The organism is Pseudomonas sp. GM30 (assembly GCF_000282275.2).
In the GTDB taxonomy this organism is placed as follows: domain Bacteria; phylum Pseudomonadota; class Gammaproteobacteria; order Pseudomonadales; family Pseudomonadaceae; genus Aquipseudomonas.
In genome coordinates, this window is the sequence record NZ_AKJP02000003.1 from 114067 (window position 1) to 171737 (window position 57671).

General features: G+C 61.3%; 53 protein-coding genes (2 of these 53 only partly in view). 28 read left to right on the plus strand and 25 right to left on the minus strand.

The genetic code is table 11. From position 1 onward, the window contains the following. The 12 genes from urtA to PMI25_RS02820 all read left to right on the plus strand — a co-directional run. Positions 1 to 1053, plus strand: the 3' portion of a protein-coding gene (gene urtA / locus PMI25_RS02765) for an urea ABC transporter substrate-binding protein (protein WP_007967930.1). It extends 213 nt beyond the left edge of the window; only the last 1053 of its 1266 coding nucleotides appear in the window; its start codon lies off the left edge, out of view; the stop codon is at positions 1051 to 1053. A gap of 158 nt (positions 1054 to 1211) precedes the next feature. Next, positions 1212 to 2714: an urea ABC transporter permease subunit UrtB gene (gene urtB / locus PMI25_RS02770; protein WP_007967931.1), complete on the plus strand. Its 1503-nt coding sequence runs from the start codon at positions 1212 to 1214 to the stop codon at positions 2712 to 2714. Next, a complete protein-coding gene (urtC, locus tag PMI25_RS02775) occupies positions 2714 to 3793 on the plus strand; it encodes an urea ABC transporter permease subunit UrtC (RefSeq protein ID WP_007967932.1) in 1080 nt (359 codons plus the stop codon). Before urtB ends, urtC begins: the two co-directional genes overlap by 1 nt. Continuing rightward, on the plus strand, positions 3790 to 4659 hold the full coding sequence (urtD, locus tag PMI25_RS02780) for an urea ABC transporter ATP-binding protein UrtD (RefSeq protein ID WP_007967933.1): 870 nt from the start codon (positions 3790 to 3792) through the stop codon (positions 4657 to 4659). Before urtC ends, urtD begins: the two co-directional genes overlap by 4 nt. A gap of 132 nt (positions 4660 to 4791) precedes the next feature. Further along, on the plus strand, positions 4792 to 5490 hold the full coding sequence (gene urtE, locus PMI25_RS02785) for an urea ABC transporter ATP-binding subunit UrtE (protein ID WP_007967934.1): 699 nt from the start codon (positions 4792 to 4794) through the stop codon (positions 5488 to 5490). Positions 5491 to 5520: 30 nt separating this feature from the next. Next, complete coding sequence (locus PMI25_RS02790; protein ID WP_007967935.1) at positions 5521 to 6360, plus strand: urease accessory protein UreD; 840 nt, start codon at positions 5521 to 5523, stop codon at positions 6358 to 6360. Positions 6361 to 6500: 140 nt separating this feature from the next. Continuing rightward, entirely contained in the window at positions 6501 to 6803 is a 303-nt protein-coding gene (ureA, locus tag PMI25_RS02795; protein WP_003221215.1) for an urease subunit gamma, read from the plus strand. Between the two features lie 9 nt (positions 6804 to 6812). Beyond that, on the plus strand, positions 6813 to 7346 hold the full coding sequence (locus tag PMI25_RS02800) for a GNAT family N-acetyltransferase (protein WP_007966988.1): 534 nt from the start codon (positions 6813 to 6815) through the stop codon (positions 7344 to 7346). 6 nt (positions 7347 to 7352) lie between these two features. After that, a complete protein-coding gene (locus PMI25_RS02805) occupies positions 7353 to 7889 on the plus strand; it encodes a GNAT family N-acetyltransferase (RefSeq protein ID WP_007966986.1) in 537 nt (178 codons plus the stop codon). Further along, positions 7886 to 8194 carry an urease subunit beta gene (locus PMI25_RS02810; RefSeq protein WP_007966984.1) on the plus strand — a complete coding sequence of 103 codons (309 nt, stop codon included), beginning with the start codon at positions 7886 to 7888 and terminating at the stop codon, positions 8192 to 8194. The genes PMI25_RS02805 and PMI25_RS02810 overlap by 4 nt, the downstream gene beginning before the upstream one ends. 183 nt (positions 8195 to 8377) lie before the next feature. Next, a complete protein-coding gene (gene ureC / locus PMI25_RS02815) occupies positions 8378 to 10078 on the plus strand; it encodes an urease subunit alpha (protein WP_007966982.1) in 1701 nt (566 codons plus the stop codon). A gap of 147 nt (positions 10079 to 10225) precedes the next feature. Continuing rightward, on the plus strand, positions 10226 to 11353 hold the full coding sequence (locus tag PMI25_RS02820; protein WP_007966981.1) for a sensor histidine kinase: 1128 nt from the start codon (positions 10226 to 10228) through the stop codon (positions 11351 to 11353). 124 nt (positions 11354 to 11477) lie between these two features. Here the strand turns inward: PMI25_RS02820 and PMI25_RS02825 are convergent, their stop codons facing one another. Both PMI25_RS02825 and PMI25_RS02830 read right to left on the minus strand, forming a co-directional pair. After that, positions 11478 to 11783 carry a chaperone modulator CbpM gene (locus PMI25_RS02825; RefSeq protein WP_003221201.1) on the minus strand — a complete coding sequence of 102 codons (306 nt, stop codon included), beginning with the start codon at positions 11781 to 11783 and terminating at the stop codon, positions 11478 to 11480. 23 nt (positions 11784 to 11806) lie between these two features. Then, complete coding sequence (locus tag PMI25_RS02830; protein WP_007966978.1) at positions 11807 to 12757, minus strand: DnaJ C-terminal domain-containing protein; 951 nt, start codon at positions 12755 to 12757, stop codon at positions 11807 to 11809. A 291-nt stretch (positions 12758 to 13048) separates the two neighbouring features. Here PMI25_RS02830 and PMI25_RS02835 point away from each other — a divergent pair, with 291 nt between their 5' ends. Next, positions 13049 to 14323 (plus strand): Hsp70 family protein, encoded by a 1275-nt coding sequence (locus PMI25_RS02835; RefSeq protein WP_007966976.1) that lies wholly within the window; start codon positions 13049 to 13051, stop codon positions 14321 to 14323. A 135-nt stretch (positions 14324 to 14458) separates the two neighbouring features. Here the strand turns inward: PMI25_RS02835 and PMI25_RS02840 are convergent, their stop codons facing one another. The 3 genes from PMI25_RS02840 to PMI25_RS02850 all read right to left on the minus strand — a co-directional run bounded on the left by PMI25_RS02840 (position 14459) and on the right by PMI25_RS02850 (position 16833). Further along, positions 14459 to 15472: an AI-2E family transporter gene (locus PMI25_RS02840; protein ID WP_007966974.1), complete on the minus strand. Its 1014-nt coding sequence runs from the start codon at positions 15470 to 15472 to the stop codon at positions 14459 to 14461. Positions 15473 to 15669: 197 nt separating this feature from the next. Further along, entirely contained in the window at positions 15670 to 15975 is a 306-nt protein-coding gene (locus PMI25_RS02845) for a PsiF family protein (RefSeq protein WP_007966973.1), read from the minus strand. A gap of 63 nt (positions 15976 to 16038) precedes the next feature. Further along, positions 16039 to 16833: an AraC family transcriptional regulator gene (locus PMI25_RS02850; protein ID WP_007966971.1), complete on the minus strand. Its 795-nt coding sequence runs from the start codon at positions 16831 to 16833 to the stop codon at positions 16039 to 16041. 97 nt (positions 16834 to 16930) lie between these two features. On the opposite strand from PMI25_RS02850, the gene PMI25_RS02855 reads away from it, so the two are divergent. Next, complete coding sequence (locus PMI25_RS02855; protein WP_007966969.1) at positions 16931 to 17818, plus strand: DMT family transporter; 888 nt, start codon at positions 16931 to 16933, stop codon at positions 17816 to 17818. A 120-nt stretch (positions 17819 to 17938) separates the two neighbouring features. On the opposite strand, the gene PMI25_RS02860 is transcribed toward PMI25_RS02855, so the two are convergent. From PMI25_RS02860 to PMI25_RS02870, 3 genes are all read right to left on the minus strand, one after another. Further along, complete coding sequence (locus PMI25_RS02860; RefSeq protein ID WP_007966968.1) at positions 17939 to 18829, minus strand: esterase/lipase family protein; 891 nt, start codon at positions 18827 to 18829, stop codon at positions 17939 to 17941. A gap of 91 nt (positions 18830 to 18920) precedes the next feature. Beyond that, the gene (locus PMI25_RS02865) at positions 18921 to 19226 is read right to left on the minus strand and encodes a DMT family transporter (RefSeq protein WP_007966966.1); all 306 of its coding nucleotides are present in this window, start codon (positions 19224 to 19226) and stop codon (positions 18921 to 18923) included. Then, positions 19227 to 19865, minus strand: a complete 639-nt coding sequence (locus PMI25_RS02870; RefSeq protein WP_007966963.1) for an FMN-dependent NADH-azoreductase — start codon at positions 19863 to 19865, stop codon at positions 19227 to 19229. 121 nt (positions 19866 to 19986) lie between these two features. Between PMI25_RS02870 and PMI25_RS02875 the strand changes: the two genes are divergently transcribed. Then, a complete protein-coding gene (locus PMI25_RS02875; protein ID WP_007966961.1) occupies positions 19987 to 20931 on the plus strand; it encodes a LysR substrate-binding domain-containing protein in 945 nt (314 codons plus the stop codon). A 94-nt stretch (positions 20932 to 21025) separates the two neighbouring features. Next, on the plus strand, positions 21026 to 21559 hold the full coding sequence (locus PMI25_RS02880; RefSeq protein WP_007966958.1) for a ferritin-like domain-containing protein: 534 nt from the start codon (positions 21026 to 21028) through the stop codon (positions 21557 to 21559). Between the two features lie 174 nt (positions 21560 to 21733). On the opposite strand, the gene PMI25_RS02885 is transcribed toward PMI25_RS02880, so the two are convergent. Next, positions 21734 to 23809 (minus strand): AsmA family protein, encoded by a 2076-nt coding sequence (locus PMI25_RS02885; RefSeq protein WP_007966956.1) that lies wholly within the window; start codon positions 23807 to 23809, stop codon positions 21734 to 21736. A 385-nt stretch (positions 23810 to 24194) separates the two neighbouring features. Here PMI25_RS02885 and PMI25_RS02890 point away from each other — a divergent pair, with 385 nt between their 5' ends. From PMI25_RS02890 to PMI25_RS02920, 7 genes are all read left to right on the plus strand, one after another. Beyond that, positions 24195 to 24701, plus strand: a complete 507-nt coding sequence (locus PMI25_RS02890; RefSeq protein ID WP_007966954.1) for a hypothetical protein — start codon at positions 24195 to 24197, stop codon at positions 24699 to 24701. Positions 24702 to 24877: 176 nt separating this feature from the next. After that, a complete protein-coding gene (locus tag PMI25_RS02895; RefSeq protein ID WP_007966952.1) occupies positions 24878 to 25510 on the plus strand; it encodes a TetR family transcriptional regulator in 633 nt (210 codons plus the stop codon). Positions 25511 to 25814: 304 nt separating this feature from the next. Further along, complete coding sequence (ureE, locus tag PMI25_RS02900; RefSeq protein WP_007966950.1) at positions 25815 to 26315, plus strand: urease accessory protein UreE; 501 nt, start codon at positions 25815 to 25817, stop codon at positions 26313 to 26315. Further along, entirely contained in the window at positions 26312 to 26986 is a 675-nt protein-coding gene (locus PMI25_RS02905; protein WP_007966948.1) for an urease accessory protein UreF, read from the plus strand. The genes ureE and PMI25_RS02905 overlap by 4 nt, the downstream gene beginning before the upstream one ends. Positions 26987 to 27009: 23 nt before the next feature. Next, a complete protein-coding gene (gene ureG / locus PMI25_RS02910) occupies positions 27010 to 27624 on the plus strand; it encodes an urease accessory protein UreG (protein WP_007966946.1) in 615 nt (204 codons plus the stop codon). A 27-nt stretch (positions 27625 to 27651) separates the two neighbouring features. Continuing rightward, positions 27652 to 28224: a HupE/UreJ family protein gene (locus PMI25_RS02915; RefSeq protein ID WP_007966944.1), complete on the plus strand. Its 573-nt coding sequence runs from the start codon at positions 27652 to 27654 to the stop codon at positions 28222 to 28224. 283 nt (positions 28225 to 28507) lie between these two features. Then, entirely contained in the window at positions 28508 to 29641 is a 1134-nt protein-coding gene (locus tag PMI25_RS02920) for an AGE family epimerase/isomerase (RefSeq protein ID WP_007967495.1), read from the plus strand. Between the two features lie 130 nt (positions 29642 to 29771). Here PMI25_RS02920 and PMI25_RS02925 read toward each other — a convergent pair whose 3' ends face one another. From PMI25_RS02925 to amaB, 9 genes are all read right to left on the minus strand, one after another. Further along, complete coding sequence (locus PMI25_RS02925) at positions 29772 to 30677, minus strand: cation diffusion facilitator family transporter (protein WP_007967493.1); 906 nt, start codon at positions 30675 to 30677, stop codon at positions 29772 to 29774. Between the two features lie 198 nt (positions 30678 to 30875). Then, on the minus strand, positions 30876 to 31640 hold the full coding sequence (locus PMI25_RS02930; protein ID WP_007967491.1) for an SDR family oxidoreductase: 765 nt from the start codon (positions 31638 to 31640) through the stop codon (positions 30876 to 30878). 848 nt (positions 31641 to 32488) lie between these two features. Further along, a complete protein-coding gene (locus tag PMI25_RS02935; RefSeq protein ID WP_007967489.1) occupies positions 32489 to 33205 on the minus strand; it encodes an ABC transporter ATP-binding protein in 717 nt (238 codons plus the stop codon). Then, positions 33202 to 34074, minus strand: coding sequence for an ABC transporter ATP-binding protein (locus PMI25_RS02940; protein ID WP_007967487.1), 873 nt, complete (start codon positions 34072 to 34074; stop codon positions 33202 to 33204). Before PMI25_RS02940 ends, PMI25_RS02935 begins: the two co-directional genes overlap by 4 nt. Next, on the minus strand, positions 34071 to 35372 hold the full coding sequence (gene livM, locus PMI25_RS02945; protein WP_007967484.1) for a high-affinity branched-chain amino acid ABC transporter permease LivM: 1302 nt from the start codon (positions 35370 to 35372) through the stop codon (positions 34071 to 34073). The genes PMI25_RS02940 and livM overlap by 4 nt, the downstream gene beginning before the upstream one ends. 3 nt (positions 35373 to 35375) lie before the next feature. Beyond that, positions 35376 to 36290: an ABC transporter permease subunit gene (locus PMI25_RS02950; RefSeq protein ID WP_003221160.1), complete on the minus strand. Its 915-nt coding sequence runs from the start codon at positions 36288 to 36290 to the stop codon at positions 35376 to 35378. A gap of 242 nt (positions 36291 to 36532) precedes the next feature. Beyond that, complete coding sequence (locus PMI25_RS02955) at positions 36533 to 37666, minus strand: ABC transporter substrate-binding protein (protein ID WP_007967483.1); 1134 nt, start codon at positions 37664 to 37666, stop codon at positions 36533 to 36535. Positions 37667 to 38034: 368 nt separating this feature from the next. Beyond that, positions 38035 to 39318 (minus strand): L-pipecolate oxidase, encoded by a 1284-nt coding sequence (gene amaA, locus PMI25_RS02960; protein WP_007967482.1) that lies wholly within the window; start codon positions 39316 to 39318, stop codon positions 38035 to 38037. A gap of 218 nt (positions 39319 to 39536) precedes the next feature. Beyond that, positions 39537 to 41027, minus strand: a complete 1491-nt coding sequence (gene amaB, locus PMI25_RS02965) for an L-piperidine-6-carboxylate dehydrogenase (protein ID WP_007967480.1) — start codon at positions 41025 to 41027, stop codon at positions 39537 to 39539. Positions 41028 to 41192: 165 nt separating this feature from the next. On the opposite strand from amaB, the gene PMI25_RS02970 reads away from it, so the two are divergent. The 3 genes from PMI25_RS02970 (at position 41193) to nadE (ending at position 44379) form a co-directional block, all read left to right on the plus strand. Then, on the plus strand, positions 41193 to 42104 hold the full coding sequence (locus tag PMI25_RS02970) for a LysR family transcriptional regulator (protein ID WP_007967478.1): 912 nt from the start codon (positions 41193 to 41195) through the stop codon (positions 42102 to 42104). Between the two features lie 219 nt (positions 42105 to 42323). Then, positions 42324 to 43547, plus strand: a complete 1224-nt coding sequence (gene pncB / locus PMI25_RS02975) for a nicotinate phosphoribosyltransferase (protein ID WP_003221154.1) — start codon at positions 42324 to 42326, stop codon at positions 43545 to 43547. A gap of 4 nt (positions 43548 to 43551) precedes the next feature. Continuing rightward, a complete protein-coding gene (nadE, locus tag PMI25_RS02980) occupies positions 43552 to 44379 on the plus strand; it encodes an ammonia-dependent NAD(+) synthetase (RefSeq protein WP_007967473.1) in 828 nt (275 codons plus the stop codon). 68 nt (positions 44380 to 44447) lie between these two features. Here the strand turns inward: nadE and PMI25_RS02985 are convergent, their stop codons facing one another. Then, positions 44448 to 45368 carry a hypothetical protein gene (locus tag PMI25_RS02985; RefSeq protein WP_007967470.1) on the minus strand — a complete coding sequence of 307 codons (921 nt, stop codon included), beginning with the start codon at positions 45366 to 45368 and terminating at the stop codon, positions 44448 to 44450. 223 nt (positions 45369 to 45591) lie between these two features. Continuing rightward, positions 45592 to 46038 carry an azurin gene (azu, locus tag PMI25_RS02990; protein WP_007967467.1) on the minus strand — a complete coding sequence of 149 codons (447 nt, stop codon included), beginning with the start codon at positions 46036 to 46038 and terminating at the stop codon, positions 45592 to 45594. Between the two features lie 340 nt (positions 46039 to 46378). Here azu and PMI25_RS02995 point away from each other — a divergent pair, with 340 nt between their 5' ends. Both PMI25_RS02995 and PMI25_RS03000 read left to right on the plus strand, forming a co-directional pair. Next, positions 46379 to 46966, plus strand: a complete 588-nt coding sequence (locus PMI25_RS02995; protein WP_007967465.1) for a TIGR00730 family Rossman fold protein — start codon at positions 46379 to 46381, stop codon at positions 46964 to 46966. A 68-nt stretch (positions 46967 to 47034) separates the two neighbouring features. Beyond that, complete coding sequence (locus tag PMI25_RS03000) at positions 47035 to 47220, plus strand: hypothetical protein (protein ID WP_007967464.1); 186 nt, start codon at positions 47035 to 47037, stop codon at positions 47218 to 47220. A gap of 154 nt (positions 47221 to 47374) precedes the next feature. Here the strand turns inward: PMI25_RS03000 and PMI25_RS03005 are convergent, their stop codons facing one another. The 5 genes from PMI25_RS03005 to dnaB all read right to left on the minus strand — a co-directional run. Continuing rightward, entirely contained in the window at positions 47375 to 48265 is an 891-nt protein-coding gene (locus PMI25_RS03005; protein WP_007967462.1) for a transglutaminase family protein, read from the minus strand. Further along, positions 48265 to 50751, minus strand: a complete 2487-nt coding sequence (locus PMI25_RS03010; protein ID WP_007967460.1) for a circularly permuted type 2 ATP-grasp protein — start codon at positions 50749 to 50751, stop codon at positions 48265 to 48267. Before PMI25_RS03010 ends, PMI25_RS03005 begins: the two co-directional genes overlap by 1 nt. An 88-nt stretch (positions 50752 to 50839) precedes the next feature. Next, positions 50840 to 54115, minus strand: a complete 3276-nt coding sequence (locus PMI25_RS03015) for a transglutaminase family protein (RefSeq protein ID WP_007967458.1) — start codon at positions 54113 to 54115, stop codon at positions 50840 to 50842. Positions 54116 to 54453: 338 nt separating this feature from the next. Beyond that, positions 54454 to 56757, minus strand: coding sequence for a YgiQ family radical SAM protein (locus PMI25_RS03020; RefSeq protein ID WP_007967456.1), 2304 nt, complete (start codon positions 56755 to 56757; stop codon positions 54454 to 54456). 203 nt (positions 56758 to 56960) lie between these two features. Then, positions 56961 to 57671, minus strand: partial view of a replicative DNA helicase gene (gene dnaB / locus PMI25_RS03025; protein ID WP_007967455.1) — the 3' portion only. It continues 687 nt past the right edge of the window; the window shows 711 of its 1398 coding nt (coding positions 688–1398); the start codon falls outside the window, past its right edge; its stop codon occupies positions 56961 to 56963.

Below are 57671 nucleotides of genomic sequence, written 5' to 3' on the forward strand. Positions count from 1 at the left end.
CTCGAACCGGTGGTGGTCGACCCGGCGTCGAACTGGCCGCTGTTCGCCGAAAAGGGCCGACAGTTGCTGACGCAGGACAAGGTTGCGGTGGTGTTCGGCTGCTGGACCTCGGTGTCGCGCAAATCGGTGCTGCCGGTGTTCGAAGAGCTCAATGGTCTGCTGTTCTACCCGGTGCAATATGAAGGCGAAGAGATGTCGCCAAACGTGTTCTACACCGGCGCCGCGCCGAACCAGCAAGCGATCCCCGCCGTTGAATACCTGATGAGCGAAGAAGGCGGTAGCGCCAAGCGCTTCTTCCTGCTCGGCACCGACTACGTCTACCCGCGCACCACCAACAAGATCCTGCGCTCGTTCCTGCACTCCAAAGGCGTGGCCGACAAGGACATCGAAGAGGTCTACACCCCGTTCGGTCACAGCGACTATCAAACCATCGTCGCCAACATCAAGAAATTCTCCGCCGGTGGCAAGACTGCTGTGATCTCCACAGTCAACGGCGACTCCAACGTGCCGTTCTACAAAGAGCTGGCCAACCAGGGCCTGAAGGCTACCGACGTGCCGGTGGTGGCGTTCTCGGTGGGCGAAGAAGAACTGCGCGGCATCGACACCAAACCACTTGTGGGCAACCTCGCGGCGTGGAACTACTTCGAGTCCGTGGAGAACTCGGTGAACAAGAAATTCGTTGATGACTGGAAAGCCTACGCGAAGAAACACAACCTGCCGGGTGCCGACAAAGCCGTGACCAACGACCCGATGGAAGCCACCTACGTCGGCATCCACATGTGGGCGCAAGCAGCGGAAAAGGCCAAGTCCACCGACGTCGACAAAGTTCGCGAAGCGCTGGCCGGCCAGACCTTCGCCGCGCCGTCCGGTTACACCCTGACCATGGACAAGACCAATCACCACCTGCACAAACCGGTGATGATCGGCGAGATCCAGAGCGACGGTCAGTTCAACGTCGTGTGGCAGACCGAAGGGCCTATCCGCGCCCAGCCTTGGAGTCCGTTTATCGATGGCAACGACAAGAAGCCGGACTATGCGGTGAAGAGCAACTGAGCCATTGGATGCCCGCCTCGATACTTGAGGCGGGTACAAATCCCTGTGGGAGCGAGCTTGCTCGCGAAGAGGCCCTGACAGTCGACATCGATGGTGAATGTCAGACCGTTTTCGCGAGCAAGCTCGCTCCCACAATGTCCGCGTCAAGGCGACTGACTATGCCCACTGCCCTATACCGTTTCCTCCTGGCCCTCGCACTTTTGCTGCCGATAGCCACTCACGCCAGCGACGCCGAAGACTTCGTCGCCGCCAACCCGGTGCAGCAAGCCAGACTGCTGGAAGCCTGGGCCGCGCAGCCCGAGCCTGCCCGCATCGAACTGATCAACGCCCTGCAACAAGGCGAATTGACCGTCGACGGCCAGCCAAAAACCCTGCGCCTGAACAACCGCCTGCGGGGTCTGATCGACACCGCTCTGGCCAGCCACCAATTGCTCGCCGCCGACGCCAAAACCCGTCTGACTGCTGCGCAGCAATTGCAGAAAAGCGCGAAACCCGCGCAGCTGAAATTCCTCGACCAGCAACTGGCTGGCGAAAAAGACGAGAACGTCCACGCCGCACTGAGCCTGGCGCTGGCCAACCTGCAACTGGTTGACAGCGACCCGGCGGTGCGTCTGGCCGCCGTGCGCCTGCTCGGTGAAACCGGCGACCCGCTGGCCCGCACGCGCCTCGAAGGCCTGCTCGAACCCGGCGTGGAAAGCGATGCCGGGGTGCGCACCGCCGCCGAAACCAGTCTGGCTCAGGTCAAGCGCAAACTGCTGATCGGCGAAGTACTCGGTCAAGCCTTCAGCGGCATGTCCCTCGGCTCGATCCTGCTGCTCGCGGCGCTCGGGCTGGCGATCACCTTCGGCCTGCTCGGGGTGATCAACATGGCCCACGGCGAGATGCTGATGCTCGGCGCCTACTCGACCTACGTAGTGCAGTTGCTGTTCCAGCGTTACGCACCGCAAGCCATCGAGTTCTATCCGCTGATCGCGCTGCCGGTGGCGTTCTTTGTCACGGCGGCGATCGGCATGGCGCTGGAACGCACGGTGATTCGTCATCTCTACGGCCGACCGCTGGAAACCCTGCTCGCCACCTGGGGCATCAGCCTGATGCTGATTCAGTTGGTGCGCTTGCTGTTCGGTGCGCAGAACGTCGAGGTGGCGAACCCGGCGTGGCTGTCCGGCGGGATTCAGGTGCTGCCGAATCTGGTGCTGCCGTACAACCGCATCGTGATCATCGCCTTCGCCTTGTTCGTGGTGGTGCTGACCTGGCTGCTGCTGAACAAGACCCGCCTCGGCCTCAACGTGCGTGCGGTCACGCAGAACCGCAACATGGCCGCCTGCTGCGGCGTGCCCACCGGTCGCGTCGACATGCTCGCCTTCGGCCTCGGCTCGGGCATCGCCGGCCTCGGTGGCGTGGCGCTGAGCCAGATCGGCAACGTCGGCCCGGACCTGGGTCAAAGCTACATCATCGACTCGTTCCTGGTGGTGGTGCTCGGGGGTGTCGGTCAACTCGCCGGCAGCGTGCTCGCCGCGTTCGGGCTGGGCATCGCCAACAAGATTCTCGAACCGCAGATCGGTGCGGTACTGGGCAAGATCCTGATCCTCGCGCTGATCATTCTGTTCATCCAGAAACGTCCGCAAGGCCTCTTCGCACTGAAAGGACGGGTGATCGACTGATGAACCAGCCTCTACTTGTCACGGCCACGCAAAAGGCCGGGCCGAAAGTCACCCTTGCCATCGGCGCGGTGATCCTCGCGCTGCTGATCGCCCTGCCATTGCTGTCGCTATTGCCGGCGGACAGCGCGCTGCATGTTTCCGCCTACACCCTGACGCTGGTCGGCAAAATCCTCTGCTACGCCATCGTCGCCCTGGCGCTGGATCTGGTCTGGGGTTACGCCGGGCTGCTGTCGCTGGGTCACGGTCTGTTCTTCGCCCTCGGCGGTTATGCGATGGGCATGTACCTGATGCGCCAGGCCGCCGGGGATGGCTTGCCGGCGTTCATGACCTTTTTGTCGTGGACGGAATTGCCGTGGTACTGGAGCGGCACCGGCAGCTTTATCTGGTCGATGTGTCTGGTGGTGCTGGCTCCCGGTCTGCTGGCGCTGGTGTTCGGTTTCTTCGCCTTCCGCTCGCGGATCAAGGGGGTGTATTTCTCGATCATGACCCAGGCCCTGACCTTCGCCGGCATGCTCCTGTTTTTCCGCAACGAGACCGGGTTTGGCGGCAACAACGGCTTCACCAATTTCCGCACGATTCTCGGTTTCGGCATCACTGAACCGGGTACTCGCGCGGTGCTGTTTCTGGCTACGGTGTTGCTGCTGGTGGCGAGCCTGTTCATCGGCTGGCGTCTGGCGCAGAGCAAGTTCGGCCGGGTGCTGACGGCGCTGCGCGATGCGGAAAACCGCCTGATGTTCTGCGGTTACGACCCGCGCGGTTTCAAGCTGTTCGTCTGGGTCTTGAGCGCGGTGCTGTGCGGTCTGGCCGGAGCGTTGTATGTGCCGCAGGTGGGCATTATCAATCCCAGCGAAATGTCGCCGACCAACTCCATCGAAGCGGCGGTATGGGTGGCTCTTGGCGGCCGTGGCACGCTGATCGGGCCGTTGCTCGGTGCCGGCGTGGTCAACGGCATGAAGAGCTGGTTCACCGTGGCTTTCCCCGAATACTGGCTGTTCTTCCTCGGTGCGCTGTTCATTGTCGTGACGTTGTATTTGCCCAAAGGCGTGATCGGCCTGCTGAAGAAACGAGGTGAACAATGAGAGTCACTGCGAGTGCTGAATTCATGCTCGAGCCGGCGTTTTTCCCCGTGGAACCGAACAAGGACGAAGGCACCAGCCGCGACTCGATCGGCCTCGGCCAACGGGTCGGCCCGGGCCTCGATACCCGCCACGGGACGATCCTGACCCTGGAAGACATCAGCGTCAGCTTCGATGGCTTCCGCGCCCTCAACAATCTGAACCTGTACATCGGCGTCGGCGAACTGCGCTGCATCATCGGCCCCAACGGCGCAGGCAAGACCACGCTGATGGACGTGATCACCGGCAAGACCCGCCCCAGTCACGGCAAGGCATGGTTCGGCGAAACTCTGGATCTGACGCAGATGAGCGAAGTACAGATCGCCCAGGCCGGGATCGGGCGCAAGTTCCAGAAGCCAACGGTGTTCGAAGCCCTGAGCGTGTTCGAGAACCTGGAGCTGGCGCAGAAAACCGACAAGTCGGTGTGGGCCAGTCTGCGGGCGAAGTTGAGCGGCGAGCAGAAAGACCGGATCAGCGAAGTGCTCGACACCATTCGCCTGACCACCTCGGTCAATCGCCCGGCGGGCCTGCTGTCACACGGGCAGAAGCAGTTTCTGGAGATCGGCATGTTGCTGATGCAGGACCCGCAACTGCTGCTGCTCGACGAACCGGTGGCGGGCATGACCGATGCCGAAACCGAATTCACCGCCGAGCTGTTCAAGTCGCTGGCCGGCAAACATTCGCTGATGGTGGTGGAGCACGACATGGGCTTCGTCGGCTCGATTGCCGACCATGTGACGGTGCTGCATCAGGGCAGCGTGCTGGCCGAAGGCTCGCTGGAGCAGGTGCAGGAAAACGAGCGGGTGATCGAGGTCTACCTCGGCCGCTGAGCTGCAAACACCTTTCCAATGTGGGAGCGAGCTTGCTCGCGAATGCGGTGTGCCATTCAAGTTGATGGCGACTGATCCACCGCATTCGCGAGCAAGCCCGCTCCCACAGGGGGATTTGAGGAGATTTTGAGAATGCTGCAAGTCGACAAGCTGCACCAATACTACGGCGGTAGCCACATCCTGCGCGGCCTGAGCTTTGACGTAAACGTCGGCGAAGTCACCTGCCTGCTCGGGCGCAACGGCGTGGGCAAGACCACCCTGCTCAAGTGCCTGATGGGCCTGCTGCCGGCCAGGGAAGGGGCGGTGAACTGGGAGGGCAAACCGATCACCACGTTCAAGCCGCACCAGCGCGTACACGCCGGGATCGCCTATGTGCCGCAGGGCCGGGAAATCTTCGGCCGGCTCACGGTGGAAGAGAATCTGCTGATGGGTTTGTCGCGGTTTCCCGGCAGCGAAGCGAAAGAAGTCCCAAGTTTCATCTACGAATTGTTCCCGGTGCTGCTACAAATGAAGCAGCGCCGCGGTGGCGACCTGTCCGGCGGTCAGCAACAGCAGCTGGCTATCGGTCGCGCCCTGGCCAGTCGTCCGCGTTTGCTGATCCTCGACGAACCCACCGAAGGCATCCAGCCCTCGGTGATCAAGGAGATCGGCGCGGTGATCAAGAAGCTCGCGGCGCGCGGCGACATGGCGATTTTGCTGGTGGAACAGTTCTACGATTTTGCTGCGGAGCTGGCCGATCAGTACCTGGTGATGTCCCGGGGCGAGATCGTGCAGCAGGGTCGCGGTGAAAATATGGAGGCAGAGGGTGTACGAGGTCTGGTAACAATTTAATCTGTAGCTTCCTAACGATAATTACAAACCATGAACTTAGCGCTTCCCACTGCCCTGTTTACCCCGAGCTGGCACGCCGAGCTGGAGCTGGCCTACGCCCGCTTCGGCGACTGCACGCGCCCGGTTCAGCGCCGGCATCTCGGCCCGCTGCGCGTGCAAAAGCACCTGTATGCCGAAGGCCCCGAGGTCTGCCAGCACATCTTCGTCCACCCGCCCGGAGGGATCGCCGGCGGTGACCGGCTGAACATCAGCGCCCGCGTCGAAGCAGACGCCTGGGCGCAGATCACCAGCCCCGGCGCGGCCAAGTGGTATCGCGCAGCGGGGCCGGCGTATCAGCAGCTCAATCTGAAAGTCGCGGCCGGCGCGACGCTGGAGTGGCTGCCGCAGGAAACCATCGTCTACAGCGCCGCTCAGGCTGAACTCAGCACCTCGATCGAACTTGAGGGCGATGCGCGGCTGTTCTACTGGGACGTGGTGGCGCTGGGCCGACCGGCCAGCGGCGAGCGCTTCGACCTCGGACACTTTCAGGCGCATCTGGATATCCGCCGCGACGGGCGATTGCTCTGGCATGAGCGTCAACGGATCAGCGGCAATGATGGTTTGCTCGATTCGCCGATCGGGCTGGATGGCAAACCGGTGTTCGCCACGCTGTTGGTCACCGGTGAGATTGATGCAGAGCTGCTGGAGCGGTGTCGTTCGCTGAGCCATGAGGTGCGCGGCGATCTGACCCAATTGCCGGGGCTTTTGGTCGCCCGTTGCCTGGCGAGCGAGGCACTACTGGCCCGCGCCTGGCTGATCGACCTGTGGCGCCTGCTGCGCCCGGCCCTGCTAGGCCGCGAGGCCCAGCCACCCCGAATCTGGAACACCTGAAATGCATTCCCCTGTAGGAGCTGCCGCAGGCTGCGATCTTTTGATCCTCAAGAGCAAGATCAAAAGATCGCAGCCTTCGGTAGCTCCTACAGAGCGCGTACGACCAATAATTTCCAACTGCCGATTATGGATTTCAAACGATGGACCTGACCCCACGCGAAAAAGACAAGCTGCTGATCTTCACCGCCGGCCTCGTCGCCGAGCGCCGACTGGCCCGGGGCGTGAAGCTCAACTACCCGGAAGCCATGGCCTACATCTCCGCCGCGCTGCTCGAAGGCGCCCGTGATGGCCAGACCGTCGCCGAGTTGATGCATTACGGCACCACTCTGCTGAGCCGTGAACAGGTGATGGAAGGCATCCCGGAAATGATCCCGGAGATCCAGGTCGAAGCCACGTTCCCCGACGGCACCAAATTGGTCACCGTCCACCAGCCAATCGTCTGAGGCCGCGCCATGACTTACACCATTCGCGATGCCCTGCACGCCGATCTGCCGGCGATCCGTGACATCTACAACGACGCAGTGCTCAATACCACGGCGATCTGGAACGAATCGGCAGTCGATCTCGGTAACCGTCAGGCGTGGTTCAGCGCCCGTCAGGCCCAGGCCTACCCGATTCTGGTGATCGTCGACGCCGACAACGTGGTGCTCGGCTACGCTTCGTTTGGCGACTGGCGGCCGTTCGACGGCTTCCGCCATACCGTCGAGCACTCGGTCTACGTGCGTAGCGACCAGCGCGGCAATGGCCTTGGCCCGCAACTGATGACTGCTTTGATCCAGCGCGCCAAAGCCTGCGACAAGCATGTGATGGTCGCCGCCATCGAAAGTGGCAACACCGCTTCCATTCGTCTGCATGAACGCGCCGGTTTCAGCATCACCGGGCAGATGCCGCAAGTCGGCACCAAGTTCGGTCGCTGGCTCGATCTGACCTTCATGCAACTGACCCTCAATCCTGGCGCCCAGCCGCCGGTCGCCAACAAGGAGTGACACGCGATGAACCCCGCCCAACTGCGACGCGTCAATGCGGAAAGTTTTGCGCACTATCGTCAGGGCCTGATTGATCTGCTGCTCGACGCCGTGGGTTATGGCGCCAGCGTCGGTTTCATGGCCGACCTCGATGCCGCGCAAGCCCGCGCCTATTTCGATGAAGTGCAGCAACAAGTGAACAAGGGCAGCGTGTTGCTCTGGGTGGTGGTCAAGGACGAACAGGTGCTGGCCAGCGTGCAGTTGGGCCTGTGTCAGAAAGCCAACGGCCTCAATCGCGCCGAGGTGCAGAAACTGCTGGTGCGCGAACAGGCGCGCCGCCGTGGCCTCGGCCAGCAATTGATGAGTGCGCTGGAGCTCGAAGCGGCCAAGCACAAGCGCGGCATGCTCTACCTCGACACCGAGGCTGGCTCCCCGGCCGAAGATTTCTACAAAGCCCTGGGTTACACCCGTGCCGGCGAAATCCCCGACTACGCCTGCGATCCGCAAGGCACGTATCGACCGACTGCCCTCTATTACAAGATTCTGCAAGGAGCCCGGCCATGATTCCCGGTCAGTACCAGATCCAGCCCGGCGACATCGAACTGAATGTCGGCCGCCGCACCCTCAGCCTGAAAGTCGCCAACAGTGGCGACCGGCCGATCCAGGTCGGTTCGCACTATCACTTTTTCGAAACCAACGATGCGCTGACCTTTGATCGCGCCGCCAGCCGTGGCATGCGCCTGAACATCCCGGCCGGCACCGCGGTGCGCTTCGAACCGGGGCAGAGCCGCGAGGTCGAGCTGGTGGAGTACGCCGGGCATCGGCGGGTGTTCGGCTTTGCCGGGCGGGTCATGGGTGATCTCGACTGACGATGATTTATTTGTGGTGAGGGGATTTATCTGTGGTGAGGGGATTCATCCCCGATCGACCGCGCAGCGGTCGCCAACCGCCACCTGCCCCACCACGAAAATCACTTTTGCTGAATGGCGGGTGCTTCGCACCCGATCGGGGATGAATCCCCTCGCCACAATAAATTTGTGCAAGGAATTCGGATGAAAATTTCAAGACAAGCCTACGCCGACATGTTCGGCCCCACCGTCGGCGACAAGGTGCGCCTGGCGGACACCGAGTTGTGGATCGAAGTCGAAAAAGATTTCACCACCTACGGCGAAGAAGTGAAGTTCGGCGGCGGCAAAGTCATCCGCGACGGCCAGGGCCAGAGCCAGTTGCTCGCCGCCGAAGTGGTCGACACCTTGATTACCAACGCGTTGATCATCGACCACTGGGGCATCGTCAAAGCCGACGTCGGCCTGAAGGACGGGCGTATCGCCGCGATCGGCAAGGCCGGCAACCCGGACGTGCAGCCCAATGTGACCATCGCCATCGGCGCCAGCACCGAAGTGATCGCCGGTGAAGGCATGATCCTCACCGCCGGCGGCATCGACACCCACATCCATTTCATCTGCCCGCAACAGATCGAAGAAGCGCTGATGAGCGGCGTCACCACCATGATCGGCGGCGGCACCGGTCCGGCCACCGGCACCAACGCCACCACCTGCACCTCCGGCCCGTGGCACCTGGCGCGCATGCTCCAGGCCGCCGACGCGTTCCCGATGAACATCGGCCTCACCGGCAAGGGCAACGCCAGCCTGCCGGAGCCGCTGATCGAGCAGGTCAAGGCCGGCGCCATCGGCCTCAAACTGCACGAAGACTGGGGTACCACCCCGGCGAGCATCGACAACTGCCTGAGCGTCGCCGACCAGTACGACGTGCAGGTGGCGATCCACACCGACACCCTCAACGAATCGGGTTTCGTCGAAACCACCCTCGGCGCATTCAAGGGTCGCACCATCCACACCTACCACACCGAAGGTGCCGGCGGCGGTCATGCGCCGGACATCATCAAGGCCTGCGGCTTCCCTAACGTATTGCCGAGCTCGACCAACCCGACCCGGCCGTTCACCCGCAACACCATCGACGAACACCTCGACATGCTGATGGTCTGCCACCACCTCGACCCGAGCATCGCCGAAGACGTGGCGTTCGCCGAAAGCCGTATCCGCCGCGAAACCATCGCCGCCGAAGACATCCTCCACGACCTCGGCGCGTTCTCGATGATCAGCTCCGACAGCCAGGCCATGGGCCGCGTCGGCGAAGTCATCACACGCACCTGGCAGACTGCCGACAAGATGAAAAAGCAGCGCGGCCCGCTGCCCCAGGACGGCGCAGGCAACGACAATTTCCGCGCCAAGCGCTACATCGCCAAATACACGATCAACCCGGCGATCACCCATGGCATCAGCCATGAAGTGGGTTCGATCGAAGTCGGCAAATGGGCCGACCTGGTGCTCTGGCGTCCGGCGTTCTTCGGCGTCAAACCGACGCTGATCCTCAAGGGCGGCGCCATTGCCGCCAGTCTGATGGGCGATGCCAACGCTTCGATTCCAACCCCGCAACCGGTGCACTACCGCCCGATGTTCGCCAGCTACGGCGGCTCGCTGCACGCCACCAGCCTGACCTTCATCAGTCAGGCCGCGCAGGAGGCCGGGTTGCCTGAAGCGCTGGGTTTGAAGAAGAAAATCGGCGTGGTCAAACGCTGCCGCGACGTGCAGAAAACCGACCTGATCCACAACGATTATCTGCCGAACATCGATGTCGACCCGCAGACCTATCAGGTCAAGGCCGACGGTGTGTTGCTGTGGTGTGAACCTGCCGAAACTCTGCCGATGGCGCAGCGTTACTTCCTGTTCTGACGCACGGCAAAAGGCCCCGGGGTTGTGTCTTGCGCACGCTCCCGGGGCCTTTTTCATGGTGCTGGAAAAGCACCGTGCAAACGGTCGTGTATTTCCCGCCAAAGGGACTAATATTCGATTCGCTCCGCCTTTTTTCAGGAACTGCCCATGCGTCTTTCCGAGTTCATCGTGGCCAATATCGACCCTATCGTCGATGAGTGGGAACAGTTCGCCGCGACCATCACGCCGGCCGCCGACTATCTGGATTCCACTGCGCTGCGCGATCACGCCAGCGAGATTCTGCGGGCCGCCGCCCGCGACATGAACAAGCCGCAAAGCCCCGCCGAACAGGCTGCCAAAGCCAAGGGCGAAGGCCCGGAAAAGACCCCGAGCCTGGACGAGGCCGGCGCCAGCCATGGCGAACTGCGCCACACCGTCGGTTTTGACCTGGTGCAGATGACCAGTGAATTCCGCCATTTGCGTGCCTGCGTGATCCGCCTGTGGGTCAACAGCCTTGAATCGCCGGACATGACCTATTTTCAGGACATGATCCGTTTCAATGAAGCCATCGACGAGGCACTGGCCGAATCCACCGCGGCCTACGCCGAGCAGGTCAATCGCTCGCGGGATATTTTCCTCGCCATCCTCGGCCATGACCTGCGTGCGCCGCTGCAAGCGGTGAGCATGTCCACCGAACTGCTGCTGCGCAAATCCAGCCTTGAAGGCGATGCACTGGCCTGCGCCCTGCACATCAAGCGCGGTGCGCGACACATGGCGGCGATGGTCAGTGACTTGCTGGAACTGGTGCGCAGTCGCCTGGGCCGTAGCCTGCCGATCGAGCCCGCCCCGATGGATCTGGCCGTTGCCGCGCGCGCAGCGATTGCCGAAGCCTGCGCCGGCCATCCGCAATCCGATCCCAGGCTCACGGTGCACGGTGACACCCGCGGCGTGTGGGACGCCGGGCGAATCGACCAGTTACTGCAGAACCTGATCGGCAATGCCTTGCAGCACGGTGCCAGCCAGCGTGACGTGACGCTCGATCTGCGTGGCGAGGGCGACTGCGTGTGCCTGTCGGTGCACAACTACGGCACACCGATTTCCGAAGAGGCTATCGGCACCATTTTCGACCCGTTGGTACGCAGCGCCGACGAAGAACTCGGGCAGCCGTCGACCAGCCTCGGATTGGGCTTGTTCATTGTCAAGGAAGTGGTGACCGCCCATGGCGGGACGATCGACGTCAGCTCGAGCGAGGCTGACGGCACACTGTTCAGTGTGGTGTTGCCGAGAAAGGTTTAAGCAGGCTTACCGCGTTATCGTTCTTCGCGAGCAAGCTCGCTCCCACATTTAGATCGCGATCTCCTGTGGGAGCGAGCTTGCTCGCGAAGGGGCCCGCAAAGACGCTCCAGAACCAACGGTAAAACTATTCGACCACCAAACGCCCCAACCGCTGGCGCAGCATCCGGTTCTCCGCCCGCAGCTCATGCACTTCCTCCAGCAGATTCAGTGCCAGGGCAACGCCCTCCCACTCCAGCTCCAGCTCGCGCCGCAATTTCGCGGCGCGCTTGGCCAGGCTCAGCTCGTAGTCGGTGAACCGCCATTCCCGGGGCTGCGCGCCCTGAGGTTCGAGGATGCCGTGTTCGACGATTTCGATCACGTAGACGTCCGACAGATCGGCCGCCTCACAGAATTCTGCCATGTCCAGTTGAACGATCAGGGGGCTGCTCATGATGGGCTACTCCGTCGTCGGATTCAGAAGTTCTCGCGTGGGTTGAACGCGGCTTTCTTCGCCAGTTCCTGCCACAGCGCCTTGACCTCGTCGTCGGAGGTTTTCGGCATCACGGCCTTGAGCTGCACGAACAGGTAACCGCGCTCACCGGCCTTGTTTTTCAAGCCATGGCCCTTGGCGCGCATGCGCTGGCCGTTCTGGCTGCCGGCCGGAACCTTGAGGTTGATCTTGCCGGTCAGGGTCGGCACGGCCACCTCGGTGCCCAGCGCCAGCTCCCACGGTGCCAATGGCAACGTGATGATCAGGTTGTCGCCTTCGACATCGAATTTCGGGTGCGGCGCAAAACGAATGGTCAGGTACAGGTCGCCATTGGCGCCGCCACCGATGCCTGGTGCGCCCTGGCCTTTGAGGCGGATACGCTCACCGTCGGTCACGCCCGCCGGGATCTTCACGTTCAAGCTCTTGCTGGTATTGCTGACGTGCTGACCGTTAGCGTTGTATTGCGGAACCTGAAAGCTGACTTTCTTCGACTCGTCCGACAGCGTCTCCTCAAGGAAGACCGGCAGTTCCATTTCCACGTCTTGCCCTCGGCGCCCTGCACTGCGTTGCTGCCGACCCTCGCCGCCACCGAAACCGGCGCCGCGATTGCCGAAGATCGAACTGAAAAAGTCCGAGAAGTCACCGGTGTCGCCACCGCCACCGCCAAAACCGCCACGGCTCTGCCAGCCCGGTGGCCCCTGGAACGGCTGACCATGCTGGCCATAACGGCGCAGGTCGTCGTACTCGGCGCGCTTGTCGGCGCTTTTCAACGCTTCATAGGCTTCCGAGGCGTCCTTGAACTTGGCCTCGGCGTCTTTTTCCTTGCTGACATCGGGGTGGTATTTGCGCGCCAGCTTGCGATAGGCGGCCTTGATCGCCTTGTCGTCCGCTGTCGGCTCCACGCCGAGTATCTTGTAATAGTCTTTGAAGTCCATCGAAGGAATCACCATCCGTTATCGATTTCGCGCCGAGACCAGCATGCGCTCATTCGCGCGTGCCGGGTTGACCGATCTCAAGCTTGTGACCGGGTGGCGCAGCAGAAGTTTATCGGCAGTGGACGGCGGTTCTTGTGACCGCCGGTATGTCTGCCGGCCCATGCCAGCAAGTTTGGGGCGAAGCTGCGACTTTCAAGAAGCTTAGTCGTGAAATAGCAGATGACCGGCCTTCGAATCTGCCGCGCACTGACATACACTGCGCGGCCGTTTTTTGACCGGAAACCGAAAGACATGAACAACGCCTCTCCAGCCCGTGCCTGCGGTATCGACTTCGGCACCTCCAACTCCACCGTCGGCTGGCTGCGCCCCGGCATGGAAACGATGATCGCGCTGGAAGACGACAAGATCACCCTGCCGTCGGTGGTGTTCTTCAACATCGAAGAGCGCCGTCCGGTGTACGGTCGCCTGGCCCTGCACGAATACCTGGAAGGCTACGAAGGCCGGTTGATGCGCTCGCTCAAGAGCCTGCTGGGTTCCAAGCTGATCAAGCACGACACCAGCGTGCTCGGCACCGCGATGCCATTCAAGGACTTGCTGGGGCTGTTCATCGGTCAGCTCAAGAGCCGCGCCGAAACCGCCGCCGGTCGGGAATTCGAACAAGTGGTGCTGGGCCGCCCGGTGTTCTTCGTCGATGACGACCCGCTGGCCGACCAGGAAGCCGAAGACACGTTGGTGGAAGTGGCGCGCAAACTCGGCTTCAAAGACGTGTCGTTCCAGTACGAACCGATCGCCGCGGCATTCGACTACGAGTCGACCATCGAGAAAGAAGAGCTGGTGCTGATCGTCGACATCGGCGGTGGTACGTCCGACTTCTCGCTGGTACGCCTGTCGCCCGAGCGTCGCGGCATGGACAACCGCCACGATGACATCCTCGCCACCGGCGGCGTGCACATCGGCGGGACCGACTTCGACAAACAGCTGAGCCTGCAAGGCCTGATGCCGCTGTTCGGCTACGGCAGCCGGATGAAGAGCGGCGCCTACATGCCGACCAGCCACCACATGAACCTGGCGACCTGGCACACCATCAACTCGGTGTACTCGCAAAAATCCACCCTGGCGCTGGGCAGCATGCGCTACGACATCGAGGACACCGGCGGCATCGACCGCCTGTTCAAGCTGATCGAACAGCGCGCCGGGCACTGGCTGGCGATGGAAGTCGAAGAAACCAAGATCCAGCTGACCCACGCCGACAGCCGCCACGTGCCGCTGGACCGGATCGAGCCGGGCCTGAGCGTGGAACTGAGCCGCGCCCTGTTCGAATCCTCCATCGACGCGCTGCTTGAGCGCGTACGCGGCAGCGTCACGCAGCTGTTGAACGATGCCAACGTGTCGGTGGCGCAGGTCGATACGGTGTTCTTCACCGGTGGTTCGAGCGGCATTCCGGCGCTGCGCAACAGTGTTTCGGCGATGCTGCCGAATGCGCGGCATGTTGAAGGGAATATCTTTGGCAGCATTGGCAGCGGTCTGGCGATCGAGGCGATGAAGCGCTACGGCGCCATGAACTGACCTGAAATCGGCATTGCGCCTTTCGCGAGCAAGCTCGCTCCCACATTTGACCGCATTCCTTCAGTTGAAATGCAATCCAGTGTGGGAGCGAGCTTGCTCGCGAAGGCGCCAGATCAGGCAACACAGATCCATCGCTTACACCATCCCGCCCAGCTTCAACTCACTCTTCAGGTACGCGTAATAAATCGGCCCCGCCACCACCCCCGGCAGGCCGAACGCGGCTTCGAACACCAGCATCGCCAGCAGCAGCTCCCACGACTTGGCACTGATCTGCCCGCCGACGATGCGCGCGTTGAGGAAGTATTCGAGCTTGTGGATAAAAATCAGATAGCCCAGCGCCGCCACCGCCACCCAGATCGACAGCGACAGGCCGACGATGGTGATCAGCGTATTCGACATCAGGTTACCGATCACCGGCAGCAGGCCGAGCAGGAACGTCAGGACGATCAGGGTCTTGGTCAGCGGCAGCTTGATGCCGAACAGCGGCAAGACCACCACAAGGAAAATCGCAGTGAAGAACGTGTTCAGCAGGGAAATCTTGATCTGCGCGAAGACGATGTTGCGAAAGGCTTGAACCACCAGGTGCAGACGGTCAAACAGGGCGGCGGCCAGCGGTTTGCGCTTGGTCAGATCCGGCACTCGCTGCAGAGCGATGATCGCACCAAGGACCATGCCGATCAGCAAGGTGACGAACATGTGCGCCGCGTCCTTGCCCACCAGTTGCAGCTCGGCCAGGTGTTTGCTCGCCCATTCGCCGATGGCCACGCGAAACTCCGCAGCACTGGCCGGCAGGTAAGCATCGAGAAACGGTGGCAATTGCCCGCGCGCGCGGTCGACCACGCCCATGAATTTGTCGAGCGAGGCGCCCGGGTTTTCCGCTTCGTGCAGCAAGAAACTGATGGCGCCGGCAAAGATCAACGCCAGCACACTGACCACCAGCGTGCCCAGCAGCGCCACCGCCAGCCAGCGCGCACGCCGGCCTTCGATCAGCCGTTGCAGTTGCGGGGTAAGCATGTTGACCAGTTCGAACACCAGCAGACCGGCCAGCAGGCTGGGCAACAAGCGCAGCGGCAACGCCAGCAGCAGACCGCCACAAATGATGATGCAACTGACCCAGAACACAACATGACGCTCAGAAAACGTTGGCATACAGCCTCAAAACGAACGGCGTAAAAGGATTGGCAGTCTGCCAGCGATCTGGGGAGAGCACTAGGGATATGCAGGGGCTATTGTCGCGCTCAATGGCCCCTTCGCGAGCAAGCTCGCTCCCACATTGGGATGCGCACTCCTGTGGGAGCGAGCTTGCTCGCGAAGAGGCCAGCCCGCTCACCACAAGACTCAAATGCTTACTTTTTCTTCAGGCAATCACTCATGAAGGTCTTGCGCGCATCGCCGGTCAGGGCCTTGGTTTTCGCGTCGGCGTTGCAGGTTTTCATTTTTTCCTGCTGCGGGGTCAGCACTTTGCCGTCATTGGCCGCCGGTGCAGCCTTGAGGCAAGTGCTCATGAAAGTCTTGCGCTCGTCGCCCTTGAGACTCTTGGCGGTAGCATCAGCATTGCAGGTGGTCATTTTGTTCTGTTGCGCCGTGGCGGCGAAACCCTGGGAACACAGGAGCAGACCGATCATCAACAAAGGCACACGCAACATCTTCATGGAGTTTTCTCCTTGTCGCCGCACCGATGGATGCGGCCTCCGCTGAAGTGTAGCCAAATCTTGTTACACCTTCCTGCCTTCCAGGTGGCTACGCCGATACTGTTCCGGCGTACACCCGGCCTGCCGGGCAAACATGGCGATGAAGGCCGAGCCGCTGCTGTAGCCGAGATCGAAGGCGATCTCCTGCACGCTGCGGGTACTTTCCAGCGCTTCGATGGCCGCGAGATAACGCAGGCGCTGACGCCATTCGCCAAAACTCATCCCCAGCTCACGCACGAACTGCCGGGCCAGCGTACGTTCGCTGACGTGCACCTGCGCTGCCCAGTGCGCCAGTGGCTGGTTATTGCCGGGATCGGCCTGCAACGCATCGAGAATCGCCAGCAACCCGGGATGGCTCGCATACGGCAGGTAACACTCGTGTACCGGCGCCTGTTGCAGTTGATCGACCAGCACCTGGGCCAGACGCTGGTCAGCGTCGAGTTCGGGGATTTTCACGTCGCGGGCGGCGAAGTCCTTGAGAATCGCCTTGAGGATGTCGCTGATCGCCAGGGTGCAAGCGCGCGTCGGCAGATCGGCGCAGACCTTGGGGTCGAGGCACACCGCTCGATAGTTGACCGGTTGATGGCTGTAGAAACTGTGCTCGACTTGCGGCGGTACCCACACCGCGTAGTGCGGCGGCGACATGAAGCGGCTGCCGTCGACGTCCATGTGCAGCACACCGTGAGCCGCATATTCCAGCGTGCCCCACGGATGGCGGTGCGGCGCGGCGTATTCATGGGCGTTGAAGTCGGCATAGCGGAAGTACACCGCTGACGGCAGTTCGCTGAAATCCAGCAAATCGATGTGTTTACTGTTCATGCTGTCCGGTTGCAGAGGCAGGTTGTCCGGTTCGCAGTATAGGGCTGTATCCAGACAGGGGATAATCAGCGTTCATCAACGTTCTGGTTTTAACCCCATGCAATACGCATTTCCCCTGCTGGCGATTTTCATCTGGGCCGGCAATACCGTGATCAACAAACTGGCGGTCGGGGCGATCTTCCCCGCCGAGATCGGTTTCTACCGCTGGCTGCTCGCCGGCCTGTTGTTCACCCCGTTCATGCTCAAAGCGGTGATCGCGCACTGGCCGCAGATCCGCCCGAATCTGGGCAAGATCTTCATCCTCGGCGTGCTCGGGATGGCGGTCTATCAAAGCCTCGCCTACTTCGCCGCGACCCTGACCACCGCGACCAACATGGGCATCATCCTGTCGCTGATGCCACTGATGTCGCTGGCCATGGCGATCATCAGTCTCGGCCAGCGCCTGACCGCCGGGGCCTTGTTCGGCGCAGTGCTGTCGTTCGCCGGGGTGCTGGTGGTGGTGTCGTCCGGCAGCCTTGGCGCGCTGCTGCAACACGGGGTGAACCTGGGTGACGCGATGATGCTGATCGCCACCCTGGCCTACGCGATCTACAGCACCCTGCTGAAAAAATGGCAGCTGCGCCTGCCGCCGCTGGTGTTGCTGTACCTGCAGGTGCTGGTGGCGATTGTGGTGCTGTTTCCACTGTACGCCGCCTCGCCGAAAACCGGTTTCACCGCGCAGAACATTCCGCTGGTGCTGTACGCATGCCTGCTGGCCTCGATGCTCGCGCCGCTGGCGTGGATGCAGGCGGTGCAGCGTCTGGGGCCGAGCCGGACCACGTTGTTCTTTAACCTGCTGCCGGTGATTACCGCGCTGATTGCGGCGGTGGTGTTGAAGGAGCAGTTGGCGATGTATCACCTGGTGGGCGGGGTGTTGACGTTGGGTGGGGTGATTCTTTCCGAGCGCTGGACCACCGTGCTAGGCCGCAGAATCAGCGTTGCCTGATCTGGCCCTGTGGTGAGGGGATTTATCCCCGATGGGGCGCGAAGCGACCCCGCTATTTATCTCAAAACAAGGGCTGCTGCGCAGCCCATCGGGGATGAATCCCCTCGCCACAAAAGCGAGTCACAATCCGGCAGCCTTGAGCCGCGCCGCATGCTCGACAAACAGCCGCACCGGGTCCGCCCCCTTCCCCACCAGCCCCAGCGACTGATTGACGATGTCGAAGTGGTCCAGCGGATAGTCGTCGCCAATCACAGTGCCGAGGTGCGAGCTGTAGCGCCCGACCATCCCGTCGCACTGCCCCGGCTCGCGCACGAAGGTTTTCGCGAACAGCCGGCAGCTGCGGTTGGTGCCGTCGAACAGGTTGCCGCCGCGATCGGTCTTGCCCGGTTGCAACGTCCCCGACCACGAGTAATAACGCACGCCATTGACCTCTTCCGGCCCGTGCCCACCCCAGGTTCCGGGCAGACCCTGTGGATAACGCTGATTGAACAGCGCCACCCCTTCACTGGTCAGCGATTGATGCGAAGCGTGGATGTCCACCGGCAGTTTCGGCCCGTGGTAACCGGTCTCCAGCAACGCCATCAGCCAGCCGACAACCCGCAGCAGCGCTTCAAGCAGACGGCCCTTGGCAGTGTTCGCCGGGTAGTGTTGCTGCAGATAGTCGGCCAGTTCCGAACCATGATTGGGTCCGGCCACGGACGTCACCGAAGCGACCAGATCCGGCCGTTTGGCGGCGGCATAACGCGCGGTCAACGAGCCCTGGCTGTGGCCGAACAGATTGACTCTGGCGGCGCCGGTCTCGCGCAGAATTTCGTCGATGCGCGCCAACAACTGCTCGCCGCGCACCTCGGTGGAGTTTAGCGGCGACACCTGCACCGCAATCACTGTCGCCCCGCCACGACGCAACGCCTTGATGATCCCGTACCAGTACGGATACAGCAGCAGCCGGATAAACCCGAGCATGCCCGGCACCAGCACCAGTGGATAACGTGTCGCCGAACCTTGTGACATGGGCAAACATCCTTGTGGTCGCTGAGTGGATGCCAGACGTGCAAAACGCCCGCCAAGCATCCTCTCTGATAATGACAACTCCACGACCAGCCTACTTCAGGCCCACCACCCCCGCCACAATCAGCCCCACCGACAGCAGTTTGACCAGAGTCAGGCTCTCGCCGAGCAGGGCAAAGCCGAGAAACACCGTGCCCAGCGAGCCGATGGCCGTCCATATCGGGTAGGCGATGCTCACCGGCAACTCGCGCATCGCCAACGTCAGGAAATAGATCCCGCCAATCGCCGCCACCACCGTGATCAGCGACGGCCACAGGCGGGTGAAGCCTTCGGCGTACTTCATGCCCATGGCGAACGTCACCTCGAAGCCGGCGGCGATCAGCAGGAACAGCCAGGCCACTTAGAACGTCCGGGCGAGGTCGAGCAAACGCTGCTCGGCCTCGGCCACCGACACGGCGAAGGTGCGCTCTGCCGACTCTTCACCCTCAGCCGCGACTACGCTGACATCGTTGATGCCGACAAACCCCAACGCCGTGCGCAGCCATGGATCGGCGTGGTTCAGGGCCTCCAGCTCACCACCGGGACCGAAGCCGAAACCGCCGCGACTGGTGACGATCAGCGCTTTCTTGCCCTGCAGCAGCGGGGTGTATTGGGCCACGCCGTTGTCCAGGGTGTGGTCGAAGGTCAGGCCCAGTCGCACAATCTGATCGACCCAGGCCTTGAGGCCGCTGGGCACGCTGAAGTTGTACATCGGCGTGGAAATCAGCAGCAGATCGTGTTCGAACAACTCGCCGACCAGTTGATCGCTGAGCGCCAGATCGGCCTGCATCGACAACGGCCGTGCTTCGGGTTCAGGGTAAAAAGCCGCCGCCACAAACGCTTCGTTGACCGCCGGAATCAGCGCCCGTCCGACTTCGCGGCGGGTGACCTGCGCCTGGGGATGGCGCATTTGCCAGGCGCTGAGAAAGCTTTCCGCCAGGCGCCGTGAATGCGAACGATCACCCCGTGGGCTGGCATGGATCGCAAGAATTTTGCTCATCTGAATCTCCTTGGGACTAGACTTGAATGGCTGTGTAGCGCCAGATTGGCGCCGACCCGCTGCCGTCTCAAATGAGCAAAAATCAGTCGGGATGAATTCATTTCATCCATGGAGTTTTTCAATGTTCGCCTCGTTGCCGCTGACCGCCCTGCGCGCCTTCGAATCCGCTTCGCGCCTGCTGAGCTTCAAGGCCGCCGCCGAAGAACTGTCGGTCACGCCCACGGCAATCTCTCACCAGATCCGCTCGCTGGAAGACTGGCTCGGCGTGGCGCTGTTCGAACGCTTGCCACGTCAGGTGCGCCTGACCGAAGGTGGCGAGCGGCTGTTTCGCAGCCTGCACGGCGCGCTGCTGGAAGTCGCGCAAAGCGTCGACACCCTGCGCCCGCAACGCAGTGGCAGCAGCCTGACGCTGTCGACCACCGCCGCGTTTGCAGCGCTGTGGCTGGTGCCGCGCCTCGGGCGTTTTTATGCGCAACACCCGAACATCAACGTGCGCCTCGATACCCACTGCGAAGTCATCGACTTGCATCAGGACGCCAGCGTCGATCTGGTGCTGCGCTACAGCCTCGACACTTACCCCAATCTCTACGGCCTGTGCCTGTTCGATGAGTCCTTCGGTGTGTATGGCTCGCCGGAGCAGGTGGCGCTGGCCGCCCGGCGCACGCCGGCGCTGATCAGCGTGCTCTGGCATAACTCGAAGCTGTATGCCCACGGCTGGGAAGCGTGGTGCGCCCGCTCCGGCGAGTCGTGGCTGAATCAGCATCCGGCGATCCGCGAATACGACGAGGAGCATTACGCCCTGCAAGCGGCGATTGCCGGGCAAGGTCTGGTGCTGGCGAGCAATATTCTGGTGTCGCAAAGCGTCGCCAGTGGGCTGCTGGTGCCGTACAAGGGGCAGGTGCAGGTCGATGGTGCCGGGTACAGCGCGTTGTGTGTGCCGGGACGGGAACGGCATCCGCCGGTGCGGGCGTTTTTTGCCTGGTTACAGGAGGAGGCCGTGTTGTCCGGACTGACGCCAAGATCGCAGCCCTCGGCAGCGCCTGCAGGGGGGACGGTGGAAATCTGATAAAACTTTTTCGATCGCGCAGGACTCACAACCAGGGTATGCGATCACGCCTGAAGAGCGTGGCGCCCATTGGATTAGCCTCCTGGAGATCGAAATGAGCGATGACCTGCATTTGTCTGATGTTCAAACCCTGCGCGAGCGCGCACGACAGCACGTCGAGAACGGCGCGGTAACCGAGAGCTACAGCGCCGACCGTGACGAGGTGCTGCGCCTGCTCAATGAGTCGCTGGCCACCGAACTGGTCTGCGTCCTGCGTTACAAACGTCACTACTTCATGGCCAACGGCGTGAAGGCTCACGTGGCCGCCGAAGAATTCCTCGAACATGCAACCCAGGAAGCACAACACGCCGACCGTCTGGCCGAGCGCATCGTGCAACTGGGTGGCGAACCGGAGTTCAATCCGGACCTGCTGTCGAAAATGTCCCACGCCCAGTACGTGGCCGGGAACACCTTGAAGGAAATGGTCTACGAGGACTTGGTGGCCGAGCGGATCGCCATCGACAGCTACCGCGAGATCATCCAGTACATCGGCGAAAAAGACCCGACCACCCGGCGCATCTTCGAAGACATCCTCGCCCAGGAAGAAGAGCATGCGGATGATATGGCCGACATTTTGAAAGACTTGTAAGCCTTCCAAAACCGCCTTCGCGAGCAAGCTCGCTCCCACACTGGAATCCATTTCAAATGTGGGAGCGATCCTGCTCGCGAAGGGGCCGCAACAGAAGCAAAAAGATCGCAGCCTGCGGCAGCTCATACAATCCACTGTAGGAGCTGCCCCAGGCTGCGATCTTTTGCTCTTGCCTTACTTGGTTGGCTTGACGGTCACGGGCGCCTTGCCCGCCTTCATCTGCTCAAGCAGCGGCGCACACTGATTCGGCTCCCCGCCACTCGGCGCCACCAGCGCCAGCAGCCCCGCCGCCGGTGCGGCAATCACGCCCAGCGCGACCATCCCCGCCCCACGCAGCATCAACGGCACGGCCTTCACGCCAGCGTCGGGCTTGATGAACTTGCCGCGCACGTACAACGGTGAACGCAGCGAAATCAGGCGCCAGCCCTTGGATTCCGGCGTCACGGTCAGATCCAGTTGCTCGGTGGCCATGTTCGCGGTGCCGTCGATGTAGATGATCGCGTTCTCGGTGTCGAACACAAACAGCCGCGTGGTCGCCAGGCCGGTCTTAATGTCGAAGTCGGCTGCGGCGCAGTTGATCTTCACTTCCTTGTCGCCAAAGATCTTGCCAACCACGTAGTTGCCGACGTTGAGCCCTGCCAGTTCCATCAGCTCACGGCTGATCGCCCCGTCGTTGATCAGCATCTTCAGGTTGCCGTTGGCGCCGCCCAGCAGCTTGGCCACCGAGTTGCCGCGACCGCTGATGTCGGCGTCGCCATTCAGTTCACCGAAGCTGGTTTTCATCGGCTCAAAAGTCGGGAACAACTGCTTGAGCTTGAAGCCGCGCGCGGTCAGTTTGGCCCGGCCTTCCAGCGGTTCGCTGCGCCCGTTGAGGCGGATCTGCGCGTCCAGGTTGCCGCCGGCCACGCCGAAGCGCAGCGGTTCGAGGCTGAGTTCGCCGTCGTTGAGTTTCAGGTGGGTATAAAGGTCGGTGAACGGCAGTTTTTCACTGTGGACGATGCGCTTGCCGGTGAACTCGACGTCAGCGTCCATGGCGCGCCAGCGGTCGGTCTTGAACTCTTCCACTGGCAGCACTTTGTCCGTCGGTTGTTTGCTCTCGCCGCCGCGGGCCTTTTGCTTGTCATTGGAGTCGGCGCCGATCAGCGGCGCGAGGTCGGCGAACAGCAATTGATTGGACAGCAATGCGCCGCTGAGTTTGGGCCGTGGCTGGCTGGCGACGTAGGTCAGATCGCCGTGAATGTCACTCCCGCCGATTTTGCCGTTGAACTGTTCATAAGTGAATTTCGCCCCGGCGGCGTCATGCAGTTTGGCGATCAAGTGACCGTCGGTGGAATACGGCGGCGTATCCGGCAGGGTCACGCCGGTCAGCGGATAGAGGTTGCCAAGGCTCGCGCCCGCCAGTTTCAGACGCAGATCGAGTGCGCCGAGGTTGAGCGGGTCAGTGAGGGTGCCGGCCAGTTCGATGCTGGTGGCGCCGATCTTCGCCTGGGCCTGTAGCGGGAACGGTTTGTTCGCGTCCTGCAACGCCAGCAACCCGCCGATCTTGCCCTGGCCGGTGAGATTCTGGCCGTGGTACTGGCCTTTGACCTTCAGCGCAAATGCATAGTCCTGCGGCGCGGCGCCCTTGTCCTGGGCAGTCTTCGCGGCTTTGTCACCGACGATATCGCTGAACGGAATCGGCTTGCCCAGCGGATCGATCACCACGTCGAGGTTGGTTTTCAGCGTCTGGTCATCCAGGGTGACGTGGCCCTTGTCGAAGCCGATCGCCCCGATGTCCACCACCCAGTTGGAGGGTTCGGCATTCGGGTCTTTCGGGTCGAACTTGAACGTCCAGTTGGCGCGGCCATCGGCCAGGCGTTGCAATTGCGCGTTGGGTTCGGTCAGGTCGATACGCGGGATCGTCACCCGCTGCGCCAGCAGGGCCAGCGGCGAGATGCGCAGTTCCACGCGTTTGAGCGTGACCATCTGCGGCTGCTTCGACCAGTCCGGGTTGCCCAGCGTCAGGTCTTCAGCCACCACGTGCGGCCACGGCACCCAGGCCCGCCAACCGCCCTCTTCCGGCTCGCGCTGCCAGATCACCGCGAGGTTGCCATTGATGGCGAACGGTCGATGCAGTTCTTCCGAGACTTTGGCGTTGAGTGGCGGTTTGATCCGGTTCCAGTCGAAGAACACGATGATCAGAACCAGTACCGCCAGCAACAGTACGAGGATGGCGAAGGTCCAACTGAAGATTTTTCCGGTGCGCGTCATGCACAAAACTCCTGATGACGACCGCACGCCGACTTCGCGACGCACAGCTGAAACGGCGGGCCAAAGCGGCCCTCATGAAATCTACGACTGGCAAACAGTGCGCAGGTTTAATCGGAATATAGATTCCGTGGCAAAAAATCACCCGAATGCTGACCGTTCGGTCGAACAGCGTTACCGCCACCCGCACATTTGCGAGGCGCGAGTGAGTCGAAAATACCCACTGCGGTGCAAAACCACCGTCCGCAAACGCCCGAGCTAGAGCGCCTCGGCAGAACAATCAATTCTGTTGATTATTACCATTGCGTTTATGAACTTTTATATCGACTTATCGAGAGTAGCATTGGCTTCGTACCCACTTTATCGCCCTCCCAAGGAGCAACCCATCATGAAACGCCAATTACTGCTCAGCCTTACCCTGTCGATGCTAGCCAGCACTGCTTTCGCCCTGCCCGCTGCCGATCAGGCTACCCCACAAGTGAAAGCCAGCCACTCGGTGTTCAGCCAGACTGTGGCGGCTGACGGCGGCGACCGCACGCCACAAGGTCAGACCCTGGCGGAAAACGGCCGTAATCGTCTGGAAGAAAAAGGCCTGGTACAAGATGGCTACGACAAGACTCCACAAGGCCAGGCTGTAGCAGAAGGCGGCCGTGATCGCCTGGAAGAGAAAGGTCTGGTGCAAGACGGCTATGACAAGACGCCACAAGGTCAGACCCTGGCATCCGATGGCGGCGACCGCACTCCACAAGGTCAAACCCTCGCTGAAGGTGGCGGTGACCGTACCCCACAAGGTCAGACCCTCGCCGAAGACGGTTTCGATAAAACCCCACTGGGCCAGGCCGTTGCCGAAGGCGGTGGTGACCGTGTGATCGAACGCAACAGCGCTTTGAGCTAAGCCCATGGCGGCCTGGAAAAAAAGCCCAATCAGCGGATTGGGCTTTTGATTTTTTCAGCACTGCAATCCGCAAAAACCCGTTTCCCCGCTCACCTCCCTCCCCCCTGCCGTTCGACGCCAGCAAAGCCGATTTGCTAGAGTGCGGCGCTTGTCCTGCCTAAGAAAACGCCTTTGCGATGCTGCCCCGCGCCGAACAGAAACAACAGACCCGCAACGCCCTGATGGACGCTGCCCGCCATTTGATGGAAAGCGGCCGAGGATTCGGCAGCCTGAGCCTGCGCGAAGTGACCAAGACCGCCGGCATCGTGCCCACCGGTTTCTATCGGCATTTTGCCGACATGGACGAACTCGGTCTGGTGCTGGTCAGTGAAGTCGGCCAGACCTTTCGCGAAACCATCCGCCTGGTCCGCCACAACGAATTCGTCATGGGCGGCATCATCGATGCCTCGGTGCGGATCTTCCTCGACGTGGTCAGCGCCAACCGTTCGCAATTCCTGTTTCTGGCGCGCGAGCAGTACGGCGGCTCGCTGCCGGTGCGTCAGGCGATTGGCCGTCTGCGCGAGAACATCAGCGCCGACCTTGCCGCTGACCTGACGCTGATGCCCAAGCTGCAACATCTGGATGCAGCCGGGCTGAGCGTGATCGCCGACCTGATCGTCAAATCGGTATTCGCCACCCTGCCGGACATCATCGACCCGCCCGCCGAAGCCTTGCCGGAGCATCTGACGCCACAGGCGAAGATCACTCAGCAACTGCGCTTCATCTTTATCGGCCTCAAGCACTGGCAAGGGCTGGGCAGTACCGAATAACCTTCCTTTATTTGAGATCAGACCAAATCCCCCTGTGGGAGCGAGCTTGCTCGCGAAGGCGTCGTGTCAGCCAACTTCCAATTCACTGATCCACCGCCTTCGCGAGCAAGCTCGCTCCCACATTTGGTTCAGTGCCAAAGCCTCCATTTGGTGCATGTAAAAATCTTCACGCACCAAAACCTTCCAAAATTCTGCAACATCTTGAAACATCCTCTACGCTCCGACAGGGATTTCCTACATCTCGGCCGGTTGGCAAGCCCCTTGCTCTAGCCCTCCCTACAAGTCCACTGCTGGAAGCTTTCCGATGCTGGTGATTCATCGCAGAATCAACCCTCAACCTGTCTGGTCCGCCGAGTTGCACCTGACCTTCGAAGCGCGGAGCAAAAGCCGTCTGCGCTGTTTCAGTGCCGATGGCGAAGACGTCGGGTTGTTTCTGGAGCGCGGTCAGGCGCCGTTATATAACGGCGAATGCCTGCAGGCCGAGGACGGCCGCATCGTTCGCGTCTGTGCCCGCCCCGAGCAACTGCTGCACGTCACCTGCGCCAATGCCTTCGAACTGACCCGCGCCGCCTATCACCTCGGTAACCGCCACGTCGCCTTGCAAGTCGGCGATGGCTGGCTGCGTCTGCTCGATGATTACGTGCTCAAGGCCATGCTCGAACAGCTCGGCGCGCAGGTCGAAGCGATTGAAGCGCCGTTCCAGCCGGAACACGGTGCCTACGGCGGCGGCCATCACCATTCGCGGCATGGCGACGAAGATTTCAACTACGCGCCCAAACTCCATCAGTTCGGCGTACGTCTGTGAACCCGGCCTGGGCGCTGTTGCGCCTGGCCAGTCCGCAACTGCCGATTGGCGGCTACAGCTATTCGCAAGGCCTGGAAATGGCGGTGGATAACGGCCGCGTGAACAACCCGGACAGCGCCCGGCGCTGGATCAGCGATCAACTACTGCTCAACCTCGCCCGTTTTGAGGCGCCGCTGCTGCTGGCTCATTGTCAGGCCGCGGCCGAGGAAAACTGGCCCGAGTTGCTGCATCTCTGCGAAACCCACCGCGCCAGCCGCGAGACCCGTGAGTTGCATCTGGAGAGCCGGCAGATGGGTTACTCGCTGCAGCAATTGCTCAACGGTCTGCCGGAACTCGACGCGCCAGCCCGCAGTTTTCTTGAACAATGCGCCGAACCGCACCTGGCTCTTGGCTGGGCACTGGCTGCCCGCGCCTGGCAAATCAGTCCGAAGGATGCGCTCGCCGCGTGGCTGTGGAGCTGGCTGGAAAACCAGCTCGCGGTGCTGATGAAAACCCTGCCGCTGGGCCAGCAAGCCGCCCAGCGCCTGACCAGCGAACTGCTGCCGCTGCTGCAACAGGCGCAGCAGGACGCCACCCGCATCAATCCCGAACACATCGGCAGCGCCGCATTCGGCCTGTCCCTGGCGTGCATGGCGCATGAGCGCCAGTACAGCCGTCTGTTTCGCTCTTAGGGCCTGTCATCTTGGAGAAGCACATGAACACACAACCCCTGCGCGTCGGTATCGGCGGCCCGGTCGGTTCCGGCAAGACCGCATTGACCCTGGCCCTGTGCCTGGCGTTGCGCGATCGCTACAACCTGGCCGTCGTCACCAACGACATCTACACCCGCGAAGACGCCGACTTTCTGGTGCGCAACGAAGCACTGGCGCCGGAGCGGATCATCGGCGTGGAAACCGGTGGCTGCCCGCACACGGCGATCCGCGAAGACGCCTCGATCAACCTCGAAGCCGTGGATCAACTGAACCGGCGCTTTCCGGGGCTGGACCTGATTCTGGTGGAATCCGGTGGCGACAACCTGTCGGCAACCTTCAGCCCGGAGCTGTCAGACCTGACCATCTACGTGATCGACGTCTCCGCCGGCGACAAGCTGCCACGCAAGGGCGGCCCGGGGATCTGCAAGTCCGATCTGCTGGTGATCAACAAGATCGACCTGGCGCCGCTGGTCGGTGCTTCGCTGGAAATGATGGATAGCGACACCCAGCGCATGCGCAACGGCAAGCCATTCGTCTTCAGCAACCAGAAAACCGGCCAGGGCCTGGAAGAGATCATCGCCTTCATCGAGCGCCAGGGCCTGCTGAACGCCGCCTGACTTATTGACCAACAAGGAAGCTTATCCATGACACTCAAACGCATTCTCGGCGCCGTGGCGCTGCTGCTGACCCCGGCCCTCGCTTTCGCCCACCCGGGCCACGGCGACAGCGGTCTGGTCGCCGGTATCAGCCACCCGATCGGCGGCCTCGACCACTTGCTGGCGATGGTCGCGGTCGGCCTGTGGGCCGCGCAGCAACAAGGCGCGGCGCGCTGGGCGCTGCCGTGCACCTTCGTCGGCACCATGCTGATCGGCGGCCTGCTCGGCTTTGAAGGGCTGGAGCTGCCGGCGCTGGAAAGCGGGATCGCCGCCTCGGTGCTGGCGCTGGGTCTGGCGGTGGCACTGGCCGTGCGTCCGCCGCTGGTAATGGCGGTGGCGGCAACGGCGTTGTTTGCGCTGTTCCATGGCGTGGCGCATGGCCTGGAGCTGCCGGACATGAGCAGCCCTTGGGCATATGCCGCCGGTTTTGTCGCGGCGACGGCGGCGCTGCATGCGGCGGGTTATGGCTTGGTGCGCGTGTTGCCTCAGGCGGCTGCGCCGCTGGTGCGAGTGGCGGGTGCTGCTTCGGCGCTGACTGGCGCCTGGTTGCTGGCCGGCTGATCTCTATCGCCTGAACCGGCCCCATCGCCAGCAGGCTGGCTCCCACAATTGGAATGCATCCTCCTGTAGGAGCTGCCGCAGGCTGCGATCTTTTGACTTTGGCGGTTACAAGCCAGATCAAAAGATCGCAGCCTGCGGCAGCTCCTACAGAATCAAGCTGCGATCCGGTTCAACTGTGGGAGCGAGCTTGCTCGCGAAGGCGGTCTGACAGACACCGCGTCTCTAAAGGACGCGGCTCTGCTACCATGTCGCGCAATCGCCCCAGCCGTGACGACGTCCGCCAATGCCCCATGCTTGCCGCTCCACCTTCCTGCCCGAATTGACCGCCCTGTTCAGCGATGTGCAACAGCACTTTCTGAACGTGATCGTGCCGCTCTGGCAAGGCCCGGGCTGGAACGCCGACATGGCGCTGCCCTACGAGGCACTCGACGCGGCGCACCAACCCTTGCCACCGCAACGCTATCGGGCGATGGCCTGCGCACGGCAGCTGTACCTGTTTTCCAGCCTGATCGGGGTTGTGGATAACGCCGAAGTGCGCGCCGCCACGCTGTTCCGCTCGCTGCAACGGCATTTCCACGATGCCGAGCACGGCGGCTGGTTCTACAGCATCGACGCGCAAGGCAAGCCGCTGGATCAGCGCAAAGACCTCTACACCCACGCCTTCATCCTGTTCGCCTGCGCCCATTACTGGGCCAAGTCCCGCGAGCCTCTGGTGGAATCCACGCTGAACGCCGCACTGGAAGTCATCGGCCGCCGTTTCGCCACCGGCGACGGGCTGTACGAAGCCTGCCTGGACCGCGACTGGATCACCCTGCAAACCGGCCCGCTGCAAAACCCGCTGATGCACCTGGCCGAAGCCTTTCTCGCCACCCTCGCCGTGCGCGAAGACGCGCAGACGCAGCAAGCGCTGGTGCAGTTATGCACAGCCATGCACAAACAGTTCGTCGACCCGCAACATGGGGTGTTGATGGAGAAACCGCTGGGGGCTGTGGATAACTGGTACGAACCGGGGCATCAGTTCGAGTGGTATTTCCTGCTTGAGTCTTCAGCCCTGCTGCGCGGCTCAAAACTGCACGCGGCGCTGGAGCGGGCGTTCGCTTTCACCGAGCAATTTGGCGTTGAGCAACCTTCAGGTGCAGTGCGGGCGATGCTCGATCTGCAACTGGATGGACAGCCGAAGGATTCCACTCAGCGGATCTGGGCGCAGGCGGAATACCTGCGCGCCCTGACCTTGCGCCCGGACAGCGAAGCCACTGTGCTACGCCAGTTGCAGGCGCTGCAGCAGCGTTTTCTGCAAGCGGGCGGTTGGCATGAGTGCCGGGATGAGCTGGGCGAGGTCAGCCGCAAGGACATGCCTTCGACCACGCCTTATCACTTGGCGACGTGCTACAGCGGGCTGGCTGAATACTTGAACTGATTGACTGAACTTATCCTGTGGCGAGGGAGCTTGCTCCCGCTTGAGTGCGCAGCACTCACAAAAATCCGGGGCCGCTTCGCAGCCCAGCGCGAGCAAGCTCGCTCGCCACAGGAGATTCAGCAGCTATGAATCAGGCAATCCACTTCTTGTCACCGGTAAAGCTGATGGTCAACCAGCGTGCCGCATCCGGCTCGCCCAACTGCGCCGAAATTTCCTCACGCAACGCATCCAGTTGCCCAACGCTCTGCAACCGGTAATCCGCCGGCAACACCACATGAATCTCGATGAACCGCGCCCGCCCGTGCTTCTGCACGTAGGTCACGTAGTCGTCGAAACCATGCTCGACCTTCGCCGTTTCCATGACCTGGCGCACCTGATCATCCAGCGTATCCGGGGCAATACCCAACACATCGCGCAACGCCGGGCCAAGGATCTTGAACGCCGGCGGCAACATGGTCAGGGCCAGCACGATCAGGATCAGCGGGTCGACAAACTTCGCCCACTCGCCGAAGCCCTGGGCCTGGAGCAGCAGTGCCACGAGAAAACTGATCAACAGACCCACCGAGAGCATCGCGTCCACCAGCCAGCTGATGTTGTCGAACTGGATCAGGCTGGACTTGAGCTTGCGATTGCGCCGACGCACGTAGAAGAAATAGGCGAATTCGACGACGGTGAACACCGCCGCATAAATGATCACCAGCCCCAGCTCGATCTCGCGGCCACCGTTGATGATGCCGAACACGCCGTTGAGAAACGCGTAGATGGCGATCAACAGCAGGAAGCTGCCTTCGATCAGCAGCACCATCGGCTCCAGATGCCAGAAGCCGAACTGGAAGCGGTGATTGCTTTCTTTGGCGATCAGCCGCGCGGTGATCAGCATCAGCACTTTGATGAACGTTGCGATCAGCGAGAAAAAACCATCGAAAAGGATGGATTGCGAACCTGAAACAAAACCGGTGACGATCCCGGCAATCGACACCGCGAACATCAGGATGGTCGATTGTTTGAGCAGTGACTGCTCACCTCGGTTACTCACGTAGCCTCCTCTAAAAACCTTTGAACCGCGGGGTGCGGTGGGGTTTGTCGGAGTTGAGTTTACCTTATCGCCGGTTATGCCCGGTTTTGTGGCGAGGGAGCTTGCTCCCGCTGGGGTGCGGAGCGCCCCCGCTCTTCAGTTCAAAAAAGCGGGCTTGCTGCGCAGTCCAGCGGGAGCAAGCTCCCTCGCCACAGGGTCTTACGCCTTGTTACGCTCGATGGCAAACCCGGCCCAGGTCTGGCTCACCGGCATCAGCTCCAGGCTGTTGATGTTGATGTGCGCCGGCGCGTTGAGCACCCAGAAAATGGTCTCGGCGATGTCCTGCGGCTGGATTGGTTCGGCACCGGCGTAGGTGGCGTTGTAACGTTCCTGGTCACCGGCAAAGCGCACCAGCGAGAACTCGCTTTCACAAAGGCCTGGCTCGATGTTGCTGACGCGCACGCCGGTGCCCTGCAGGTCGCAACGCAGGTTCAGCGAGAACTGCTTGACGAACGCCTTGGTCGCGCCATACACGTGGCTGCCGGGGTACGGATAGTTGCCAGCGATGGAGCCAAGGTTGACGATGCCGGCGCCACGGCCGTGAGCGATCAAACGCGGCAGCAGCAGACGGGTGCTGTACATCAGGCCCTTGACGTTGGTGTCGACCATGGTGTCCCAGTCGTCGAGGTCGCATTTCGGTGCAGGGTCGACACCCAGCGCCAGCCCGGCGTTGTTGATCAGGCCACGCAGTTTGGCGAACGACGGCGGCAGACTGGCGATCGCCTCTTCCATCGCTTTGCGGTCACGCACGTCGAGCACCAGACCATGCACTTCGGTCTGCTTCGACAGTTCGGCGCACAGGGCATTCAGACGTTCTGCACGACGACCGGTCAACACCAGTTTCCAGCCAGCCTCGGCGAAACGACGGGCACAGGCTTCACCAAAACCGGAGGTTGCGCCGGTAATAAACAGGGTGTTGGACATCGTGTTCTCCTTGCGTCGGCCACGAGTGCGGCCATTGGAATAGAAAATCAGCAGCCAGCATGCCCGGCCCGGCATTTACGAGCAACACCCGCACCGGGACATCTTTCGATCAAATTTTGATCAACCGTCGCTACGCCATACCTGCCGTGGCCTGTAGCCATGTGCACGCACGTTATCCACAGTCCCTTCCACAGTTTCCGGGGGCAAGTGGAAACGCGCAAAGCCGCGCCACACAAGGCTTTGCGCAGGAAATAGAAAGTTTTTTGCTTGACCCTGACGCGGCTGTTGTGCCGGAGATGGCATTTTGCACGACCGACCGGTCAGAGCAGTGATTGCGCGAGGCCAGTAATTACGGCCCTCAGCGCGGTCTTTCCAGAGTTTAATCACAGACTTATCCACAGGATTGTTCACACCGATTTGTCACCGCAGCATGGCCTAGAAAAAGGTTGACAACAGCGTCTTCCGCTTCAGCAAAAACGCCTGATCAATAATCAACCACCGGCCTGCAAGCCACGGTTAACAAGGGCTGCAGCCAGCTACTCCCACGTTATTCACAGCCAGCTCCACAGCAAACGGGGACAAGTCAAAACTGTGGAAAAACAGCCATTTGCAGCGTCTATATGTCGCGCTTTGGCAGCTATGGGAATTTGTTTTCCACAATTTTGTAAATCGCGCAAAACCTTGTAGGAGTGAGCCTGCTCGCGATAGCGGTGTATCAGCCACCTCGAATGCGGAATTTAGTACCGCTATCGCGAGCAGGCTCACTCCTACAGGGGATCTGTGTGGACTTGGGATGTAAAAAGCCCCGGGACTTTCGTCGCGGGGCTTTGTGGACAACTCAGGAAGAATCAATGCCCACCCAGATAAGCGTTACGCACCTCCTCATTCACCAGCAGCTCTTTACCGGTACCAGTCAGGCGAATCTCGCCGTTGACCATCACGTACGCCCGGTCCGACAGCTTCAGCGCATGGTTGGCGTTCTGCTCGACGAGGAAAATGGTCATGCCGGTTTTCGCCAGTTCCCGCAGGGTGGCGAAGATCTGTTTCACCACGATCGGTGCCAGGCCCAGGCTTGGCTCATCGAGCAGCAGCAATTTCGGCCGACTCATCAGGGCGCGGGCAATGGCGAGCATTTGCTGCTCGCCGCCGGACATGGTCATCGCCCGCTGGGTACGGCGCTCTTCGAGCCGCGGGAACAGCTCGAACATGCGCTGCATGTCCTCCTTGGCGTACTTGTCGCCAATCGGGATGGTGCCCATCAGCAGGTTTTCCTCGACGGTCATGTCGGGGAACACCCGCCGCCCTTCCGGCGACTGCGCAATGCCGTTGGAGGCGATGTAGTGCGAGGACTTGTGGGTGATGTCGACGCCCTGATAGAGGATCTGCCCGCCCGCCGCCCGTGGCTGGCCGAAGATCGACATCAGCAGCGTGGACTTACCCGCGCCGTTGGAGCCGATCAGGCTGACGGTCTCGCCTTCGTTGATCTCAAGCGACACGCCTTTGAGGGCCTGAATCGGGCCGTAGAACACGTCCAGATCTTTGAGTTCGAGGATCGGTTTGCTCATACCAGCTCCTCTTCGTCGGCGCCCAGGTAGGCGGCAATCACTTTCGGATCGTTGCGGATCGCCTCAGGCCCGCCCTCGGCGATGACAATGCCGTGGTCCAGCACCACGATGTGGTCGGAAATGCTCATCACCATGCCCATGTCGTGTTCGATCAGCACCACGGTCAGATCGTGCTCGTCGCGCAGCAGCCGGATCATCGCGCTCAGCGCTTCGGTTTCCTGAGGGTTGAGGCCGGCGGCCGGTTCGTCGAGGCAGATGATCTGCGGTCGCGTGCACATGGCCCGGGCGATCTCCAGACGGCGTTGCTGGCCGTAGGACAGTTCACCGGCCAGACGGTTGGCGCAGTCCACCAGATCCACCACTTCGAGCCAGTAGAACGCGCAATCCAGCGCATCGCTTTCCGCTTTGCGGTAGCCCTTGGTGTTGAGGATGCCGGCCAGCATGTTGCGGTTGACCCACATGTGCTGCGCCACCAGCAGGTTTTCCAGTACCGACATTTCCTTGAACAGACGAATGTTCTGGAAGGTTCGGGCCAGGCCTGCGCGGTTCACCAGATGCGTGCCGCCGAACATCTTGTAGTACAGGCGACTGAGGAAGCTTTTCGGCGACACGAAGTCGGTCGGTTTGAACGACTCGCCCAGCAGCTGGATGACGTTGGTCTGCTGGCCGCGCACGTTGAGTTCGATCTTGCCGCCGGAGGCCTTGTAGAACCCGGTCAGGCAGTTGAACACCGTGGTCTTGCCGGCGCCGTTGGGGCCGATCAGGGCGAAGATCGAGTTGCGTTTGACCTTGAGGCTGACATCGCTCAGGGCCTTGATGCCACCGAAGTGCATCATCAGTTTTTCCACAGAGAGAACGACTTCACTCATGGCGCAGTCCTCTCATAGTGAATGGCACCTTTGCGTGGAGTGACCCCGGTACGGCTGATGCGAATCAGCCCGCGTGGTCGCCAGATCATCATCAACACCATCAGAATGCCGAACAGCAGCACGCGGTATTCGGCGAAGCCGCGCAGCAATTCCGGAGCAACCGTCAGCACGAACGCTGCGATCACCACGCCGATGGTCGAGCCCATGCCGCCGAGCACGACGATGGCGAGGATCAGCGCCGATTCGAAGAAGGTGAACGAGGTCGGGTTGACGAAGCCTTGATAGGTGGCGAAAAACACCCCGGCCAGACCCGCCGTCGACGCACCGATGGTGAACGCCGAGAGCTTGACCAGCACGTGGTTGAGGCCCATCGAGCGGCAGGCGATTTCATCTTCGCGCAGGGCTTCCCAGGCGCGACCCACCGGCATTTTCACCAGACGATGCTTGATGTACAGCACGGCCAGCACCACCAGGAACAACACCGTGTAGATGAAGTAATACTTCACGTCCGGGTTGTAGGCGATGCCGAAAAACTCATGAAACGGTACCCCGCCATCCTTGGCCCGCTTGCCGAATTCCAGACCGAAGAATGTCGGCAGTGGCGCGGGCATGCCGTTCGGGCCGCCGGTCAGCGACAGCCAGTTGTTGAGGATCAGGCGGATGATTTCACCGAAGCCCAGAGTCACGATCGCCAGATAGTCACCGTGCAGACGCAGCACCGGAAAACCGAGGATGCAACCGGCCAGACCCGCGGTGATCGCCGCCAGTGGCAGCACGGTCCAGAAGCCCAGCCCGAGGTATTGATAACCGAGCGCCAGACCGTAGGCACCGATGGCGTAGAACGCCACGTAGCCGAGGTCGAGCAGACCGGCCAGGCCCACCACGATGTTCAGCCCCAGTCCCAGCAGCACGTAGATCAGCCCGAGGATGACCACGCCCAGCAGATAGGAGTTGGAGACAAACGGCACGATGACCGCGAGCACAATCAGCAGCGGGATGATCCAGCGCAGGCGTGATTTGTGATCGGCCGGCAGCACATGCACACCGGAACCGGTGCTCTCGAAGCCGTCGAGAATCTTCAAGCCTTTGGGCGTCTGCAGAAACAGGCTCAAGGCAAAGCGGCCGATCATCACAATGCCGATAAGCCACGCGACGCGGGTCGGCTCAAGATTGAAGCTGTAGCCTTCGAGCACGACGCCGACAATCGGGCCGAACACGATCAGGGCAATAAGGCCGGCAAGAATCGCCTCAACCAGACTTTTTTTGATATCGATGGATTTTTGGGTGGTTGAAGACATCGCTTACACCTTCGACACAAGAGGACGGCCCAACAGGCCCTGAGGCCGGAAGACCAGAACAAGTACGAGCAGCGAGAAGCTGAACACGTCTTTGTAGTCGGAGTTGACCAGGCCCGAGAACAGCGACTCGGAGATCCCGAGAATGATCCCGCCGAGCATCGCGCCAGGCAGTGAGCCGATCCCGCCCAGCACGGCGGCGGTGAACGCCTTGATGCCGATGACGAAGCCTGCGTAGAAGTCGAACGTGCCGTAGTTCATGGTGATCAGCACGCCGGCCAGAGCCGCCATCGCTGCACCGATGATGAACACGTAGGAAATCACCCGGTCGGTGTTGATCCCGAGGATCGAAGCCATCTTGCGGTCTTGCTGGGTGGCGCGGCACATGCGGCCGAGCTTGGTGTACTTGATCACGTAAGTCAGCAGGCCCATGCCGACGAACGCGGCGACCAGAATGAACACCTTGGTGTAGGTGAGCTGGACGAAACCTGTGCCGACGTCGATGCGCCAGGCACCGGTGAGCAGCGTCGGCACACCCTGTTGACGGGCGCCCTGGCTGATCTGGGCATAGTTTTGCAGGATCAGGGAGATGCCGATGGCACTGATCAGCGGTGCCAGTCGGGTGGAGTTGCGCAGAGGTTTGTAGGCGACGCGTTCGATTACCCAGCCATAGACGCCGGTGACGACGATGGTGAACACCAGCGTGCCGAGCATCAACAGCGGGAAGGATTCGATACCGAAGTAAGCCAGCAGAGCCAGGCTGATTGCCGCGAGGTACGCGGAAATCATGTAAACCTCGCCGTGGGCGAAGTTGATCATGCCGATGATGCCGTAGACCATTGTGTAGCCGATGGCGATCAGGCCATAGACCGACCCGAGGGTCAGGCCGTTGACCAGTTGCTGCAGGAAAATACCATCCATAACGCAATCTCACGCAATGAGAACCTGCCCACCGGAGCGGGCGGTTCTTCCAGGGAAAATACAGATTTACGTCGGAGCAATGTCAGAGCGCGATCAGCCCAGCCTCACCGAGGCTCCTGTGGGAGCTGGCTTGCCAGCGATAGCGGTGGATCAGCCAACCTGTGTGTCGACTGACCTGACGCCATCGCGGGCAAGCCCGCTCCCACAGGTATTGGTGGGGGTTAAGCGAATCGCGTCAGCCCTTACTTCTGTTTTTCCAGCTGATGGTATTTGCCACTCGCGTCCCACTGGTAAACCACGTAGTCGGACACTTTCAGGTCACCCTTCTTGTCCCAGGCTTTCTCGCCCATGACAGTTTTCACCGGGTTGGCCTTCAGCCACTCGGCGGCTTTCTCGCCACTGTTGGATTTGGCACCGTTGAAGCCGGCCGCCAGGGTCTGGATCGAAGCGTAGGCATACAGGGTGTAGCCTTCGGGCTCGGTGCCAGCCTTGCGGAACTGCTCGACCACCGCCTTGCTTTCCGGCAGCAGGCGCGGGTCGGCGCCGAAGGTCATCAGCACGCCGTCGACGTATTGCGGGCCGCCAGCGGTGGTCACCAGTTCGTCGGTAACGATGCCGTCGTCAGACATGAACTTCACGTCTTTCAGGCCTTCGGTGCGCAGTTGCTTGACCAGTGGACCGGCTTCCGGGTGCAGACCGCCGAAGTACACGACGTCGGCGCCAGCAGCACGGATCTTGGTGACCAGGGCGCTGAAGTCTTTCTCGCCACGGGTCAGACCTTCGTAGATCACCGGGGTCACGCCACGCTTGATCAGTTGGGCCTTGGTCGCATCGGCCAGACCTTGACCGTAGGTGTCCTTGTCGTGAATAACCGCGACTTTCTTGCCCTTGAGCACGTCGACGATGTAGTCGCCCGCGACGATGCCTTGCTGGTCGTCACGCCCGCACATACGGAACATGGCGCCCAGACCGCGCTCGGTCACCTGCGGGTTGGTGGAACCCGGGGTGATCGCGATAACGCCGGCTTCGTCGTAGATTTCCGAGGCTGGAATGGTGGAAGAAGAGCAGAAGTGACCGACCACGCCGGCAACCTTCTGGTTGACCAAGTCCTTGGCAACCGTCACTGCCTGTTTCGGCTCGCAGGCGTCATCGCCCTTGACCAGTACGATTTTCTCGCCGTTGACGCCGCCTGCCGCGTTGACCGCGTCCGCCGCTGCCTGTGCACCCTTCATGTACTGCTCGCCAAATGCCGCGTTGGCGCCAGTCATTGGACCCGCTACACCGATTTTCACATCAGCTTGAGCAAACGCAGAAACACCCAACGCAGTAGCCACTGCGAGGGCCAGAAAGCCTTTCTTGTAAAACGTCTGGGACATGAGGTGGTGCTCCAAGGTTTTTTTTAGTTGGCACTGCGACTTCACTTCACTGAATGCTCTGAGCAAGCGCCGTGCCATCGGTTTTTTATTCTTCAAAAAGTCGCTGCTTTCTTGTTATTTCGACTGTTTCGTTCCCATTTTCATTGGGCGTGCAACCGTCTAAACCGCGGAAGGTGAAACCTTTTTAAATCTGAGGCGCAACCCGCTCGCGCCATCATTGCAACCGCGGCACCAAACGACGTGCAACCAGCCTGTAACAGCTCGCGTCACCGAACTGCACACTGCTGGTGCGGGACTGCTACAACCCGCACCATTACAGGCTAGTCGCTACGCCGAAAAGCGCCGCGTTACGCAACATATTTCAACACTCAGATGACGATGCGCAGGCACTGGCCCGCGTGATACAGCGAGAACCCGGCCTCGTACAGGCAACTGCGCAATCCGACACCGGCCAGGGGCTGCATCGGTGCGAAGGGGATCGGCAGGGTTTGAGGATTTCCGTTACACAGGTAGTCGGCGAAGGCTTTGCCGACCACGGTGCCGGTGGTCACGCCGCGACCGTTGTAGCCGGTGACAGCCACCAGTCCCGGCGCCGGCTCGAACAGCCGCATCAAATGATCGGGGGTGAAGGCGATGCGCCCGGTCCAGGTGCACTCCCATTCCACCGGCTTCAGGTTGGGGAAGTAATGCTGCTGCACCCGATCGGCCCAGGCCTTGAGGAACCACGTCGGTTTCTGGTTGCCGTTGCCCAGACTGCCGAGCAACAACCGGCCGTCCTTGTCGCGACGGATGCTGCTCAGCACTTGGCGTGTGTCCCACGAGCCTTGCCCGCCGGGGAGGATGTCATGGGCGGCGTCTTCGGTCAGCGGCACCGAGGCGACCTGATAGTAGTAACCGGGGAAGAAGTTGCGCTTGAGTTCGGTCCAGTCGCCTTCGGTGTAGGCATTCGAGGCGATCACCACTTGCTCGGCGAGCACCGAACCGTGCTCGGTCTGCACTGACCATTGCTGGCCCACGCGCTCGAGACGGCTAACCGGCGAGTGATCGAACATCTGTCCGCCCAGGCCCTTCACCGCGTTGGCCAGTCCAGTGACATAAGCCATCGGATTGAGCGTACCGGCGCGGCGATCAAGCAGTGCGGCGGCGATCTTCTGGGTGCCGGTGGCTTGCTCGCAGGCCTTGCCGGTGAGCAACTCGACCGGCGCGCCGCGACGCTTCCATTGTTGCTCGCGACTGCGCAGATCCGCCTCGCCCTTAGCATTGTGCGCCATGTGCAGCGTGCCTTCGCGGCGCAACTGGCAATCGATGTTGTATTTATCCACAAGGCTGAACACCAGCGCCGGCGCCGCCCCGAGCATGCGGTTGAGCTGACTGCCGACCGCCTCGCCGAACCCGGCCTCGATCTCGTCCGGCGGGATCCACATGCCGGCGTTGACCAGCCCGACGTTGCGCCCGGAACCGCCATGCCCGGCGCGATGCGCTTCGAGCACGCAGACGCTTTTGCCTTTTTCCAACAGATGCAGCGACGCCGACAACCCGGTAAACCCGGCGCCGATCACGCAGACATCGACTTTGACTTCGCCTCTGAGCGCGGTGTTATCCGGGCGCTGCGGCGTGAGTTTTTCCCACAGACATTCTTCGCGTAACGGCATTGCCAGACTCCAACAGAAACCTAACAAACACTGCATACCCTGTGGGAACGAACCCAGTGGTGAGGGGATTTATCCCCGACGGGCTGCGTAGCGGCCCCAAAACCTGCAATCGCGCACTGCCAGACAAAACCGCATACAACTGTTTTGCGGCTGCTTCGCAGCCGGTCGGGGATAAATCCCCTCACCACAAAAGCTCTCCTACAGGAGATATCCACCTGTCAGTCGAAGGTGATGCCCTGCGCCAGCGGCAATTCCAGCGAGTAGTTCACGGTATTGGTCTGCCGGCGCATATACGCGCGCCAGGCGTCAGAGCCGGACTCACGACCGCCGCCGGTCTCCTTCTCGCCACCAAATGCGCCGCCGATTTCCGCGCCGCTCGGGCCGATGTTGACGTTGGCGATGCCGCAGTCGCTGCCGACCGCCGACATGAACTGCTCGGCCTCGCGCACATCAGTGGTGAAGATGCACGACGACAAACCTTGCGGCACCGCGTTGTTCAGGCGCAGCGCTTCCTGGAAGTCGCTGTAGCCGACGACATAGAGAATCGGGGCGAAGGTTTCGCTGCAGACCACGTCGCTCTGCTCTGGCATTTCGACAATGGCCGGCGACACGTAATAGGCGTTGGGGAACTGATCTTCCAGCTGACGCTTGCCGCCGAACACCCGGCCACCCTCGCTCAGTGCCTGCTCCAGCGCGTCCTGCATGTTTTCGAAGCTGTGTTTGTCGATCAGCGGGCCGACCAGATTGCCTTCCAGCGGATGGCCAATACGCACTTTCGCGTACGCGGCTTTGAGGCGGGTGACGATTTCTTCCTTCACCGATTCATGGGCAATCAGCCGCCGCAGGGTGGTGCAACGCTGCCCGGCAGTACCGACCGCACTGAACAGAATGGCGCGCACGGCCATGTCCAGATCGGCGCTCGGGCCGAGGATCATCGCGTTGTTGCCGCCCAGTTCGAGAATGCTGCGGGCGAAACGTGCGGCGACTTTCGGTGCCACTTCGCGGCCCATGCGGGTACTGCCGGTGGCGCTGATCAGCGCGACACGCGGGTCATCCACCAGCGCTTCGCCGGCATCACGGCCACCGATGATCACCTGGCACAGGTGCGCCGGCGCATCGCTGAAATTCTTCACCACACGGTCGAACAGTGCCTGACAGGCCAGTGCAGTCAGCGGGGTTTTCTCCGACGGTTTCCACACCACCGGGTTGCCGCAGACCAACGCCAGCGTGGTGTTCCACGCCCACACTGCGACCGGGAAGTTGAACGCGCTGATCACGCCGACCACGCCCAGCGGATGCCAGGTTTCACGCATGTGGTGGCCCGGGCGCTCGGAGGCGATGGTCAAACCGTACAACTGACGCGACAGGCCGACGGCGAAGTCGCAGATGTCGATCATTTCCTGCACTTCACCGAGGCCTTCCTGAGTGATCTTGCCCGCTTCCCACGACACCAGCTCGCCGAGGTCAGCCTTGTATTCACGCAGCACTTCACCGAACTGACGCACCAGCTCGCCGCGACGCGGGGCCGGCACCTTGCGCCACTGCTCGAACGCATGATCTGCGCGACTGATGTGCTGCTCGACTTCGGCCGGGCCTTCCCAGTTCACGGCGGCGATGCGGCTGCCGTCGATGGGCGAATGCACCGGCACTTTGCCGTTCTGGTACAGGGCCGGGTTCACACCAAGACGATCAAGCAATGCGGCTACCATGGGTCACTCCTCAAGCGAAAAACTGAATGTGTGCGGCCGAACGTTCACGACCGGGCAGGCCTTTAGTTGTAGCTTCCCGAAGGCAAGGCAACAAACGACCTTTACGCGAGATATCATTCCGTTTATTCATGCTGCGCATAGAAAGACAAGAAAAAGGGATCACCCATGCTGAACAAACGCCACTTGCCGTCGATCACTGCGCTGCAGTGCTTCGAAGCCGTGACCCGGCACCTGAGCTTCACCCGGGCCGCCGAAGAACTGAACCTGACCCAGAGCGCGGTCAGCAAACAGGTCGCGCAGCTTGAGGAACTGTTGCAGCACTTGTTGTTCCGCCGGGTACGTCGGCGTTTGCAGATGACCCCGGCCGGGGATTTGTACCTGGTGGAAGTCCGAAAAATCCTCACGCAGGTGGAAATGTCCACGCATTACCTGCGTTCTTACGGCGGTGAGACCGAAGTCCTGCGCGTTTCTACGCCTTCGACCTTCGGCGCGCGCTGGCTGGTACCGCGTCTGAAGGGCTGGCGTCTGCGCCATCCGTCGATCCATCTCGACCTGTGCAACGAGCAGGAGGCCGATGACTTGCTGCAGGGGCGCAGCGATCTGGCGTTCTATTTCGGCCAGGGTTCGCGCCCCGGCACCGAATGCCTGAAGCTGTTCGGCGAAGAGCTGGTGCCGGTCTGTGCGCCGGGCAGCCTGCCGGACAGGCCCTTCACCGACCCGACGCAACTGACCGATCTGGTGCTGCTGCAAAATGCCTCGCGCCCGCAGGCCTGGCACGACTGGTTCGACAGTCAGGGTTACCACACCGAACACAGCTACCACGGGCCGCGTTTCGAAACCTTTTATATGTGCATCCGCGCCGCCCAGGTCGGCTGCGGTGTGGCGCTGCTGCCGCGGTTTCTGGTGGAAGAGGAATTGGCCGACGGCAAACTGGTCATTCCCTGGCAGCATGCCATGCCCAGTTCCGACGCCTATTACCTGGCCTACCCGGAGCATGCGGCGGAAGTGCCGAAAGTGCGGGATTTTGTGAAGTGGATGCTGGAGCAGATCGATAGCCCAGCGGTTCAACAGGTCTGAGCACTACCCTGTGGCGAGGGGATTTATCCCCGATGGGTTGCGCAGCGACCCCCAAAACTCAAGAGCGACGACTGCTGCGCAGTCGATCGGGGATAAATCCCCTCACCACAAATGAGCTTCACCTGCCAAAAATTGCTGGCAATCCCCACCATTGATATGCGCCACTAGCGTCATTGATTGATCCCGCGCAACCGCGCGGTGCACCTGGAGACCCCGTTTATGAGCGAGAGTGTATTTGCCGATCGCATCGTGCAGAACCTGCTCGACACCGACTTCTACAAACTGACGATGATGCAGGCGGTGCTGCACAACTACCCCAACGTCGAAGTCGAATGGGAGTTTCGTTGCCGTAACAGCGAGGATCTGCGGCCGTATCTGGCCGAGATTCGCTACCAGATCGAGCGCCTGGCCGAGCTGAGTCTGAGTGCCGACCAGTTGAGTTTTCTCGAGCGCATCACCTTCCTCAAACCGGATTTCCTGCGCTTTCTCGGCCTGTTCCGCTTCAACCTGCGCTACCTGCACACCGGCATCGAGAACGGCGAACTGTTCATCCGTCTGCGCGGCCCGTGGCTGCATGTGATTCTGTACGAAGTGCCGCTGCTGGCGATCGTCAGCGAAGTGCGCAACCGCTATCGCTACCGGGAAATCGAGCTGGTACAGGCGCGGGAACAGCTGTATCGCAAGTTCGACTGGCTCAGTGCCAACGCTTCGGCCGACGAGCTGGCGCAGTTGCAGGTCGCCGATTTCGGCACCCGCCGGCGCTTTTCGTACCGCGTGCAGGAAGAAGTGGTCAACGTGCTCAAGCATGATTTCCCCGGTCGCTTCGTCGGTACCAGCAACGTGCACCTGTCCCGGGAGCTGGACATGAAACCGCTGGGCACCATGGCCCATGAATGGATCATGGCGCACCAGCAACTCGGCCCACGGCTGATCGACAGTCAGATCGCCGCCCTCGATTGCTGGGTACGCGAGTACCGTGGCCTCCTCGGGATCGCTCTCACCGACTGCATCACCACCGACGCCTTCCTCGGCGATTTCGATCTGTTTTTCGCCAAGCTCTTCGATGGTCTGCGCCACGATTCCGGGGATCCGGTGCAGTGGGGCGAAAAATGCATCGCCCACTACCACAAGCTTGGCATCGACCCGATGAGCAAGACCCTGGTGTTCTCCGACAGCCTGACCCTGCCCAAGTCGCTGGAGATCTTCCGCGCGCTGCACGGACGAATCAACGTCAGCTTTGGCATCGGTACCAACCTGACCTGTGACATTCCGGGTGTCGAACCGATGAGCATCGTGCTTAAAATGACCGCCTGCAACGGCCAGCCGGTGGCGAAGATCTCCGACGAGCCCGGCAAGACCCACTGCAAAGATCCGAATTTCGTCGCCTATTTGCGACATGTGTTTCAGGTTCCTGCCGATTCCAGTCTATCTAGCAAGGAGTGAATTCATGCAAGCCGTACAGCGTGAGATTGCTGAACAGCTCAAGGTACAGCCGCCATTTGCAGGGCATCAGGCCCTCGAGGCGGAAGTTGCCAGGCGCATCACCTTTATCCAGGATTGCCTGGTCAACTCCGGCCTCAAGAACTTGGTGCTGGGCATCAGCGGCGGCGTCGACTCGCTGACCGCCGGCCTGCTGGCCCAGCGCGCCATGCGTGAACTGCGCGAGCGCACCGGCGATAGCAGCTACAAGTTCATCGCCGTGCGCCTGCCGTACGAAACCCAGTTCGATGAGCACGATGCGCAAGCGTCGGTGGATTTCATCGCCCCGGACGAACGCCACACCGTGAACATCGGCCCGGCGGTCAAATCGCTGGCCAGTGAAGTGGCGGCGTTCGAAGGCAAACATGCGGTGTCGGTGGATTTCGTGCTCGGTAACACCAAGGCGCGGATGCGCATGGTCGCCCAGTACACCATCGCCGGCGCGGCGCACGGTCTGGTGATCGGCACCGACCACGCGGCGGAAGCGGTGATGGGCTTCTTCACCAAATTCGGTGACGGTGCCTGCGACCTGGCCCCGCTCAGCGGTCTGGTGAAAAACCAGGTCCGGGCGATCGCCCGCAGCTTCGGCGCACCGGAATCGCTGGTGGAAAAAGTGCCGACCGCGGATCTGGAAGACCTGTCGCCGGGCAAACCGGACGAAGCCTCCCATGGCGTAACCTACGCCGAGATCGACGCCTTCCTGCACGGCGAGCCGGTGCGTCAGGAAGCGTTCGACATCATCGTCAATACGTACAACAAGACTCATCACAAGCGTGTGATGCCGTTTGCGCCTTGATCGGTAAGTGAATGAAAAGCCCGCTAAGGAGTGATCCTCAGCGGGCTTTAGCAGTGTCAATAAACGATTTAACGGGCTTTGGGTGCAACCACCCTGAATGCCCAAGGGTCCGAGACTCGACCACTCGCCGTTACCGCTCTGATGGTGTGAACCTTTTCAGCCAGATTCGAAATCTTTGCCGTGTAGATTCCATTCAAGTTAGCCGTGAATTTAACCAGATCGTTATCGTAGTCGACGATTGTTCCGTTTTCACCAGGGTTTGCCGTACCGACAACCGTTAACGATGTATCGGTCGTTTGCTCGTGATTGTCGATCAACTGCCCGCTTTCTCCCAGAAGAAACTGGATGCTTACCGGCACGGAGTTCACGACTCGAATGTTCCAGGGACTGGATTCAACACCATCGCTTCCTACCACGGTGAAGCTATGCGCCCCCACTGACAGTCCGTTCAGCACAGCACTCCAGTGCGCATTTGCATCGATATTCAGTGTGCCTACATGAATTCCGTTATCCAGAAGACTGACTGTTGTATTTGGCTCTCCCTCACCTACAAAACTCAGATCGACAAACGTAGTGCTTCCACCATTTTCGATGACGTCTCCGCTGGGATCGTTTATCCACAAAATTGCGGCGTGCAGGGGCAGTTTCATGTGAACTATGTATAGATCAGACACCTGCCCGTCGGTGGTTTCCACGGTGTAGAAATGCGGCCCGTTTTTCTGATCTGTAATGATCAAACTGTAGTGGCCAACGTGATCAACATTTACCGGGGAGTGCGCAGGGATACCGTTGTCGAAAAGCTGCGCCTTTTGATTGGGAGCAGCGGAACCAACAAAAGACAAATATGGATTTGTGCTGACCCCGCCATTTTCGATGAGTTCACCATTGCCATTGGTAACTGTCTCAATGACGGTTCCGCTTGTCACATTACTTCTGTTCGGATCCTGAACCAACGTACGCTGCTGGGGTAATTTCTCTTGATCGGTCATACGAAATCTCCTTTTTCGGAATGGATGCGTACAGTCATCTGAGCGCACCCTCATTCGAGGCTTCTTCGAAATCCGTGTCTACTGTCAGAAATAACAGGTACGAGGGCAATTCCGACGGGCGGTCATGATCACAGAAATGAGGTAAGGTGCAGATTTGATCAGCAGAAAAAAACGCCGCTGCAATCACTTGCAGCGGCGTTTTTCGTGTTACGTGTGAGCCGTATTACTTTAGGGTCACGGTGCCTTTCATCATCGAGATGTGGCCCGGGAACGAGCAGAAGAAGCCGTACTTCTCGTCAGCCTTGAGCTTGGACACGTCGATGGTCAGCGAGTCGGTTTCCTTGGCGCCGATGATCTTGGTGTGAGCGATGACACGCTCGTCACCGTCCTTCAGGTAGTTCTTGTCGATCCCGGCAGCCAGGCCGTCGGTAGCGATCGGCTGCATGTCGGCTTCTTTGCTGACCACCAGGTTATGGCCCATGACGTTCTTCGGCAGGCTGCCGGAGTGGGTCAGTTCGACGGTGAAGGTCTTGCAGCTCTTGTCGATCACGATTTCCTTGGCGTTGAAGGACATCTGGTCGGTGGAATCAACGGTGGTTTTGCACTCGGCAGCCATCAATTGGCTGCTGGCCAGCGCCAGCAGGGATACCGCAACAACTTTGGAAAACATGGTGAATCTCCAAGGCAGGGTTAACAAAAACACTAATGGTGGAAAGACTGCCTGAAATCTTCGCAAGTTCCTATGACTTGAGTCAAAAATTGTATACAACTTTCAGGCTATGACACTCATCGAAACATTCTACCGGCGATAATCCCGGGCCGGGCCTATGATCGGCGCATCTACTGAAACGGAGTGCCTGTCATGTTCTTTAACGGTCTGTTGTGCAGTTTGCTCGCCGCCTACGCCTGTGGCGCCAGCGGTACCTTTGAGTCGCCAGAACGCGAAGCTTAGCCCTTGGATCGAGGCGTGCCAGCCATTACCCTGTGACGGATTGACCCAGGAGGAAGGCATGTCTCTCACATCCGTTTGTATATTTTGCGGTGCCAACGCCGGCACTGATCCGGCTTACACCGAAGCCGCCCAAGCCCTTGGCCGGGCTCTCGCCGAGCGCCAGCTGACGCTGGTTTACGGCGGTGGTGCCGTGGGCCTGATGGGCCTGGTGGCGGACGCCGCACTGGCCGCTGGCGGCGAAGTGATCGGGATCATTCCGCAAAGCCTGATGGACAAGGAGATCGGCCACAAGAGCCTGACCCGTCTCGAAGTCGTCGATGGCATGCATGCGCGCAAGGCACGCATGGCCGAGCTGAGCGATGCGTTCATTGCGTTGCCCGGCGGTCTTGGCACGCTGGAAGAGCTGTTCGAAGTCTGGACCTGGGGCCAGCTCGGCTACCACGGCAAGCCGCTGGGGTTGCTGGAAGTGAACGGTTTTTACAGCAAACTCACTGCATTTCTCGACCATATCGTCGGCGAAGGCTTCGTTCGCGCGCCACACCGTGACATGCTGCAAGTGAGCGAATCGCCACAAATCCTGCTCGACGCCCTGGACCAGTGGCAGCCGACCGTCACGCCCAAGTGGGTCGACCAAAAACCCGGCTAACCGCCGGGCACCGATACAGGGCAGAATACGCGCCGCTCAACCTCACCTTCGACCCCAGAGGATCGCCCATGGCCAAACCCAATTACTCCTTCGCCAAACGTCAACGAGACCTGGAAAAGGAAAAGAAGAAAGAGGAAAAGCTTCAGCGCAAGAAACAACAGGCTGAAGAAGCGGCACTGAACCCAGACGGGGAAGTGGCGACTGACGACGATGTTGATGTTGATGCACCGAAAGACCAGGCGCCTGACGCCTGAGCTGATTGCTGATTCGCTCCCTGAGGGAGCGATCTGTGGTGAGGGAGCTTGCTCCCGCTGGGTTGCGCAGCGACCCCAAATTGTTTTGCGACTGCTTCGCAGTCGAGCGGGAGCAAGCTCCCTCGCCACATTGGCTCTCCCCAGTGAAATTACCTTATTCCAATGGCATTACCGTGACCCGCACTTCCGGATCATGCGAACCGCCTCCCAGAATCACCCCGCGCAACGGCGACACATCGGAAAAATCCCGGCCCCACGCCAGAGTGATGTGCTCCAGCGCCGGCTGCACATTGTTGGTTGGATCGAAATCCACCCACCCCAGTACCGGGCAGAACACCGACACCCAGGCATGCGACGCGTCGGCGCCGATCAGCCGTGGCTGCCCCGCTGGCGGCTGGGTCAGCAGATAACCACTGATGTAGCGCGCTGCCAGCCCTCGCGAACGCACACAAGCGAGCATCAGGTGCGCGAAGTCCTGACACACGCCGCGCCGGCGCTCCAGCACCTCGACCAGCGGCGTCGCCACCTGCGTCGCCTCGGCATCGAAGGTAAACTCGCTGAAAATCTTCTGCATCAAGGCCTGCACACCGAGCAGCAACGGGCGGCCCGGCGGAAAACAGCTCTCGGAAAACTCGACGAAGCTGCGTTTCAAATGCACATAGGGTGACTGAAAGCGATAGCGACAAGCCTCCAGTATGTCGGCGGACAACGGCTGGCTGCTGTAGGTCAGCGCATTGCGCGTCTGCTCCCACGCTGGGGACAGACTGAAATCCGCCAGTGGCCGCGCCAGCACCTCGACCGTGAGCCGGGCGTTGACCTGCAACTCATCGTGCGGGCGCTCGAAGGCCAGACGAGTCAGCGGATTGCCGAACACATCCAGCTCATCCCGCCGCGTGGTCGGCTGCGGGCTGATCAGCAATTGCTGCTCGGTGCAGCGCTGCCATGTGCATTCACGCGGCCACAGGTGCGCCAATTGCTGTGCCAGCGACACCGGGCTGTCGTAGTGATAACAGGTGTCGTGGAAGATCTGGTAATGGGCGCTCATCAGACGGACACCGTGCGCTGACTGACATCATCGACATGGGCAAAGTGGCGCAGCGCCAGCCGATCCGAGACCTGCCCGCTGGCCTCGGCAATCTCCTGCAGCAGATCCGCCAGACCATCGAGCGCGGCACGCACGCTGTTCTCCCCGAACAGCGGGTTCTCCAGACAGCCCAGATCGAACCGCGCCAGACGCTCGACCAGTTGCGGCAACCCGGCCTCGCGAGGCAGGCCGAAATCATCATTCAATCGCTTGAGCGTGCGGGTCACCAGTTTCAACTGAAACAGCACCGCATGCGGGTTCTGCTCGTCCAGCAGCAACAGGTCGAGCACCGGAATCAACTGCGCCACCGCCAGATACCGCGAACGGTAGGTGATGCTGCTGTTGCCCAGCTCCAGCAGCCATTCCAGCCCCGCCTGATCGAACGCCCCGGCGCCGCGCAGAAACGCCGCCAGACTGCTGCTGAGAAACTGCAAACGCTCGATGCGCCGGCCGATCATCAGGAAGCGCCAGCCTTCGTCGCGGGTCATGTCGTCGAGCGCGAAACCCGAGAGCGCCGCCAGCGACATCACCAGCCGGTTGAGGAAATCCAGCAACTCGCCGAAATCCGGCTCCTCGGTGTCCAGTTCCAGCGCCTCACGCTGCAACTCGACCAACGCCTGCCAGTTCTCCCGCGAAAGCTTGCCGCGCACCTGCGAGGCCGCCCACTGCAGGCGCTGCAGATTGGAGCGCAGGCTGAACGACCAGTCCTCGCCGAGCAGCGCCGCCAGCAGCCGCTCCGGCAACTCGCCCTCCTCCGGCAGCAACATCAGGCGCTCGCCAAGCTCCACGGCCGCCTGCAAGGCTTGCGGGTCATCGCCATCGACATAACGCGCGAGCATGATTCGCAGCAGTCGCGCACTGTCGTCACAACGCTCGCAGTAACGGCCGAACCAGAACAGGTTCTCCACCACCCGCGAGGGCAGGTACGGATCGCGGCGCACCAGATCGTGCACGCCGACATTGCGCTGGGTTTTCCATTGTTCGCCACTCGGCGCACGCTCGCCCAACACCCAGGTGTCCTTGCTCGCACCACCGCGCTGCATCGACACCACTTCCGCATCGGCCTCGGCGGCGACCCGGGTCAGTCCACCGGGCAATACGCGATAACCGTCACCACTGGCCACCGCGTACACGCGCATGCCGATCGCTCGCGGTTGCAGTTGGCCGTCTTCAGCCTGCCAGACTGGCGCCTGGGACAGCTGCGCCAGTTCTTGTGCGACATAGGCGTATGGCCGCGCCTGCATGCGTTCGGCGAGCGCCTGACGCTGTTGTTCGCTCAGATCGCGGCCGAACACCGGGGCGAAGCTTTGTGAGGGGAACGCCGGTTTGATCAGCAGCTCCGGAAGCTTTTCCAGCGCCTGCGCCAATACCGGCGCCTCGCCGCACCACCATGTAGCGATGGACGGCAACAGCAGTTCTTCGCCGAACAGGTATTGATTGATCTTCGGTAAAAATCCGAGCAATCCCGGCGACTCCAGCACGCCGCTGCCCAGGGCATTGGCCACCAGCACCCGACCCTGACGCACCGCTTCCAGCAAGCCGGGCACACCGAGTGCCGAGTCGGTGCGCAGCTCCAGCGGATCGCAGAAGTCATCGTCGAGCCGGCGCATGATCGCGTGCACCCGGCGCAGGCCGCTGAGGGTTTTCAGGTACACCGTGGCGTCGCGCACCGTCAGGTCCCCGCCCTCCACCAGTGGATAACCGAGCTGGCGCGCCAGATACAAATGTTCGAAATAGCTTTCGTTGAAGCGCCCCGGCGTGAGCAACACCACCAGTGGCGCATCGTCGTCACACGGCGCCTGACGCGCGAGGGTTTCCTGCAGGGTGCGGAAGAATCCGGCGAGGTGCTGCACTTTCAGATCGCGGTACAGCTCGGGAAACGCCCGCGAAACAATGGTGCGGTTTTCCAGCGCATAACCCGCCCCCGACGGAGCCTGGGTACGATCCGCCGTGACCCACCAGCGCCCGTCCGGCGCCCGCGCCAGATCCACGGCGTACAGATGCAGAAAGGCATCTTCCGGTGGCGCGATGCCCTGACAGGGCCAGAGAAAATTGTTGTGGCCGAACACCAGCTCCGCCGGCAACAGCCCTTCGCTGATCAACCGTTGCGGCCCGTACAGATCAGCCAGCACCGCATTGAGCAGGCGTGCACGCTGGGCAATGCCCGCCGACAGTTGCTGCCACTCATCAGCAGCAATCACGTGCGGCAGCAGGTCCAGCTCCCACGGACGGTCAGCGCCCTTGGGATCGGCATAGACGTTGTAGGTCACGCCGTTTTCCTGAATCTGCCGGGCCAGCAACGCCTGCCGCTGCACCAGTTGCGCCGGGGTGCTGCGCTGCAATTGATCGAACAGCCGCCGCCAGTGCGGGCGCACTTCCCCGCTGTCGTTCAGCAGTTCGTGATAAGTGCCCGCCGTCAGCGGGTAGCGGTCTAGCAGGTCAGGCATGGAAAGCTCGGCAGACAGCAGGGAACGGTCAGACTAACGCAGGCACATGACGTGCGGATATACGAAAAATCCGCATGTCGTGCAGGACTTAGAAACGTCGCAAATCGAGCGTCATCGGCAGCTCGTCGGAGATTGTCAGGTTCGGTATCGGAAGTTTCCCCGGTGTATGTCCGATGCGGAAAAACCGCGCCATGCGTCGACTCTCCGCCTCGTTGGCATTGACCGGTAGCGTCTCGTAATTGCGCCCGCCCGGGTGTGCCACGTGGTACTGGCAACCGCCCAGCGAACGCTGCATCCAGGTGTCGAGCAGGTCGAACACCAGCGGCGCGTGCACCGGGATGGTCGGTTGCAGGCAGTTGGCCGGTTGCCAGGCCCGAAAGCGCACGCCGGCGACGAACTCACCGATGCGCCCGGTCGGTTGCAGCGGCAGCGGAATGCCGTTGCAGGTCAGCAGATACCGCTGCGGCGGCAAGCCGCTGAGCTTGATCTGCAAACGCTCCAGCGACGAATCGACATAACGCACCGTGCCACCCGCCGTACCCTCCTCGCCCAGCACATGCCAAGGTTCCAGCGCCTGGCGCAGCTCCATCTCGATGCCGCTGACCGCGTAATCGCCGACCTTGGGAAAACGGAACTCCAGATGCGCAGCGAACCACTCGGCGCGCAATGGATAACCGGCGTTGTTCAGTTCGACGATGACGTCGGCGAAATCCTGCTCGATAAAGTGCGGCAGCATGAAACGGTCGTGCAGCTCGGTGCCCCAGCGCGCCAGTTTCGGCGGCGCATATGGCTCGCGCCAGAATCGCGCAACCAGCGCGCGCAGCAACAACTGCTGAGCCAGGCTCATCCGCGCATGCGGCGGCATTTCGAAGGCGCGCAGCTCCAGCAGCCCGAGACGCCCGGTGGCGCCATCCGGCGAATACAGTTTATCGATGCAGAATTCGGCGCGGTGGGTGTTGCCGGTGACATCGATCAGCAGATTGCGCAGCAGGCGATCCACCAGCCAGGGCGCGCATGCCTCGCCCGGCTCAGGCATCTGCGCGAAGGCGATTTCCAGTTCGTACAGGGCATCGTTGCGCGCTTCATCGACCCGCGGCGCCTGCGAGGTCGGGCCGATGAACAAGCCGGAAAACAGGTAGGACAGCGACGGATGGTTGTGCCAGTAGCTGATCAGACTCCGCAGCAGGTCCGGGCGGCGCAGGAATGGTGAGTCTGCCGGGGTCGCGCCACCGAGGACGAAATGATTACCGCCGCCGGTGCCGGTGTGGCGTCCGTCGATCATGAATTTCTCGGTGGTCAGCCGCGTCTGTCGCGCCTGTTCATAGAGAAATTCGGTGCGTTCCACCAGTTCGTCCCAGGTCGCCGATGGTTGCACGTTGACCTCGATCACGCCCGGATCCGGGGTGATGCGGAAGTTGCTCAGGCGCGGATCGCTCGGTGGCTCGTACCCTTCCAGCAGCACCGGGCAATGCAGTTCTTCGGCGGTAGCCTCGATGGCCGCCACCAGCTCCAGATAGTCCTCGACCCGCTCCAGCGGCGGCATGAACAGATAGAGACGCCCTTCGCGGGCCTCGGCGCAGAAGGCGGTGCGAGTCAGCCAGTCGGCGGACTCGTCGATTTTCGGCGCGCGTTCGTCAGTCGTCGCCGCTTCGCCCAGACTGTTGAGCTGGGCAGTGTCTGGCAGCTCGGGGAAGTCCTGATTCGGATCGTTGGGATGAATGAACGGATACTCGGCGGCCTTCACCCACGGCTGTGAACCGAGTGGCAGGCGGTAACCCAGCGGCGAATCCCCCGGCACCAGCCGGCAATGCTCGTCGCGCAGATACCAGCGCCCGCTCTGCCATTGATCACCCTTGGCGGTACGGGCCAGCGGCAGCACCTGGCCAATCACTTTATCCAGGCCCTGAGCGAAGACCTTGCGCAGACGCGCACGCTCCAGCGGTTCTTCAAGACGCGCGTCTTCGGCGCTGACGTTGCTCGGCAATGCGCCTTCGCGCCAGAGGTAATAGAAGTTGTCTTCGTAGGCTGGAAACACGAAACGTGCGGGCAGTTTCAAGCGTTCGGCAACACTCGCCAGAAAACGCCCGGCCAGTTCGCCATTGGCGCTGTAGTCCTGCTGCTCATCGGCGATCAGCGCGCCGTTGTGCCAGATCGGCACGCCATCGCGGCGCCAATAGCAGTTGAGCGACCAACGCGGCAATTGCTCGCCCGGATACCACTTGCCCTGACCGAAATGCACCAGACCTTTCGGCGCATAGTGCTGGCGCATGCGCTGGAACAGTTCGGCGGACAGTCGGCGCTTGTCCGGCCCCAACGCGGCAGTGTTCCATTCGGCACCGTCCGGGTCGTCGATGGAAACGAAGGTCGGCTCGCCGCCCATCGTCAGGCGCACATCACCTTGCAGCAGGTCGGCATCGATCTGCCGGCCCAGTGCCTGAATCGCCAGCCATTGCTCATCGGTGTAGGGCTTGGTCACCCGTGGCGCTTCCCAGATCCGCTCCACCGACATTTCGTGGCTGAACTGGCATTCGCACGGCTCGACCAGGCCACTGATCGGCGCGGCTGAGGACGGATCGGGGCTGCAGGCCAGCGGGATATGCCCTTCGCCGGCGAACAACCCGGACGTAGCATCCAGACCGATCCAGCCAGCGCCCGGCAAGTACACCTCGCACCAGGCGTGCAGGTCGGTGAAATCCACCTCGGTACCGGACGGGCCGTCGAGGCTCTTCACGTCGGCGGTCAGTTGAATCAGATAACCGGAAACGAACCGCGCGGCCAGCCCGAGGTTGCGCAGCAGCTGCACCAGCAGCCACGCCGAGTCGCGGCAGGAGCCGGAGGCATGTTCGAGGGTGTGTTCCGGGGTCTGCACGCCCGGTTCCATGCGGATCAGGTAACGGATGTCTTCGCTGAGGCGCTGGTTGAGCATCACCAGGAAATCCACGGCGGGCAGTGGCGTGCGGTCGATCCCGTCCAGATAGGCTTTGAATGCCGGGGTCAGCGGTAGGGTTTCGAGGTATGGCGCCAGCTCTTTGCGCTCATCGGCGGCGTAGGTAAAGGGGATGTTCTCGGCATAGGGTTCGAGGAAGAAGTCGAACGGATTGAACACCGCCATCTCGGCCAGCAAGTCGACTTCGATGCGCAACTCGTCGGTTTTCTCGGGGAATACCAGACGCGCGAGGTAGTTGCCCTGCGGGTCTTGCTGCCAGTTGATGAAATGCTGCTCGGGCGAAACCCTTAGCGCATACGAGAGAATCCGCGTGCGGCTATGGGCAGCCGGGCGCAGGCGGACGATCTGCGGGCCGAGTTCGACAGCGCGGTCGTAGCGGTAATGCGTGACGTGATGCAATGCGACATGAATCGACACGGCGTGCCTCCTGCGAGCCTAAGCGTATTCGAAAGCGCGCAAGACTTATGCCATGCAGGGGCTTGGGCGCTTTTCCGGAATGCTCAGGGCAGTACAGCACCAAAATCGGGCGATGCGGGGAAATGCTTTAGTGAAGTTGCGCCTAAATGTGGCGGCAGTGGTAGATGCGGCGCCTGAGATGACGCCTTCGCGAGCAAGCTCGCTCCCACAGGAGACCGCATTCCAACTGTGGGAGCGGGCTTGCTCGCGAAAGGGCCAGTCGTTTCAGCACACTTCATGAACCCTGAAATGCAAAACGCCAACCCGAAGGTTGGCGTTCTGTTGAAACAAAAAGCGACTTACCGCGGAACGACTGGCTTGCGCGCCGGTTTCGGCCCCTTGCCCTTGGCCGCTTCCTTGCGCTCCTTGGCCGCTTGCTGGTTGCGGGCGAACGCCGCAGCCTTGGCTTGTTCACGCTTGTCCCAAGGATTGCCACCGTCGCTGGCACGCGGTGGCAGGCCATTGTGCTGAGTGAGAATCTTGGTGGTCTTCTCTTTCGCGACCTTGTGGCTGCCGGCCGGCGTCGAGTTCTTGCGACGAGCGCTCTGGTAGCTGTCGGTGGCCGGCTGATGCAGCGGAATCAACTGATCCTTGCCTGGACCGATCAGATCACCACGACCCATGCGGATCAACGCTTCGCGCAGCATCGGCCAGCCTTTCGGATCGTGATAACGCAGGAACGCCTTGTGCAGGCGACGCTGCTCTTCGCTCTTGACGATGGTTACGCCGTCGCTCTTGTAGGTGACCTTGCGCAGCGGGTTCTTGCCCGAGTGGTACATCGCGGTGGCGGTGGCCATCGGCGACGGGTAGAACGCCTGCACCTGGTCGGCACGGAAACCGTTGCCCTTGAGCCACAGCGCCAGGTTCATCATGTCTTCGTCGGTAGTGCCCGGGTGCGCGGCGATGAAGTACGGGATCAGGTACTGCTCTTTGCCTGCTTCCTTGGTGTACTTCTCGAACATGCGCTTGAACTTGTCATAGCTGCCAATGCCCGGTTTCATCATCTGGTTGAGCGGACCTTCCTCGGTATGTTCCGGGGCGATCTTCAGGTACCCGCCGACGTGGTGGGTCACCAGCTCTTTGACGTACTCCGGCGACTCGACCGCGAGGTCGTAACGCAGGCCGGAGGCGATCAGGATCTTCTTCACTCCTGGCAAGGCACGGGCGCTGCGGTACAGTTGAATCAGCGACGAATGGTCGGTGTTCAGGTTCGGGCAGATGCCGGGGAATACGCAGGATGGCTTGCGGCACGCGGATTCGATTTCCGGGCTCTTGCAGGCGATGCGGTACATGTTCGCGGTCGGGCCGCCGAGGTCGGAGATGACGCCAGTGAAGCCCGGAACCTTGTCGCGGATCTCTTCGATTTCGCGAATGATCGATTCTTCGGAACGGTTCTGGATGATCCGGCCTTCGTGCTCGGTGATCGAGCAGAAAGTGCAGCCGCCGAAGCAGCCACGCATGATGTTCACCGAGAAACGGATCATGTCGTAGGCCGGGATCTTTTCCTTGCCGTACGCCGGGTGCGGAACCCGTGCGTAAGGCATGCCGAACACGTAGTCCATTTCTTCAGTGGTCATCGGAATCGGCGGCGGGTTGAACCAGACGTCGATCTCGCCATGTTTCTGCACCAGCGCACGGGCGTTGCCCGGGTTGGTTTCCAGGTGCAGTACGCGGTTGGCGTGGGCGTACAGGACCGGGTCGTTACGCACCTTTTCCATCGACGGCAGGCGGATTACGGTCTTGTCGCGGGTCATACGCGGGCTGGCCAGGATCTGTACGACCTTGGCCTCCTCGGGATCATCCACCGGCCCCTTTTCTTGCTCGATAGCGCAAGCCTGGGTGTCCTGAGTATTCACGTACGGGTTGATGATCTTGTCGACCTTGCCCGGACGGTCGATGCGCGTGGAATCGACTTCGTACCAGCCCTGCGGCGTGTCACGACGGATGAACGCGGTGCCGCGCACGTCGGTGATGTCTTCGATCTTGTGACCGTAGGACAGACGCTGGGCTACTTCGACAATGGCGCGCTCGGCGTTGCCGTACAGCAGAATATCGGCGCTGGCGTCGATCAGGATCGAGTTGCGCACGCGATCCTGCCAGTAGTCGTAGTGGGCGATGCGGCGCAGCGAAGCTTCGATGCCGCCGAGGACGATCGGCACATGTTTGTAAGCTTCCTTGCAGCGCTGGCTGTAGACCAGGCTCGCGCGATCCGGACGTTTGCCCGCCATGCCACCCGGGGTGTAGGCGTCGTCGGAACGGATTTTCTTGTCCGCAGTGTAGCGGTTGATCATCGAGTCCATGTTGCCGGCCGCGACGCCGAAGAACAGGTTCGGCTCGCCGAGCTTCATGAAGTCGTCTTTGGACTGCCAGTTCGGCTGGGCAATGATCCCCACGCGGAAGCCCTGGGACTCCAGCAGCCGGCCGATGATCGCCATGCCGAACGACGGGTGATCGACGTAGGCATCACCGGTGACGATGATGATGTCGCAGGAATCCCAGCCGAGCTGATCCATCTCCTCCCTGCTCATCGGCAGGAATGGCGCTGGCCCGAAACATTCGGCCCAGTACTTTGGATAGTCAAATAACGGCTTGGCTGCTTGCATGTCGATAACCGGTGTTGGCTTTCATTGAATTTCGCGGGCGCGGAATATAGCACAAATTTTGACCAATTCCGACGACTGTGGTCGGAAATTGCGCTTTACCTGTGGCGAGGGAGCCTGCTCCCGATCGGCTGCGCAGCAATCGAATTCTGGCGGCTGCTGCGCAACCCGGCGGGAGCAAGCGCCCTCGCCACAAGTGCTCGACGTTACTCGTCGTCGTCGAAGTTGTAACTGCCCGGCGCGAGGTTTTCGAAGCGGGTGTATTTACCGATGAAGGCCAGGCGGATAAAGCCGATCGGGCCGTTCCGCTGCTTGCCGATGATGATTTCGGCGATGCCCTTGTGTTCGGTTTCCGGGTGATACACCTCGTCCCGGTACACGAACATGATGACGTCGGCGTCCTGCTCGATCGCTCCGGATTCCCGCAAGTCGGAGTTCACCGGACGCTTGTTGGGACGTTGTTCCAGGGAACGGTTGAGCTGCGACAGCGCCACCACCGGGCAGTTGAATTCCTTGGCCAGGGCTTTCAGGGATCGCGAGATCTCGGAAATCTCGTTGGTCCGGTTGTCACCGCTGGAGCCCGGAATCTGCATCAACTGCAGGTAGTCGATCATGATCAGGCCGATGTCGCCGTGCTCGCGCACCAGACGTCGGGTCCGTGCGCGCATTTCCGACGGGCTGATACCGGCGGTATCGTCAATGAACAGCTTGCGATCGTTGAGCAGGTTGACCGCCGAGGTCAGGCGCGGCCAGTCGTCGTCTTCGAGCTGACCGGAACGCACTTTGGTCTGGTCGATACGACCGAGGGACGAAAGCATACGCATGATCAGCGATTCACCTGGCATCTCGAGGGAATACACCAGCACCGCCTTGTCGCTGCGCAGTACGGCGTTTTCCACCAGATTCATCGCGAAGGT

Coding starts and splice junctions, on each gene's coding strand:
- PMI25_RS02955 (WP_007967483.1), bottom strand. CDS start 37,666: ATGTCCCAGACGTTTTACAAGAAAGGCTTTCTGGCCCTCGCAGTGGCT.
- PMI25_RS02845 (WP_007966973.1), bottom strand. CDS start 15,975: ATGAAGATGTTGCGTGTGCCTTTGTTGATGATCGGTCTGCTCCTGTGT.
- PMI25_RS02890 (WP_007966954.1), top strand. CDS start 24,195: ATGAAACGCCAATTACTGCTCAGCCTTACCCTGTCGATGCTAGCCAGC.
- PMI25_RS02935 (WP_007967489.1), bottom strand. CDS start 33,205: ATGAGCAAACCGATCCTCGAACTCAAAGATCTGGACGTGTTCTACGGC.
- PMI25_RS03005 (WP_007967462.1), bottom strand. CDS start 48,265: ATGAGCGCCCATTACCAGATCTTCCACGACACCTGTTATCACTACGAC.
- PMI25_RS02810 (WP_007966984.1), top strand. CDS start 7,886: ATGATTCCCGGTCAGTACCAGATCCAGCCCGGCGACATCGAACTGAAT.
- PMI25_RS03010 (WP_007967460.1), bottom strand. CDS start 50,751: ATGCCTGACCTGCTAGACCGCTACCCGCTGACGGCGGGCACTTATCAC.
- ureA (WP_003221215.1), top strand. CDS start 6,501: ATGGACCTGACCCCACGCGAAAAAGACAAGCTGCTGATCTTCACCGCC.
- urtB (WP_007967931.1), top strand. CDS start 1,212: ATGCCCACTGCCCTATACCGTTTCCTCCTGGCCCTCGCACTTTTGCTG.
- PMI25_RS02790 (WP_007967935.1), top strand. CDS start 5,521: ATGAACTTAGCGCTTCCCACTGCCCTGTTTACCCCGAGCTGGCACGCC.
- pncB (WP_003221154.1), top strand. CDS start 42,324: ATGAGCGAGAGTGTATTTGCCGATCGCATCGTGCAGAACCTGCTCGAC.
- ureG (WP_007966946.1), top strand. CDS start 27,010: ATGAACACACAACCCCTGCGCGTCGGTATCGGCGGCCCGGTCGGTTCC.
- PMI25_RS03020 (WP_007967456.1), bottom strand. CDS start 56,757: ATGCAAGCAGCCAAGCCGTTATTTGACTATCCAAAGTACTGGGCCGAA.
- PMI25_RS02885 (WP_007966956.1), bottom strand. CDS start 23,809: ATGACGCGCACCGGAAAAATCTTCAGTTGGACCTTCGCCATCCTCGTA.
- amaA (WP_007967482.1), bottom strand. CDS start 39,318: ATGCCGTTACGCGAAGAATGTCTGTGGGAAAAACTCACGCCGCAGCGC.
- nadE (WP_007967473.1), top strand. CDS start 43,552: ATGCAAGCCGTACAGCGTGAGATTGCTGAACAGCTCAAGGTACAGCCG.
- PMI25_RS02930 (WP_007967491.1), bottom strand. CDS start 31,640: ATGTCCAACACCCTGTTTATTACCGGCGCAACCTCCGGTTTTGGTGAA.
- PMI25_RS02805 (WP_007966986.1), top strand. CDS start 7,353: ATGAACCCCGCCCAACTGCGACGCGTCAATGCGGAAAGTTTTGCGCAC.
- ureC (WP_007966982.1), top strand. CDS start 8,378: ATGAAAATTTCAAGACAAGCCTACGCCGACATGTTCGGCCCCACCGTC.
- PMI25_RS02880 (WP_007966958.1), top strand. CDS start 21,026: ATGAGCGATGACCTGCATTTGTCTGATGTTCAAACCCTGCGCGAGCGC.
- urtC (WP_007967932.1), top strand. CDS start 2,714: ATGAACCAGCCTCTACTTGTCACGGCCACGCAAAAGGCCGGGCCGAAA.
- urtE (WP_007967934.1), top strand. CDS start 4,792: ATGCTGCAAGTCGACAAGCTGCACCAATACTACGGCGGTAGCCACATC.
- PMI25_RS02995 (WP_007967465.1), top strand. CDS start 46,379: ATGTCTCTCACATCCGTTTGTATATTTTGCGGTGCCAACGCCGGCACT.
- PMI25_RS02950 (WP_003221160.1), bottom strand. CDS start 36,290: ATGGATGGTATTTTCCTGCAGCAACTGGTCAACGGCCTGACCCTCGGG.
- PMI25_RS02895 (WP_007966952.1), top strand. CDS start 24,878: ATGCTGCCCCGCGCCGAACAGAAACAACAGACCCGCAACGCCCTGATG.
- PMI25_RS02970 (WP_007967478.1), top strand. CDS start 41,193: ATGCTGAACAAACGCCACTTGCCGTCGATCACTGCGCTGCAGTGCTTC.
- azu (WP_007967467.1), bottom strand. CDS start 46,038: ATGTTTTCCAAAGTTGTTGCGGTATCCCTGCTGGCGCTGGCCAGCAGC.
- PMI25_RS02830 (WP_007966978.1), bottom strand. CDS start 12,757: ATGGACTTCAAAGACTATTACAAGATACTCGGCGTGGAGCCGACAGCG.
- PMI25_RS02855 (WP_007966969.1), top strand. CDS start 16,931: ATGCAATACGCATTTCCCCTGCTGGCGATTTTCATCTGGGCCGGCAAT.
- livM (WP_007967484.1), bottom strand. CDS start 35,372: ATGTCTTCAACCACCCAAAAATCCATCGATATCAAAAAAAGTCTGGTT.
- PMI25_RS02920 (WP_007967495.1), top strand. CDS start 28,508: ATGCCCCATGCTTGCCGCTCCACCTTCCTGCCCGAATTGACCGCCCTG.
- PMI25_RS02915 (WP_007966944.1), top strand. CDS start 27,652: ATGACACTCAAACGCATTCTCGGCGCCGTGGCGCTGCTGCTGACCCCG.
- PMI25_RS02825 (WP_003221201.1), bottom strand. CDS start 11,783: ATGAGCAGCCCCCTGATCGTTCAACTGGACATGGCAGAATTCTGTGAG.
- PMI25_RS02850 (WP_007966971.1), bottom strand. CDS start 16,833: ATGAACAGTAAACACATCGATTTGCTGGATTTCAGCGAACTGCCGTCA.
- urtD (WP_007967933.1), top strand. CDS start 3,790: ATGAGAGTCACTGCGAGTGCTGAATTCATGCTCGAGCCGGCGTTTTTC.
- PMI25_RS02840 (WP_007966974.1), bottom strand. CDS start 15,472: ATGCCAACGTTTTCTGAGCGTCATGTTGTGTTCTGGGTCAGTTGCATC.
- PMI25_RS02875 (WP_007966961.1), top strand. CDS start 19,987: ATGTTCGCCTCGTTGCCGCTGACCGCCCTGCGCGCCTTCGAATCCGCT.
- PMI25_RS02835 (WP_007966976.1), top strand. CDS start 13,049: ATGAACAACGCCTCTCCAGCCCGTGCCTGCGGTATCGACTTCGGCACC.
- PMI25_RS02985 (WP_007967470.1), bottom strand. CDS start 45,368: ATGACCGATCAAGAGAAATTACCCCAGCAGCGTACGTTGGTTCAGGAT.
- PMI25_RS02870 (WP_007966963.1), bottom strand. CDS start 19,865: ATGAGCAAAATTCTTGCGATCCATGCCAGCCCACGGGGTGATCGTTCG.
- PMI25_RS02940 (WP_007967487.1), bottom strand. CDS start 34,074: ATGAGTGAAGTCGTTCTCTCTGTGGAAAAACTGATGATGCACTTCGGT.
- ureE (WP_007966950.1), top strand. CDS start 25,815: ATGCTGGTGATTCATCGCAGAATCAACCCTCAACCTGTCTGGTCCGCC.
- PMI25_RS02860 (WP_007966968.1), bottom strand. CDS start 18,829: ATGTCACAAGGTTCGGCGACACGTTATCCACTGGTGCTGGTGCCGGGC.
- PMI25_RS03000 (WP_007967464.1), top strand. CDS start 47,035: ATGGCCAAACCCAATTACTCCTTCGCCAAACGTCAACGAGACCTGGAA.
- amaB (WP_007967480.1), bottom strand. CDS start 41,027: ATGGTAGCCGCATTGCTTGATCGTCTTGGTGTGAACCCGGCCCTGTAC.
- PMI25_RS02800 (WP_007966988.1), top strand. CDS start 6,813: ATGACTTACACCATTCGCGATGCCCTGCACGCCGATCTGCCGGCGATC.
- PMI25_RS02820 (WP_007966981.1), top strand. CDS start 10,226: ATGCGTCTTTCCGAGTTCATCGTGGCCAATATCGACCCTATCGTCGAT.